Genomic DNA, 57,671 nt, shown 5'->3' on the forward strand with positions numbered 1-57,671 from the left:
ATGCGCGCGTTCCGTCACCCTGGCGACCACGACGGATTACGCACCCGAACCTGCCCCCTTCTCCTGCCGTGTCATTTCACCGCGTTGCGCTGGCCTTATCAGGTTTCCGGCTGATTTGACTGACCTGTGACGGCTTCGACGTTGCCTGACCGCGCCCGCTTTGTCCTGCTTCGCCAGGCCCCCGACGCTACGTTATGCCCGAATGCGCTTTGCTGTGAGGCAGTTCACTCATTCGCCTTTCCCTGCTTTACAACCGTTGACCTGGCTCGTAATGTCATTTTTATGTGAGCGGATAACAATTTTACGCAGGAGAGTAACATGGCCCTGGAGAGAGATTCACTGGCTGCCGTACTGGCCCGGCGCGACTGGGAAAAACCTGGCATCAGCGAACGTAACCGGCTGGAAGCCCATCCCCCTTTTTGCAGCTGGCGCAGTGCAGAAGCAGCGCGTGAGAAGCATCAGTCAGGGCACGTCCAGTGTCTGAATGGCGAGTGGCAATTTGCTTATTTCACCGCGCCCGAGGCCGTACCGGAGAGCTGGCGGACGCAGGATCTGGCCGAGGCCGCGCCGATAGCCGTGCCGTCGGTATGGCAGATGCAGGGTTATGATGTTCCCATCTATACCAATGTCACCTATCCCATCCCGGTAAATCCCCCCTTCGTTCCCGCTGAAAACCCCACAGGATGTTATTCGCTCACATTTAATGTGGATGCCGGGTGGCTGGTGTCAGGACAAACCCGAGTGGTATTCGATGGTGTGAATTCAGCGTTTAATGTGTGGTGCAACGGCCGCTGGGTTGGCTATGGTCAGGACAGTCGTCTGCCCTCGGAATATGATCTGACGGAGTACCTGGTCAGGGGTGAAAACCGCCTTGCCGTCATGGTGTTACGCTGGAGCGATGGCAGCTACCTGGAAGATCAGGACATGTGGCGCATGAGCGGCATTTTCCGCGATGTCACCCTGCTGCACAAACCGGCCACCCATATCCGCGATCTGCGTATCCGCACACATTTCAATGACGATTTCAGCCGTGCCCGGCTGGACGCCGAGGTGCGCGTCGCCGGCACGCTGGATGACGACTTACAGGTGAGCATACAGCTCTTTGCAGGCACTGAATTGGTGGGGGACGCGACATCGCCACTGGGCAGTGCGATCGTTGACGAGCGCGGCGCCTGGAACGATCGGACAACGCTGTCCCTCCGCGTGAACAATCCTGCGCTCTGGAGCGCGGAAACGCCGCATCTCTATCGGGCGGTGGTGCAGTTGCACCGGGCGGACGGCACGCTGATTGAAGCGGAAGCCTGCGATGTGGGATTCCGTCACGTCAGTATTGAGAACGGCCTGTTGTTACTCAATGGCCAGCCACTGCTTATCCGCGGCACCAACCGTCATGAGCACCATCCTGTCCACGGCCAGGTGATGGATCGCGAAACAATGGTGCAGGACATTCTGCTGATGAAGCAGAATAACTTTAACGCCGTGCGCTGCTCCCATTATCCCAATCATCCTCTGTGGTACAGCTTGTGTGATTATTACGGGCTGTATGTGGTGGATGAAGCCAATATCGAAACCCACGGCATGGTGCCGATGAATCGCCTGAGTGACGATCCGGTCTGGCTGCCCGCGATGAGCCAGCGCGTTACGCGCATGGTGCAGCGTGACCGCAATCACCCCTGCATTATTATCTGGTCTCTGGGCAATGAATCAGGCCATGGTGCCAACCATGATGCGCTCTATCGCTGGCTGAAAAGCGAAGATCCGTCCCGTCCGGTGCAGTATGAGGGCGGCGGCGCCAACACGGCGGCCACTGACATTATTTGCCCGATGTATGCGCGCGTCGATCAGGACCAGCCGTTCCCGGCGGTGCCAAAATGGTCGATTAAGAAATGGCTGTCGATGCCGGGCGAGCAGCGGCCGCTGATTCTGTGTGAATACGCCCATGCGATGGGCAACAGCCTGGGCGGCTATGCGAAGTACTGGCAGGCCTTCCGTCAGTATCCCCGCCTGCAGGGCGGTTTTGTCTGGGACTGGGTCGATCAGTCTTTAATTCGGTACGATGAGAACGGCGAAGCCTGGTCCGCTTATGGCGGTGACTTTGGCGATACGCCCAACGACCGTCAGTTCTGCATGAACGGGCTGGTTTTTGCCGACCGGACGCCGCATCCGTCGCTGTATGAAGCGCGCCACGCACAGCAGTTCTTCCAGTTCAGCCTGCTGCCCGGCAGTGAGCGCACGCTGGAGGTCACCAGCGAATACCTGTTCCGCCATAGTGACAATGAAATTCTGCACTGGTCCGTGGCCCAGGACGGTAATCTGCTGGCGACAGGTGAGGTCACGCTCGACATCGCACCGCAGGGCCGTCAGCGCATCACCCTGCCCGCCATGCCACTGCCAGAATCCGCAGGGCAACTGTGGTTAACGGTGCGCGTAGAGCAGCCGCAACCTACCGCCTGGTCCGAAGCCGGACACATCAGTGCCTGGCAGCAGTGGCCGCTGGAGACGATTCTTGATATCGCGCCTGCGTCTGTGGCCGCCAGCGCCCCCGTGCTTGAGCGCAGCGAAGACCGCTTTAGCGTGATGGTGAATAACCAGCTCTGGGCGTTCAGTCGGGAGCAGGGCGTCCTGACGCAGTACTGGATTGATGAAAAAGCACAGTTACTGTCGCCGCTGACGGACCAGTTCACCCGCGCGCCACTGGATAACGATATCGGTGTCAGCGAGGCCACCCGTATCGATCCCAACGCCTGGGTTGAGCGCTGGAAAGCGGCGGGGCATTACCAGGCGGACGTTATCACCCTGCAGTGCAGCGCTGAAACGCTCACCGATGCCGTACTGATTACCACCGCGCATGCCTGGCAGTTCCAGGGCAAGACCCTGTTTGTCAGCCGCAAAACATACCGTATCGATGGCTTTGGTGAGATGCAGGTGACGGTCAATGTTGAGGTCGCCCGCGATACGCCGTATCCGGCCCGCATCGGGATGTGTTGCCAGTTAGCGGAGGTGGCTGATCGGGTGAACTGGTTAGGTCTGGGTCCCCATGAAAACTACCCGGATCGCCTGACCGCGGCCTGTTTTGATCGCTGGGATTTATCGCTGGACGACATGTACACGCCGTATGTCTTCCCCACCGAGAACGGCCTGCGCTGTGGCACGCGTGAACTGCGGTACGGTGTCCATCAGTGGCGCGGTGATTTTCAGTTCAACATCAGCCGCTACAGCCAGAAACAGCTGATGGACACCCGCCATCGCCACCTTTTGCAGCCTGAAGCAGGTACCTGGCTCAACATTGATGGCTTCCATATGGGCGTCGGCGGCGATGACTCCTGGAGTCCGTCGGTGTCCCCTGAATTCCTGCTTAGTGCCGGACGTTATGGCTACCAGTTTACCTGGGGGCAACAAAAGTAACTTAGCGGGCAGGCTCCGGCCTGCCTGACTCTCGTATAAGGAAGTCCGCTATGTACTATTTAAAAAATACTAACTTTTGGTTGTTTGGCCTTTTCTTCTTCTTTTACTTTTTCATCATGGGTGCCTATTTCCCGTTCTTCCCCATCTGGCTGCATGATATTAACCACATCAGCAAAGGGGACACCGGCATTATCTTCGCCAGCATTTCATTGTTTTCGTTACTGTTCCAGCCGCTGTTTGGGCTGCTGTCCGACAAACTCGGGCTGCGCAAACACCTATTATGGGTGATCACCGGCATGCTGGTGATGTTCGCCCCTTTCTTTATTTATGTATTTGGCCCGCTCCTGCAGGTGAATATTCTGGCGGGTTCGGTTGTGGGCGGTATTTATCTGGGCTTTATCTACAATGCGGGGGCACCTGCAATTGAAGCTTATATTGAGAAAGTCAGTCGCCGCAGCCATTTTGAATTTGGCCGGGCCCGTATGTTTGGCTGCGTTGGCTGGGCACTGTGCGCCTCTATCGTCGGCATCATGTTCACCATTAATAACCAGTTTGTTTTCTGGTTAGGCTCTGGCTGTGCCGTGATCCTGGCGCTGCTGCTGTTCTTTTCACGCACCAGCAATTCCTCATCTGCCACGGTGGCGCAGGCCGTGGGGGCGAACCAGTCCGCATTCAGTCTGAAGCTGGCACTGGAGCTGTTTAAGCAACCCAAACTGTGGTTTTTGTCGCTATATGTTGTGGGCGTTTCCTGTACGTACGATGTATTTGATCAGCAGTTCGCCAACTTCTTTACCTCGTTCTTTACGTCGGGTGAGCAGGGCACGCGCGTTTTTGGTTACGTCACCACGCTGGGCGAATTGCTGAACGCCTGCATCATGTTTTTTGCGCCGCTCATCGTTAACCGTATCGGCGGCAAAAATGCCTTGTTGCTGGCGGGCATGATCATGTCTGTGCGCATTATGGGCTCCTCTTTTGCCACCACGGCGGTGGAGGTGGTGATCCTGAAAACATTACATATGTTTGAGATCCCTTTCCTGATCGTCGGCTGTTTTAAATACATCACCAGCCAGTTTGAGGTGCGCTTCTCCGCCACGATTTATCTGGTGTGCTTCTGCTTCTTTAAGCAGTTAGCGATGATTTTTATGTCGGTACTGGCAGGCAATATGTACGAAAGCATTGGCTTCCAGGGCGCGTATCTGGTGCTGGGCTGTATTGCACTGGCCTTCACGCTGCTTTCCGTCTTCACGCTCAGCGGGCCAGGGCCGCTGACAGCGTTACGTCGGCAGCCTGTCTGACGCACAATTATCCCCTTAACACTGGGCAGGAGACTGCCCATTGCTTTGTCCGCGCTCCCCGCTTTTTGCCGCTTCCTTTCCCACCACATCGTGTCGTTTTGCGAACTGACTCACAATCATAAAAACGGTTTAGCAAATTGCTTTGCCTGGAAATCCGGCGATCAATATTATCCAAAACCTAAACCGGTTTAGCAAAATGACAACACCACGACCTGAACCTTTCTGGAATGGCAAAACGATGAGAAAAAAGAGACTTGCTGCAACCGTTGGATTGTTGCTCTGCGCAGGCCCGGCTCTGGCTGCGGAACCGAGCATGAGCAGTATCGAAGCCCGGCTGGCCGCGCTGGAAAAGCGCCTGCAGGCGGCTGAGCAGCGTGCTGACGCCGCCGAACGTCGCGCAAACGCCGCAGAAAAACAGGCCGCTTCAGCAGAAAAACAGGCCCAGCAGCTTGCCAGCGCACAACAGCAAACCCAGGCCACTGCCACCCAGGTGGAACAGCGCACGGCGAAACTGGAACAGAAGGCGAGTGATGACGGGGGCTTTGAATTTCACGGCTATGCGCGTTCTGGCTTATTAATGAACAGCTCGGCGGCCAAAACGCAGGGCGGCCCGACCGTGACGCCGGCAGGGGAAACCGGTGGGCATGTCGGGCGCTTAGGCAACGAACCGGATACCTATGTCGAACTGAATCTGGAACATAAGCAAACGCTGGAAAACGGGGCGACCACCCGCTTTAAAGCCATGCTGGCCGACGGTCAGCGGACCTATAACGACTGGACGGCCGCCAGTAGCGATCTCAACCTGCGGCAGGCGTTTGTGGAACTCGGTCAACTGCCCACCTTTACGGACGCGTTCAAAGACACCACCGTCTGGGCGGGGAAACGCTTTGACCGCGACAATTTCGATATTCACTGGATCGACTCCGACGTTGTGTTCCTCGCCGGGACCGGTGCCGGTATTTACGACATGAAGTGGAGCGATCAGGCTCACAGCAACCTGTCGCTCTACGGGCGCACCTTTGGTGATATCGAAAACAACGATAACACCGCACAGAACTACATTCTGACAGCCAACAACTATTACGGCCCGTTCCAGCTGATGCTCAGCGGTATGCGCGCCAAAGACAATGACGATCGGCTGGACGTGAATGGCCTGAAAGTGAAAGGCGATGCTGCGAATACCGGTCTGCATGCCCTGGTGGGGCTGCACAACGACAGCTTTTATGGTCTGCGTGAAGGAACGGCGAAAACCGCGCTCTTGTATGGTCACGGCTTAGGTGCAGAGGTCAAAGCCATTGGGTCCGACGGCGCATTGCTGCCGGATGCGGATACCTGGCGTCTGGCCAGCTACGGGATCACCCCACTGGGCGGCGGCTGGCATATCGCTCCGGCGGTGCTGGCGCAGAGCAGTAAAGATCGTTACGCCAAAGGCGACAGCTATCAGTGGGCGACCGCCAACATGCGCCTGATTCAGGGGCTGACGGAGAATTTCGAAATGCAGTACGAAGCCACCTATCAATATATGGATCTGCGTCCGGAGGGCTTCAATCAGCGTAGCGCAGTGAGTGGTAACTTCTACAAACTGACCGTTGCGCCTACGTTGAAAGCCAGCAACGTAGGGGAATTCCTGAAACGTCCGGAAATTCGCCTTTTTGCCACCTGGATGGACTGGGATCACCGACTGGACAACTATGCGCGCGGCGATGCGTTTGGCAGCAGCGGCTTTGAAGCCGGCGGTGAATGGAACTTCGGCGTACAAATGGAAACCTGGTTCTGACCGGGCGGCCCTGTAGGGCCGTTTCAACCGGGTTGACAACATTACACGACAACACAGAGGTTTTTTATGGATTTTGTACAAATCTCCCGCGCATTACTGCCGCTGCTGGGAGGCAAAGAAAATATTGCCAGCGCAGCCCATTGCGCAACCCGGCTCCGGCTGGTGCTGGTCGAGGATGCCAAAGCGGATACCGCCGCGATCGGTAAAATCGACGGTGTGAAGGGCTGTTTCCGCAACGCGGGCCAGCTGCAGGTCATTTTTGGGACTGGCGTGGTCAACAAAGTCTATGCGGCGTTTGTGGCGGAAGCGGGCATCAGCGAGTCCAGTAAATCGGAAGCGGCCGACATTGCGGCCCGTAAGCTCAATCCCTTCCAGCGTATCGCCCGATTGCTGTCGAATATTTTTGTCCCGATTATTCCGGCGATCGTTGCCTCCGGCCTGCTGATGGGCTTGCTGGGCATGGTCAAAACCTATGGCTGGGTTAACCCGGAAAACGCCCTGTATATCATGCTGGATATGTGCAGTTCGGCGGCGTTTATCATTCTGCCGATTCTGATTGGCTTTACGGCGGCCCGTGAGTTTGGTGGTAACCCGTTCTTAGGCGCTACGCTGGGCGGTATTCTGACGCATCCTGCGCTGACTAATGCCTGGGGCGTGGCGGCCGGTTTCCATACCATGAACTTCTTTGGTATCGAAGTGGCGATGATTGGCTACCAGGGCACGGTCTTTCCGGTCCTGCTGGCCGTGTGGTTTATGAGTCTGCTGGAAAAACAGCTGCGCCGCATCATCCCGGATGCTCTCGATCTGATCCTGACGCCCTTCCTGACAGTGATCATCTCTGGCTTTGTGGCACTGCTCATCATTGGCCCGGCCGGGCGCGCATTGGGGGATGGTATCTCCTTTGTGCTCAGCACCCTGATTGCCCATGCAGGCTGGCTGGCCGGATTGCTGTTTGGCGGGCTGTATTCCGTTATCGTGATTACTGGTGTGCATCACAGTTTCCACGCGATTGAAGCTGGCTTGCTGGGTAACCCGTCTATCGGCGTCAATTTCCTGTTGCCGATATGGGCGATGGCTAACGTGGCACAGGGCGGCGCATGTCTGGCCGTGTGGTTTAAAACGCAGGATGCCAAAATCAAGGCGATTACTTTGCCCTCTGCGTTTTCTGCCTTGCTGGGCATTACCGAAGCGGCCATCTTTGGTATTAACCTGCGCTTCATGAAGCCCTTCATCGCCGGCCTGATCGGGGGAGCCATCGGCGGTGCCTGGGTGGTGTCGATGAAAGTGTATATGACGGCGGTGGGCCTGACGGGCTTACCCGGTATGGCGATCGTTCAGGCCAGTTCGCTGCTGAATTATATTATTGGTATGGTTATTGCCTTTAGCGTCGCCTTTGTGATCGCCTTCCTGCTGAAATACAAAACGGACTCTGAATGATGGCTAACAACACTCTGCTGCCCGCCATGCTGAAGGCGGTAATGAAAGGCCAGCCTAAAGCACGCGAGGACAGCCACTATCCGGGCTGGCACCTGGCGCCGGTCACCGGGCTGCTTAACGATCCCAATGGGTTTATCCATTTCGACGGGCACTATCACCTGTTCTACCAGTGGAACCCCCTGGGCTGTGAGCATAAGCATAAATGCTGGGGCCACTGGCGCTCTGCGGATTTGCTGCACTGGTCGCATGAACCTGTCGCCTTGCTGCCAGATGAAGAGTACGACCGGAGCGGCTGCTATTCAGGCAGCGCGGTAGACGATAATGGCACCTTAACCCTGTGTTATACCGGCAACGTTAAGTTTGCCGACGGCTCCCGTACCGCCTGGCAGTGCCTGGCGGTGCAGAACCCTGACGGGGGATTCGATAAGCTGGGGCCGGTGCTTCCCCTGCCGGCGGGCTACACCGGCCATGTTCGTGATCCGAAAGTCTGGCGTCATGGCGCACACTGGTACATGGTGCTGGGCGCGCAGGACAAGCAGCTCAAGGGCAAAGTCCTGCTACTGCGCGGAAGCGATCTGCACCACTGGGAAAACCTCGGCGAAATTGCCGGTAGCGGTTTGGGTGGACTGGGCGAAGCCGGTTATATGTGGGAATGCCCGGACATGTTCACCCTGGGAGAATCGACGTTTTTGATCTGCTGTCCTCAGGGCATTGAACGGGAAGAGAAACGCTTTCTGAACAGCCATCCCTGCGCCTGTCTCAGCGGCACGCTGGATTATGAAAACGCCCGCTATACGCACGGGGGGTTCACTGAGCTGGATGCGGGGTTTGAATTCTATGCGCCGCAGACCACGCTGACCGAGGATGGCCGTCGGCTGCTGGTGGGCTGGATGGGCGTCCCGGACGGGGAGGAGATGCATCAGCCTACCGTGAAATTCGGCTGGATTCATCAAATGACCTGTATCCGGGAACTGAGCGCGCGCGACGGTAAACTGTACCAGCAACCGGTGGCGGAACTGCAGGCGTTGCGCGGCGAGACGCAGCGCTATCACGGCAACGCCAGTCAGGCTCCGTTACTCGCTGCACAACGGCTTGAGCTGATGCTGGAATCAGGCGGCGGGATCACGCTGGATTTCGCCGGTTCACTGCTGCTGACCTGGCATGCGGATGCATTGTGCCTGGCGCGCCGCAGTCTGGAAACCGGCGAATGGCTTTACCGCCACTGGAACGGGCGGGCGCACAAACTGCATATTTTGTGTGACCACTCCAGCGTAGAGATTTTTATCAATGACGGAGAAGGCGTGATGAGTAGCCGTTACTTTCCCACGCATCCGGCGGAGTTACGCCTGCGCGGTAGCGCAGAAGTCACGGCCTGCTACTGGTCGTTACGATCCTGCATGGTAGAATAAGCCCTTGTTTCCTTAACCGAAGCACCGTCGTGAAAAAAACAAAGCGCGTTACCATCAGTGATATCGCTGCGCTGGCCGGGGTGTCAAAAGCCACGGCCAGCCTGGTGCTTAACGGACGCGGTAAAGAACTGCGCGTGGCGCAGGAAACGCGTGAACGCGTCATGGCCCTTGCTCAGCAACATCACTATCAGCCCAGCATCCACGCGCGTCTGCTGCGTGAAAATCGCAGCCATACGTTGGGGCTGGTGGTGCCTGAAATCACCAACTATGGTTTCGCCGTGTTTTCTCACGCGCTGGAAAACCTGTGCCGTGAAGCGGGTCTGCAACTGCTGATCTCCTGCACCGATGAAAATGCCAGTCAGGAAACCCTGGTGGTCAACAATCTGGTCTCGCGTCAGGTGGATGGTTTGATCGTCGCCTCCAGTCAGCAGAGCGACAGCGACTACCTGAAGCTGAGCGAGCAACTGCCGGTCGTGCTGTTTGACCGCCACGTAAATAACAGCAGTTTGCCGCTGGTGATAACGGATTCACTAACGCCAACTGCCGAGCTGGTAGAACGTCTGGCGCGCGCGCATCCTGATGAGGTTTATTTTCTGGGTGGGCAGCCGCGCCTGTCACCGACGAAAGATCGGCTGGCTGGCTTTATGCAGGGCCTGGCGCGGGCGGGCGTCACGCCGCGACCGGAATGGATCATCCAGGGCAACTACCACCCCAGCAGCGGCTATGAGATGTTTGCCGCGCTCTGTGCGCGGTTAGGCAGGCCGCCGAAAGCCGTGTTTACCGCCGCCTGTGGCTTACTGGAAGGGGTTTTGCGCTACATGAGCCAGCACCATTTGCTGGAGAGTGATATCCATATCGCCAGTTTCGACGATCACTATTTATATGACTCGCTGTCACTGCATATCGATACCGTAGAGCAGGATGTGCCGCGCCTGGCGCAGGAGTGCTTTTCGGTCATCACGCAAATGATTCAGGGGCAGGACCTGGCGGAGCGGCAGATCGTTTTGCCCGCCAGGCTGCGCTACCGCTCCTCGCTGGCGGGGTGATCCGGTTCAGCGGCAGGCCACAAGCGTGGTTCAGGTAACCGATCCCGTGCTGTTGCCACTCCGTTTCTGCATCAGGGCAAGATTACGGACAGGGATCACGAAACGGGGACGGTATCAGGCCGTGCTTCGCCATGTGGCCATCTGAACGTTTTCATGATGGCCAGTTGGGATTACTTACCACGCGATAACGTGCGGCTGTCGAGCCACTCAAAAAGCAGCATGCCTGCCAGCATCGCCAGGACAAAGACAATGCCTTTGAGTACGCCGCCGCCGAGCAGAACCAGCGCCGGGCCGGGGCAGATGCCCGCCAGTCCCCAGCCGATGCCAAACAGGGCCGCGCCGCTGATGAGCCGTTTATCCAGTGTGCGGTTGCCAGGCAGATAAAACGTTTCCTCAAAGACGGGCCGCTTGCGTCGGGAAGCCAGCCAGAACGTTACCAGCCCGGCGATAACCGCGCCGCCCATCACCAGCGCCAGAGAGGGATCCCAGGCGCGGGTAATGTCCAGAAAACCCAAAACCTTCGCCGGATTCGCCATGCCGCTGACGAGCAAGCCCGTGCCAAACAACAGTCCACTAAGCAGAGAAAATAAAACGACCATCGTGCCTCCTGATGTTTATCCGTGACCCATCATGCCGACGGTCAGCATGGCGGTTAACACAAAGACCAGTGTCGCCACCAGTGAGCGCGGCGACAGTCGCGATAAACCACAGACGCCGTGACCGCTGGTACAGCCCGAGCCCAGGCGCGCGCCCAGGCCCACCAGTAAGCCGGCCAGCACCAGGCGTCCCCATGAGGCGTCAATGTCGATAGCGGGCAGCGCGCTGAATAACTGAAACACCAGCGGTGACAACACCAGGCCCGCAATGAACGCGAACCGCCACGGCTTGGCAGCCGACTGACGTTTCAGCAGGCCGCCCAGAATGCCGCTGATACCGGCGATGCGGCCACAAAATAGCACTAACAGACCCGCCGCCGCGCCAATCAGCAGGCCACCTGCCAGACTCTGAATCGGCGTAAAATGGTCCAGATCGATATGCATTACCGTTGACTCCTTGTGCTCTGCCAATGCGTGCTTTAAACACGCCCTGTTCCAGCTAGCGTTCACCGCCGCTCTCCGGTGAACGACCGCGATTGCGCTTTACCTGCAACGCCATGCGCCTCAGTGCAAATAACGTGGTTGCGCTGCGGTGGCCGGGCAATATCTTCTTCTGACGACTGTCACAGGCTATTTTCACACAGCTGACGTACTGTGCTTACCGGCTTTTAAAGCAGGATGACGGCATCTGCCGTCTTTATCAATCGGCTTCGTTTGAGGCACATAAAAGTTCTGTGCACAGATCTGTTTTGCGCCAGGTGTACGGGGAGAGGGGACGGACAGAGGTGGATGTCCGGACGGGATAAAAGAGGCCTGATAAGGGAAAGGAACCGGTCAGGGATAACCGCCAGTAAAGATCAACCGGGCCGTTTTGCATCGGCAGAATCGTATTGCTGTGTGCGTCTTGGTGAACAAAAAGGGACTTAGCCCCTTTCCTGCCTGGTGATTATTTTAAGTTTTCAGGGAAATTCGCCGGCAGCTCGCTTGCCGCGCAGGCAATCACGTCTTCGTTATTTTTTCCGGCATCCCGTACAAAGGTAATCGTGGCAAACTCATCGATCACCTCGATTGGGTAGGTTGGGCCCGCATCGCGGTATTTTGCCATTTCGTCCAGATGGTCGTTCTGGAAACAGACGGTACGTTCAGGATTATTGATGACCCAGCGTGGGAAGAAAATGGTGCCGTGGAACAGCTTGTCGCTCATATTGGCAATCAGGCTGACGCTGGTGCCGGTAGGTTCGGTCCAGGACACTTTATAGCTATTTTCCGCGACTCTGACGATATAAACGTGTTGGTCTTTGACCCAACGATTGCCCACCATCCCGCTGTGGATACGATAATCAATGGTGTCTTCGTTTTTAATGTACAGCTCATAATTCCAGCCGTTGTCGTAGGTATAAACCAGATGTTTACCTGTGAAACCGTCAAGATTGTGTTTGTCGAAGCTGCTCATCTTTCGTTCTCCTCTGTTGGTGAACCCAGCTTAGTCATTCACTTTATGAATTAAAAACGCTAATTTATGATGAAAACCATTCAAAAAATGGATTGATGATGCATAAAACCACGCTGGAACAATGGAGCCTGCTGGATAAGGTTATGAAAGAAGGCAGCTTTGCAAAAGCCGCCGACCTGACCAACCGCAGCCAGTCCTCAGTCAGTTACAATCTTGCCATGCTGCAACAGCGTATTGGCATCACCTTACTGCACATCGAGGGCCGCAAAGCGGTACTTACGCCCGCCGGTGAATTGCTGCTGGCGCAGGTGCGGCCGCTTCTTAAGGCGTTTCATTCGCTGGAGGCGTATGCGGGCGCCATACGCAGCGGCGTCAGAACCAAACTGGATCTGGTGGTGGACAGCATCTTTCCGCGCCGCCGCCTGTTCGCTGTCCTGAAAACCTTTCAGCAACGCCACCCACACACGCAAATTAATCTCACCGAAGTGCTCGAAACCGATACCGATTATGCTGAGGCCGATGTGATGGTGGTAACCCAGCGTCAGGATATGGCCGGGCGGGGCGAATGGTTGATGAACGTGGATTTTGTCGCTGTGGCGCACCGCGATCACCCCTTGCATCAATGCGGCGTAGACCTGGATGAGGAACAACTGGCGCGGTATCCGCTGATTCGCATTGCGGATCGCGAACATTTTACAGTGCAGAATGAAAGCAGCAGTGGCGATTACTGGTCTTTCTCAACCATTGACGCGGCGGTAGAAGCGGTAATGCATCAGGTGGGCTATGGCTGGATTCCGCAGGAGCGCATCCGTCACGAACTGGCAAAAGGCATTCTGAAGATATTGCCGCTTCGGCATGGGGTGCGCCGCGCCACCACGCTGCATCTGCTGATTAAAAAAGACATTATCATGCTGGATCCGCCCATCGCGACCTTACTTGACCTGCTGAAAACGGCACCGCAAACGGACGTACCGTAACGGGCGCCACGGCACCCGGCGTCAGCTTTGACTGGATTTACGGTGTGACGTGCAGGGCGTGAAGCAGGGCATCCAGCGAGTCAGGAGCCTGCTGATGGCGGTTTTCAACCGGATGACCGCTCCACGACAGGGCATCGTCCAGGCTATAGTCGCCGGCGCAATGCAGATCAAGATCGTCATCCAGCAGGCCAATCGGCAGCCAGATCAGCGGCCGGTCACGTAAGTCGTTCGGCACAGTGGATCCACAGTTCCTGCAGAAGTCATTGCGGTATCCCTGCGGGCGACGCCAGCTGGCGATAAAGGTTTCACCGGCCAACCAGCGAAAGTGGTCTGCATTAACGATCGTCGCCAGATTATGGCCCGTGCCGGTCTGGCGACGACACAGCGAACAGTGGCAGCGGTAAAAATGACTGGGCTTTTGTGTCAGCCTGAATACCACCGTTCCGCATAAACAACGTCCTGAAATCATGCTGGCTTCCCTGAAGAAAATGCGCTTAAGAAGACGCTTAGTGTGCCCGCTTTTTGGCCCAGTACGCCATAAAGTTAATCGCTTCGCGATCAACGCCGCGCTCGCCAATCAGATGGCGACGCAGCAGTTTCACGACGGTCGATTCGGCGGCCACCCAGCCGTAAAATTCATTGTTGCGCGCCTGCGCACGATCCCACAGTAACTCACCGTCTTCCTCTTCCTGCACGGCCTGCTGCTGGCCGCCATCGGGTACGCTGACCTGGGACTGAATTGCCGCGATCAGGCATTCACCATGTGAAGCAAACGCAGGTTTGCGGGGCAACCACACAATGTCGGCAAACGCGTACGCCTGTAAATCGACGCAATCCTCAGCATCCGGCACCTCAAAAAAAGCCTGAACCCGGGGCGGATGGGGCTGGCGGGCCAGCAATTCCAGAATGCCTTTCGCGGCAGGCAAGGCGGTTTCATCGGCAATCAGCAGCGCATTGCGCAGGCCGTCTGGCGGCGTCCATTCATAGCCACCGCTGTCGGCCTCAAACGCCGCATTCGGCGCAACGATTACCAGGCTGTCGCCCGGTTTCGCGTTGATGGCCCAGGCCGAGGCCGGACCTTCTGTACCGTGGCTGACAAACTCAATGGTGAGCTCCTCACGTTGGGCATCCAGATGGCGCAGCGTATAGGTGCGCAGCAGCGGCCGCTGCGCTTTGGGCAGCGACAGAATCGTCTGGTACCACTCATCGTTATTGGGCAGGTCGGGCAGGCTGCCATCTTCGGCAGGCAGCAAAATCTTAATCCGCTGGTCGGGCGCATCCGATTTCATCTGTGCCACGTCGGGCCCGTTAAACACCAGGCTCAGCATCGAAGGTGAAAGGTGATGTTTGCGGGCCAGTTTGACCTCAAAAAGGCGGTAAGCAGGGACGTCAGCCATCGTCGTTCCTTGTGGTTAATGAGCCGATAAGGCTGATCGTGAACGCCAGATCAGCCCCGACAGGGCAATAAAGAGCATGGCGGCAGTGAGTGCGGCGGCAATCAGCGCGGCTTCGCCGTGCGAGTGCGTGATCACTGGCACCAGAAGGGCACACAAGCCATAGCCCAGCGTATGACTGGTGGCGATCCAGCCTGCTCCGGCGCCGTCTGCCAGCGTGTCGTTGAGCAGCAACTGATAGGCGGGTGTGCCGAGCGCCGCACCGAACGACATCACGGCACAGCCGACATAAAACAGCCAGAGCGGCGTGGTCAGCATCATGCCCAGGCCCAGCGCCATCAGGATCCCGGCGCTGATTAACAGTGAAAGCGGCGTCAGTAACTGCGGACGCAACACCAGAAACTGCGCACCCAGTGACGCGATGGCGGCAACGCTCAGCAGCCAGGCAACCTGATGGCTTATCGCCGCCGTCTGCCCGGCAAATTGTCGGGCCAGCGCCGGAGACAGCCCCAGTTGCATCAGGCTGACGGTGGCCGCCAGCAGCAGGGCGCATAGCAGGTAGGGCAGGCAATGAGGGCGCAGGCGGGCGTTTTTACGCGTCACCGCTGGCTGCGGGGCCGAACGTTGTAACGGCAGCAACAGGGCCAGCGCCAGCAGCGGCGCCACCACCAACAGCGCCAGCGGGGCCAGCGGATGAATCACCAGCATTCCGGCCGCGCAGAGGGGGCCAAAAAGTCGGCCACAGCTCAGGCCGGAGCTGATGGTCGCCAGCGCCGTCATGCGCTTCTCTTCGCCCGCCCGGTGCAGCGCCCATACCTGACAGGCGGGCACCATGGCCGATACCATCAAACCATAAAAAACCCGGGCAATAATTAATATGCCTAATCCAATCGGTGCGCTGACGGCCTGCACAGACAGCAGCGCACAGCCCAGACCGAGCAGCAAAAAGCTGGTGCCGTAACCGGCCAGCGACCACAGGACCACCGGTTTACTTCCCTGACGGGCAATCTGCTTTCCCCACCACGGCGACGCGGGCAAAAACAACATGGAGCCGAGCGTTAACAGTCCTGCCCACACCGACAGGCTCAGGCTGGTCTGAGCAACCAGCACCGGAATCGCGACCAGCAGGCCATTTTGTCCCACACCCAGCAACCCGGCGCTGATGGCTAAAGGCCAGTTTGCTAACGCTTTTTTTTGCGTCATGGCCAGTTCAGGAGATGTCACGATGTTGCTAACCCGTATCTTTGTTGTATGTATTTGTAAAATTTATTCTGCCAATTCTAACAATTGTCGTTGATAATGAGAACTGTTATCGGCAGAATTCGCATTATCATAACGACTGGAAATTGTTTGATAATGATACAATCAACGCATGACGGGGCCTGGGACGTGGCGGCACAATGCTTCCTGAACGCCCTGATCCGTGAAACCAGGGACTGGCAGTTGAGCCAGAGTGACCCCGCTGAACTGACGATCCCGTTGGATGAACAGCAGACCTTACACTTTAAGGTGGCTTACTTTTCTCCGACGCAGCACCACCGTTTTGTCTTTCCGGCCCGGCTGGTGACGCAGCGGGGCAGCCAGCCGGTGGCGTTTGAAACCGTCGCCAGGCTGATTGTCGATAAGTTACAACACCAGCACGCGCTGCCCGTCGCAGGCTGCGAGGCGTTTTACCAGCGCGTAATGCAAAGTCATGCTCACACCCGCGAAGCGGCGACGTCCCGTCATGACTGGGGCGGCCTGCGCGAAAACGCACTCAATTTTGCCGAGGCCGAACAGGCGCTGCTGGTCGGGCACGCTTTCCATCCTGCCCCCAAATCGCACGAACCTTTCACGCCGCAGCAGGCCAGACGCTACCTGCCCGATTTTGCCCCGCATTTTCCGCTGCGCTGGTTCGCGGTGGATAAAGACTACCTGGCGGGCGACAGCCTGAAACTGAACTTACAGCAGCGCCTGACGCGTTTTGCGGCCGAGAACGCACCGCAGCTGCTGCATGCGCTGACGGACCAGCGGTGGTTATTCCCGCTGCATCCCTGGCAGGCGGACTATTTGCTGCAGCAGAGCTGGTGTCAGCAACTGATGGAGAAAGGAGTGCTACAGGATCTGGGTGAGGCGGGAACATCCTGGCTGCCCACCACGTCATCACGCTCGCTCTATTGCGCGACCAGTCGTGACATGATCAAGTTCTCGCTGAGCGTGCGACTCACTAACTCCGTCCGCACTTTATCGGTGAAAGAAGTCAAACGCGGCATGCGGCTGGCGCGGCTGGCGCAGACCGCGCGCTGGCAGGCGATGCAGGCGCGTTTCCCGACGTTTCGTGTGATGCAGGAAGACGGCTGGGCCGGGCTGCGTGATATGCAGGGCACGATCAGGGAAGAGAGCCTGTTCGCACTGCGTGAAAACCTGATTGTCGACCAGCCGCAGAGTCAGACCAACGTGCTGGTCTCCCTGACGCAGTCCGCGCCGGACGGCGGCGACGCACTGCTGACGGCGGCGGTTAAGCGCCTGAGCCAGCGCCTGCGTATCAGCGAACAACAGGCCGCCCATGCCTGGGTGGATGCATACTGCCAGCAGGTGCTGAAACCGCTGTTTACGGCCGAAGCCGATTACGGACTGGTGCTGTTAGCGCATCAGCAAAATATCCTGGTGGAAATGGCACAAGACCTGCCGGTTGGCCTGATCTATCGCGATTGCCAGGGCAGCGCCTTTATGCCGCACGCCGCAGGCTGGCTGGATGAGATTAGCGAAGCGCAGGCAGAAAACGTCTTTAGCCGCGAACAGCTGCTGCGCTATTTCCCCTATTACCTGTTAGTGAATTCCACGTTCGCGGTCACGGCGGCACTGGGCGCGGCGGGCATGGACAGCGAAACGCACCTGATGGCGCGCGTACGTGATGCGCTGTCTGCGCTGCGTTGCGAGGTCACGCACACGGACTGTCTCGATTACGTGCTGGAAAGTCCGCACTGGAATGTGAAAGGCAACTTCTTCTGTTACCTGCACGATCACAACGAAAACACCATCGTCGATCCGTCGGTAATCTACTTCAACTTCACCAATCCTCTTCTGTCCCAGGAGCGCTAAATGTCTCAGGCAACGATTGTTCACAGCGGCCACGGTTTGCGCTGCGAGAAGTCTGGTAAGGCCCTGAATCTGGGCTGGGGACAGGACAACAGTGCGGTCCTGCATTATACCGGCCCGCTTGCCGAAGGCTGGTTGCGTGATGCGCTGGATCAGATGTTTATCGCGGCTCCGTCGCTTTCCGCCATTGTGTTGCCCTATGCCGAATGGCGGGAAGAGCCGCAGGCGCTGGCCCTGTTTGCCGCGCTGAAAAGCGATATCGTGCACCGCGAGGCGTTCTGGCAACTGCCGCTGTGGCTGTCCACGCCGCGTCAGCAGGCGTCCGGCGAGATGGTCTTTGATGCCGAACGTGAGATTTACTTCCCCCAGCGTCCGCCGCGCCCTCAAGGCGAAGTCTATCGCCGTTACGATCCGCGTGTGCGCCGGACGCTGAGTTTCCGCGTGGCCGATCCTGCGCGGGATGCCGAGATGTTCACCCGCTGGATGAACGATCCGCGCGTGGATTATTTTTGGGAGCAGAGCGGATCGCTGGCGGTGCAGACCGCCTACCTGCAACGCCAGCTCACCAGCAGCTATGCCTTTCCGCTGATTGGCTGCTTTGATGATGCGCCTTTCAGCTACTTTGAAATCTACTGGGCCGCCGAAGACCGTATCGGACGCCACTACAGCTGGCAGCCGTATGACCGCGGCCTGCACCTGCTGGTGGGCGAATCGCAGTGGCGCGGACCGCACTATGTACAGAGCTGGCTGCGCGGTATCAGCCACTACCTGTTCCTGGATAACCCGCACACCCAGCGCCTGGTGCTGGAGCCACGCGCTGATAATCAGCGCCTGTTCCGTCATCTGGCACCTGCGGGCTATGCCACCGTTAAAGAGTTCGACTTCCCTCACAAGCGCTCTCGCCTGGTGATGACCCGGCGTGCCCGCTTCTTCAGCGAGGTGGGCCTGTGATGAATCCGCACGCATGGGAAACCGTGAACCGTCAGCTGGTGGCGAAAATGCTGGCCGAGCTGGAGTACGAGCAGGTCTTTCAGGCCCAGGCGCAGGGCGATAACCGTTACTGCATCAGCCTGCCGGGCGCTGAGTGGCACTTTACCGCCGAACGCGGCATCTGGGGCTGGCTATGGATCGATGCGCAAAGCCTGCGCTGTGCGGATACGCCGGTACTGGCCCAGACCCTGCTCTGCCAGTTACAGCCGGTGCTGTCGATGAGCGATGCCACGGTAGCGGAGCATATGCAGGATCTCTACGCCACCTTGCGCGGCGATCTTCAGCTTATGCAGGCGCGTCAGGGAATGAGCGCGGACGCGCTTATCGATCTGGATGCCGACCGCCTGCAGTGCCTGCTCAGCGGCCATCCCAAATTTGTCTTCAACAAAGGCCGACGCGGCTGGGGACTGGCGGCACTGGCGCGCTACGCCCCGGAATACCTGAACACGTTCCGCCTGCACTGGCTGGCGGTTCAGCGTGAGCATCTGGTCTGGCGCTGCGACAGCGCGCTGGACATCCAGCAACTGCTGCATGCCGCGATGGATGACGGCGAATACGCCCGGTTCACCGAGGCCTGGCAGGCACAGGGACTGGACGACAGCTGGCTGCCGTTACCGGTTCATCCCTGGCAATGGCAGCAAAAAATCGCACTCGATTTTGTCGCGGATCTGGCCACTGGCAAAATGGTCTCGCTGGGCGAGTTTGGCGATCGGTGGCTGGCACAGCAGTCACTGCGCACGCTGACCAACGCCAGCCGTCAGGGCGGACTGGATATCAAACTGCCGCTGACGATCTACAACACCTCCTGCTATCGCGGCATTCCTGGCAAATACATCGCGGCGGGCCCGCTGGCCTCGCGCTGGTTACAACATGTCTTTGCCACTGATGCAACGTTGCAGCAAAGCGGGGCGGTGATTTTGGGCGAACCGGCCGCAGGCTATGTCGCTCATCAAGGTTACGCCGCGCTGGCCGAAGCCCCCTATCGCTACCAGGAAATGCTGGGCGTGATCTGGCGCGAAAATCCTGCGCGCTGGCTGCATCAGGACGAAACGCCGATTCTGATGGCGACGTTGATGGAGTGCGATGAGCAGGGACAGCCGCTTATCGGTGCCTACATTGCCCGCTCGGGCCTGAGCGCCGAGGCCTGGCTCAGTCAGATGTTTCGCGTGGTTGTCGTGCCGCTGTATCACCTGCTGTGCCGTTACGGCGTGGCGCTGATTGCGCACGGACAAAATATTACTCTGGCGATGAAAGACAGTATTCCGCAGCGCGTCCTGCTGAAGGATTTTCAGGGCGACATGCGGCTGGTGAAGGACGATTTTCCCGAGATGGCCTCTCTGCCTCAGGCGGTCCGTGATGTCACGGCCCGCCTGAGCGCGGACTATTTGATTCATGACCTGCAAACCGGACATTTTGTTACGGTTCTGCGTTTTATTTCGCCGTTGATGGCGCGCCTTGGCGTACCCGAGCGGCGCTTTTACCAACTGCTTGCCGCAGTGTTGAGCGATTACATGCAGGCGCACCCGCAGCTGTCGGCGCGCTTTGCGCTTTTCTCCCTCTTCAAGCCACAAATCATTCGCGTCGTGCTGAACCCGGTAAAGCTCACCTGGCCCGATCAGGATGGCGGGAGCCGTATGTTGCCCACTTACCTGGAAAATCTGCAAAACCCGTTGTGGCTGGTCACCAAGGACTGAATCATGACAAACACTGTTGATTTTATTGGCATCGGTATTGGCCCGTTCAACCTGAGTATCGCGGCGCTGGCACACGAAGCCGAGGGTTTTACCAGTGCGTTTTTAGACAGTCGGCCGGATTTTGCCTGGCATCCCGGCATGCTGGTGCCGGACTGCCATATGCAGACCTCGTTCTTAAAAGATCTGGTCTCGGCAGTTGCGCCCACCAGCCCGTTCAGCTTTGTGAACTACCTTGTGAAGCGTAAGAAATTCTACCGCTTTATGACGGCAGAGCTGAGAACCGTATCGCGGGATGAGTTTTCTGACTATCTGCGCTGGGCCGCCGAGGGCATGGATAACCTGCACTTTAATCACACGGTGGAGCGCATCGAGTTTGACGACACGAAACAGCGTTTCGTGATTCACAGCCATGACGGTGAGCGCTACGCACGCAATATTTGTCTTGGTATTGGTAAACAGCCCTATCTGCCGCCGTGCGTCAACCGCATCAGTGCGACCTGTTTCCACGCCAGTGAGATGAGCCTGCGCAAGCCGGATCTGCGCGGCAAACGCGTTGCCGTAATCGGCGGAGGGCAGAGCGGTGCCGATCTGTTCCTGAACGCCTTCCGGGGAGAGTGGGGTGAGCCGGCAAATGTCAGTTGGGTGTCGCGTCGCAATAACTTTAACGCGCTGGATGAAGCGGCCTTTGCCAATGAATATTTCACCCCTGAGTACGTGTCCAGCTTTGTCGGCCTGAGTGAGAAGGCGCGCCAGACCATGCTGGATGAGCAAAAGATGACTTCGGATGGCATTACGGCAGCGTCGCTGCTGACGATTTATCGCGAGCTGTATCATCGCTTTGAGGTGCTGGGACAGCCGCGCAATGCGCATCTGCTTCCCAGCCGCTCGGTGGTGGAACTGACCCGCCATCAGCAATGCTGGCAGCTGCAGTTACAGCATCAGCTCGATCAGGGTTATGACCTGATTGAGTGCGATGTGGTGATTTTTGCCACCGGTTATCGCCCGGCGTTGCCCGAGCTACTGTCACCGCTGATGAGCCGCCTGACCATGAAAGACGAGTGCACGTTCAGCGTGCGCGAAGATTTCACGCTGGAGTGGAACGGACCCAGGGACACTAACATCTTTGCGGTCAACGCCAGTATGCAAACGCACGGCATCGCTGAACCGCAACTCAGCCTGATGGCCTGGCGTTCCGCCCGTATTCTGAATCGCGCGCTGGGGCGTGATTTATTCGATCTCAGCACGCCGCCTGCCCTGATTCAGTGGCGCAGCGCGAGCCGGGAAAAACCGCAGCAGGGTGCTGCATCCACTCAAAACTATACCGAGTCCTTGGGGTAAACCTTAACCTCGCATGCAGGAACGACGATGAAGACTAAAAACAAAAATATCTGGCTGCTTAATCCGCTGTTATTAGCCATGATGGCACCGGCGGTGGCACAGCAAACCAGTGAGAATGAAATGGTTGTCTCCGCCAGCCGTACGCACCGCACCGTGGCGGAAATGGCACAGACCACCTGGGTGATTGAAGGGGCCGAACTGGAGCAACAGGTCCAGGGCGGAAAAGAGTTTAAAGATGCGCTGGCACAACTGGTACCGGGCCTGGACGTCAGTAGCCAGGGCCGCACCAACTACGGTATGAACATGCGTGGTCGCGCTATTGTGGTGCTGGTAGATGGCGTACGCCTTAACTCCTCGCGTACCGACAGCCGTCAGCTGGATTCCATCGATCCGTTTAATATCGATCATATTGAAGTGATCTCCGGTTCCACCTCGCTATACGGCGGCGGCAGTACCGGTGGCCTGATCAATATCGTGACCAAAAAAGGCCAGCCAGGGACCCAGTTTGAGTTTGAAACCGGCACCAAAACCGGATTCAACAGTAGCAAAGACCATGATGAACGCGTGGCGGCTGCCCTCTCCGGCGGCACCGATCGTGCCTCCGGACGCCTGTCCGTTGCCTACCAAAAGTTTGGCGGCTGGTATGATGGCAAGGGCGACTCACTGCTGATGGACAATACCCAGACGGGCCTGCAGTATTCCGATCGTCTGGATATTATGGGCACCGGCACGCTGGAGATTGATGACCACCAGCAACTGCAGCTGGTCACGCAGTACTACAAAAGTCAGGGCGATGACGATTATGGCCTCTATCTTGGGCGTAACTTCTCCGCAGTAACGGGCGGAGGCACCGCGTACACCCGCAAAGGGCTGAACTCCGACCGCCTTCCCGGCACCGAACGCCATCTGGTCAGCCTGCAGTACTCCAATACTGATTTTCTTGGTCAGGAGCTGGTGGGGCAGGTTTACTACCGGGACGAGTCACTGGCGTTTTATCCGTTCCCCACGGTGTCCGGCGGACGCGTCACCAGTTTGTCCTCCTCAGAGCAGAACACCGATCAGTACGGCGGTAAGCTGGCGATCACCAGTAAGCCGGTCGATGGGCTGCAGCTGACCTACGGCGTAGACGCCGATCATGAGCGTTTCAGTTCCAACCAGATGTTCTTTGATCTGGGCCAGTCGGCCGCCTCGGGCGGGCTGAACAACCAGAGCATCTACACCACGGGCCGTTATCCGGGTTATGACATTACTAATCTGGCGACCTTCCTGCAGTCCAGCTACGACATCAATGAGACGTTTACGCTGAGTGGCGGTGTGCGCTATCAGTACACCGAAAACAAGGTGGATGATTTCGTCGGTTACGCTCAGCAGCAGGCGATTGCCAACGGTACCGCGCGCTCGGCCGATGCGATTCCAGGCGGCTCTACCGATTACGATAACTTCCTGTATAACGCCGGTATCCTGATGCATATCACGGCGCGGCAGCAGGCCTGGTTTAACTTCTCGCAGGGCGTTGAGCTGCCCGATCCAGGCAAATATTACGGGCGCGGCACCTATGGCCGGGCGGTTAACGGCAATCTCCCGCTGACCAACAGCGTTAATGTGGATGCCAGCAAGTTGCAGGGCATCAAAGTCGATTCATGGGAACTGGGCTGGCGCTATACCGGCGATAATCTGCGTACGCAACTCAGCGCCTATTACTCGCTGTCAGACAAGAATGTGCAGCAGAATCAGGACCTGACGATCAGCGTGGTTGACGATAAGCGCCGCATTTACGGGGTGGAAGGTGCCGTGGATTACTTTATCCCGGACACCGACTGGAGCACCGGAGCAAACTTCAACGTGCTCAAAACCGAGTCCAAAGTGGATGGCAGCTGGCGAAAATATGACGTGAAAGTGGCCAGCCCGTCGAAAGCGACCGCCTATGTTGGCTGGTCGCCGGATCCGTGGAGCCTGAAGGTGCAGAGCACTACCTCGTTTAATCTCAGCGACGACGCGGGCTACAACATCAACGGCTACACCACTGTTGATTTCATTGGCAGCTATGAACTGCCTGTCGGCAAGCTGAGCTTCAGCGTGGAAAACCTGCTGGATCGTGATTACACCACGGTATGGGGCCAGCGCGCGCCGCTGTACTACAGCCCGACCTATGGTTCACCGTCGCTGTATCAGTACAAAGGCCGGGGACGGACGTTTGGTCTGAACTACTCCGTGCTGTTCTGAGTCGGTATTCTTGCCCGGTGTTGCGCCGGGCAAGCCTCACGCCCGTTATCCTGGCAGCGTGTTGAGTACAACAAACACAGTGACCGGTTCAGGCCACTGTGTTTACCGGATTACGAACTGCGATGCAGCGTCAGCGGGGCAGACAACCAGCGGGCGACGCGCTTACCTGCTTTGATGGCGGGCTTTTCAATGTAGAAAAACATTACCGACGCCAGCGCCACGCTGGCGCTGACCGACAGTACAAAAATCATAAGGTTATCTGTCCAGGCTTTATCTGCCAGGCTGTTCATCAGCAGTACCATGAGCGGATAGTGGATGAGATACAGCGAATATGAGATATCCCCCAGGAAAATCAGCGTACGGTTGTGACCGGTGTCGGCACGGTAGCTCAGCATCACCGTCATGATCATGATGGCGGCGGCCAGCCAGAAACCGCCGTGCAGGCCAAAGGGCTGAGGTCCTGTAATCAGGGCGGTAATGACCGCCAGCACCAGCCCTGCCTGAAGCAGTCGGCGCATTCTGTTATCCAGTTCCGGTAGCTTACGCTTCACCAGCAATTCTGCCAGCAGCATCCCCAGGATGAACTCCATACAGATAGTGTTACTGATTAACTTAATCCACGCCTGCCACCAGTGCGTCACCGTCAGATGCGGCGAAACCTGTGAGGAAAAGTCAAAACTGCCGTTGTAGTAAAGCTGAAATCCCACACTGGAGACGATGAAAATCAGTGCACAAAGGTAGCTGCGATAGCGGTAGTTGATGCACATCGCTACGGTGAAAACGGCGTAAAACAGGATCTCGTAAGACAGCGTCCAGGGCGGCCCTAACGCGCTGAATCCAAACGTCGGTCCGGCGCTGCTGTAATTCTGCAGACAGAAATAGAGCGCACAGGACATATCGTGAAGAGAGCGATCGTGATACACCACCGCGAAAGACAACAGCCAGACGACAAAGAAGACCGGCCAGATGCGGAAAAAGCGTTTCACCATGAATGAGGTCGGGGCTTCGTTAAACTGATGGGTAATGAAGGTCATGATGAAGCCGCTGATAATAAAGAACACGTCCACGCCCAGCGCGCCTGGAATGTGTCGGGTCCAGTGACCCTCTAACAGCGATGAGTTGTGCGCCAGTACCACAAGTAACGCAGCAAGGCCGCGCAGATACTGGATTGAGACGATTTTCATGAATGTTACAGCCTGTCGGTTGACTCATTAGCGGCAGTCGCGCGGGCGAGCCGATACGGTTAAGCGTAGGCCGTATTGTAAAAATGACTTAACAATGGTCAACCGCCGTTTATCGGGCAGAAAAATACATTTCCAAACGATAGCGTATTTTTGCTGAATAAAGCGCGGCGATCGAGGCTGTTAGGCGCACAACGAGAAAAGTGCGCCATCAGGATTTCAGAGGGTTCTTAACCAAAATTGATAACTTACATGCGCAACAGACTCATGCAGCGCGGCGCGGCGATACGTGTCCACCCAGGGCGCGCCGAAAGATTTCTATCGTCCACATCCACAGAATATGTCCCAGCGTTTCCGAGGCAATTTCCGCCAGCGGCAGGTGCCATAAGGGCGGTGCCCAGCCGTTTATGGGCAGGATCACGGCGTGAAAGGCCACGGTAATGATCAGGGCGAACGCCACGCCCTGACCCAGCGTAATGATCGGGATAATCTCGGCCAGGGCGCAGTAGAGCAGGGCGAAGAAAATCGAGAACAGGTGATGAACACCGGCCACGCCCCAGTTCACCACATGACCGGAATAGTGATAGACCAGGTTGCTGACATTGATTCCCATATCCTGGAGCATCTCCGCGGGGGGAATTGCCCTGTCCGGCGTTCTGGGCGGAAACGGATTCTCCGTGCCCCATTTGACAAAACTGGCGACGTTACCGCCCCAAAACCCTGCCCACAGCGCCGCACCGTAATGCCGATCGGCCGGGGACGTCAGATAAAACCCTGTTTTCATTTTTCACCGCTCCCGCTGAGTAAAAAGAAGAGAATTACTGGCCGTAATAGGCGTTTGCTCCATGCTTTCTGAGAAAGTGTTTATCCAGTAACGGCTGCTGCATTCGGGTGATATCAGGCGTCAGCTGGCGGGAAAAAATCCCCATATAGGCGATTTCCTCCAGCACGACTGCGTTATGCACGGCATTATCTGCGTCTTTCCCCCAGGCAAACGGCCCGTGAGCATTAACCAGCACGGCGGGAATGGCCGTCGGGCTGATGCCGCGTGAGCGGAAGGTTTCGATAATCACTTCGCCGGTATTGTGCTCGTAATCGTGAGTAATTTCGGCCTCCGTCATCAGTCGGGTGCAGGGAATGGCTCCATAGAAGTAGTCAGCGTGTGTGGTGCCCCAGGCTGGCAGGTCCTGGCCCGCCTGCGCCCAGATGGTGGCATGACGCGAATGCGTGTGCACAATGCCGCCGATGTCCTCAAAGGCCCGATAGAGCGCCAGATGGGTGGCCGTGTCCGATGAGGGCTTTTTCGTGCCCTCCACCACGCGGCCGCTTGCCAGTTCCAGTACCACAATATCGTCCGCCGTCATGCCGTCGTATTCCACGCCGGAAGGCTTAATCGCCATCAGCCCTTGCGCACGATCGACGGCGCTGACGTTGCCCCAGGTAAACGTCACCAGATGGTGGCGCGGCAGCGCCAGGTTTGCCGCCAGCACCTGCTCTTTCATCATGGCAATGCTCATAGTAAGCCTCCTTCCTGCATTTTCTGTTCAATCCAGCGCCGTGCCTGTACGATCTCGGCAACCGGCTCCTCGGCTTTCTCGGTCCACATCTCAATCAGGAACGATCCGCGATAATTCAGCGCTTTGAGCGTGCGAAACACGCCAACGAAATCCACGCAGCCTTCACCAAAGGGCACATCGCGGAACTGCCCCGGTGAATGGGCGGTGACCGGTTGGGTATCTTTCAAATGAATGGCGGCGATGCGATCAATGCCCAGCGTCAGTTCGGCAGTCACGTCATTGCCCCAGGCGCTGAGATTGCCCACATCCGGATAAACGGAAAACCACGGAGAAGCCTGCTGCTGTTCCCAGGCTTTCCACTTGCTGATGGCGTTCATGAATTCGGTATCCATGATCTCCACCGCCAGCATCACCTGCGCCGCTGCTGCGCGCTGCACTGCGCGTGACAAGCCCTCGGCAAACCGCGCGACCGTGCCTGCATCATGCGGTTCGTAGTAGACGTCATAGCCCGCCAGCTGAATCGTGCGGATCCCCACATCTTTCGCCAGCTGGATGGCCTGATCGATCAGATCGTCTGCGCGCTGGCGGATCGCCGGATCGTGGCTGCCAAAGGGAAAGCGGCGATGGCCGGACAGGCACAGGGAAGGAATGGTGACGCCGGTTTCGATGGTCGCGTTGACCAGCGACAGGCGCTGCTCTTTGCTCCAGTTCAGCCGGTCCAGCCGTTCATCGGTTTCATCGACCGACATTTCCACAAAATCAAACCCGCAGGCTTTGGCCAGCGCGAGACGTTCTGGCCAGGTGAGATTCGCAGGCAGGGCTTTTTCGTAAATCCCTAACGGGTGCAGGCGTTTCATACTGTCCCCCAATGGCGGCCAATGGCCTGGTGAAATGCGGTGGCGCATGCAATGCCGTTCTCGCCATCGCTCAGGGCGCGGCCGGCAATAAACGCCTTCACATCGATATCGCGAAACTGAGAAAGGTCATCCGGGGTGATACCGCCCGTGACGGACAGGGCAAAACCCAGGTCTGATAAGGCTTTCATGGTATCCAGATCGTGCTGATTCCACTGTTGCCCGCTGGCCTGTGCGTCCCGTCCACGGTGATAAATAGCCTGGGTCAGACCCAGCTTTCGCCACTGCCGGGCATCATCCAGCGTCCAGTTGCCAAACAGTTCGATCTGAATATCCCCCTGGTACTGCTGCGCAACCGCCAGCGCGCTGGCAAAGGTTGCCAGCGGCGCGGCACAGATCACCGTCATCCAGTTAGCCCCTGCCGCAAAAGCCATCTCCGCCAGGGCGCCGCCGGCATCCGCCACTTTGTAATCCGCGACCAGCGTTTTTTCCGGGTGCTGCTGGCGCAGATGACGTACGGCTTCAACACCGCAGCTCAGGCACAAAAGCGTACCGGCTTCGATAATGTCGACATGCGGATGCAGTTGCCGGGCGGTAGTGAGCGCGGCATCCAGCGTGGTGTGATCCAGCGCCAGCTGGAGTAAGGGCAGGCTCATGGCAGGTCTCCCTGGGCGTCGCGCAGGACGCGAATCAGATGTTGATAACGCTGATACTTTTGCTGGTAGCGGTCATAGCACGTGCTGTCCGGTTGCCAGCACACGATGTCAGGGGCCAGGGCCTGCTGGGCCGCCTGGAGTGAGGCATAAGCCCCGGTACCGGTTAATGCCACCAGCGCCGCGCCCAGACAGCCGCTCTCACTGATCTGCGGAACTTCAACCGTCAGGCCGCTGGCATCGGCAAACATCTGCATCCAGGGCGCAGAGCGCGTAGGCCCACCGCTCAGACGCAGGGCGGTAACCTGAGGAAAACGTTGCAGAATACGGTTGAGGTGCGTCAGATGTGAGAACACCACGCCTTCGTAGATGGCCTGAACCAGATGGGCGCGCGTGTGACCTGCCTGCAGGCCAAAAAAGCTGCCGTGCAGATCGGCACCGGCATTGGTGCCATACAGGAAAGGCAGAAACAGCACACTGCTGCTGGCGGGCACCAGCGCTGCTACCCACGTATTAAGCTGGCTGTAGTCCTTAATGCCCCACTGGTCACAAAACCATTCCAGATTGGCCGCCGACGTCGGGCTGGCCTCATGGATAAGGTACTGACCCTCAATGGCATAACGACCATAAACGTAGGGATAGTCTGCTTCATCGCTGATGCAGTCGGTAATGCCGCTGGTCACTGACCAGGTTCCCATCACCGCGTTCAGGCGCGTCGCATCATTCAGGCCCGCGCACAGCGCTGTTGACATCACATCGAACAGGCCGCCCACGACGGGCGTACCGGGCAGCAGACCGCATTCGGCAGCGGCCCCGTCGGTGACATAGCCCGCAATCTGCGTCGGGCCGATAATCGGCGGCAGTGCCGATATTATCTCCGGGATACCTGACATCTCTGCCAGTGCAGGCGACCAGTCGGCTGCCTGCATGTCATACAGATTGGACTCAGAGATATTGGTTTCTTCGCATGCCCGCTCGCCGGTCAGACAGAAACGCAGATAGTCATGGGCCATCATGACGCTGCCAATCGCCGCATAGCGCTGTGGCTGATGCTGCTTGATCCAGCGCAGCAGCGACACCGGATGGCCGGTCCACAGCGTTTGTCGGGTCAGCGGATAGAGTTTCTGCGGCAAGCCTTCCCGTTGCCACTGTTGCACAAGGCTCAGGGCGCGGCGGTCGGAGGAGAGGATGCCGTTGCCCAGCGGGCGGTGCTGTTTGTCCAGCAGAAACAGCCCCTTACCCTGTGCGGAAATGCCCATACCGGCGACCGACGCCGCATCCTCGCCGCTGGTGGTCAGCACCTCACGGATGACGGCTGCCGCCTGTTGCCACAGCAGCGTCATATCGCGTTCGGCATAACCCGGTTCCGGTACAACAACCGGCAGGTTTTGCCGGGCGACGGCCAGCTCGCGGCCCTGTATATCGTAAAGCCCGGCTTTAATAAAGGTGCCGCCACAGTCCAGTCCCAGCCAGCGTTTCATAATGCCTCCTGTTGAGGGGAATCGCAGCGTGCGGGCAACGTCATCGCCAGCAGGGCGGCAATCGCCAGTGAAATGGCAAGGCTGTAAACCCCGGCATCCCGGCTGTAAAACGCCATCAGAATGCCCACCATGTAGGGACCGCAGAAGCCGCCCAGGTTGCCCAGCGCGTTGATCAGGCCGCGCGCGCCGCCAGCCACCTCGGCATTAAACAGGCGCGGCGGAATACTCCAGAACACGCCCGCCGCAGACTGGATAAAGACGCCACAGCCCACCAGCGCCGCGTAGGACCACCAGATATGCGCTTTCAGTAACACCGACAGCGCCATGCACAGCGCAAAGCCGGCCAGCGGCAGCGCCACGAACAGCTTGCGCCGTCCGGTCGCGTCCGACAGAACAGAAAACAGAAACATGCCGACGATCGCCCCGACGTAGGGCAGAATGGCCAGAAAGCCCACCTGCTCCACATTACCGTGCGTCAGTCCTTTCAGGATGGTGGGCAGCCACAGCGTGTAGCCGTAAATGCCGGTCTGATAGAAGAAATTGACCAGAATCAGCCGCCACATAACCGGTTCGCGCATCACACGCATCAGCGAGGCGTTGCGCACGTTCTGCCCTTTGATCATCAGCTGTTCGTTATGCAGCGTGGTGATGAGATAGTGTTTTTCGGCTGGCGAAATCCATCTCGCTTCCTGCGGGCGGTTACTGATCGTGAAATGCCACAGGGCCATCACGACCAGAGATAACGCGCCTTCCACGTAGAACAGCATGCGCCAGTCCCAGCCGGTAATGATCCAGCCTGAGAGCGGAGCCGTGATGATCCCGGCGATCGGCACAAACATGATCACGATGGCATTTGCGCGACCGCGCTCCGCATCCGGGAACCAGTTGCCGATCATCGTCAGCACCACCGGTAACATGCCGCCTTCGGCAATCCCCAGCGCAAAGCGCAGCGCCAGCAGCTGATACTGACTGGTGGCCATGCCGGTCAGTATGGAAATCACCGCCCAGGCCAGCAGCGACCAGCCAATAAAGCGTTTACCGTTGCCGTAAACGGCCAGCCTGCCGCCGGGCACCTGCAGGAACAGGTAGCCAATGAAGAAAATGCCGCCTGCCAGTCCGGCCATCGAGGCGCTGATGCCCAGTTCAGCATCCATGCCGCCCGGCATCGCAAAGGCGATGTTGACCCGATCCATATACGAAATGATGCAGGTAATCAGAATCGGCGGAATGATCCGCAGCCAGCGCAGTGCAGGGACCTTTTCATGATTGACAGCGCTTGTGGTGATGCTCATCGTGCCTCCCTGCCTTACACCAGATCGCGCGTGGGGATCTTCACCACGACTTTGCGGATCGGACCGGGCTGACTGACCGCGCAGTTAGGACGATGAATATCCTGAGGAAAAAATACGGCGAACGTGCCGGGCAGCATCCGTACCAGGGTTTCATCGGGGGCATGTTGATAAAAAACGATGTCGCGTTCGCTGTCGTAAGGCTGATGCACCGCCAGATCCAGCGGTTGTGTGGCGACGCCGATCACTTCTTCGCCTGCCACCAGATACTGCACGTCGATGTGATAGCGGTGCGCCTCCGGGTAATTCTCTGCGGCGGGAACCGTGTGCAGATCTAACACCTGTACGACCCAGCCGGTTTCTTCGTCCTGATAACGGCCGGCGGCCATGTTTGCCAGATCATGACCGGCGAGGTAGGCCAGAGCATGAGCAATCGCGGCGGGATAGTGACGGGGATCGGTATTGGCAAGGTGTCCGGTAATCATGATGCCTTCTCCTGTAGCGCCTGAATGCGCGCCCAGACGCGCTCATCAACCGGAATACCCAGGCGTTCGTTTTCTTCACGCAGTGGCGGGAATTTGTCACCCGGCAGGCGAATCGCCTGTGTGCTGTCAGCCGGTTCCGCACCGGTGATGGATGCGCGAATACGATCGAGTTTTTGCTGGCGGGTTTCGCCCGGAATGAGCCGATCGACGTCGATGGCGATAAACACCTGAGAAATGCCAAATTCATCGCCGTTGTCGTGAGTGACTTCAGTCACGGAGGCGCCGTTAGAGAGCAGGGTGGCCAGCATATCCAGCACCACAGACAGCGCTGAGCCTTTCCAGTAACCCATTGGTAAAATGCGGCGGTTTTTTTCCAGCGTGGCCGGATCGCGGGTGTAGTTGCCCTCATCATCAAAGCCGCCATCGACCGGCAGGCTTTTCCCCGCCAGGCGATTCACTTCCAGCATGCCGTAGGAGAACATCGACATGGACATATCCACCATCGTAACCGGCTCGCCCGGTACCGCGATAATCAGCGGATTGGTGCCGATCGCGCAGCTTTTTGCGCCCCAGGGCGGCATTACGGCAATGGAGTTGGTCCAGCAGATGCCGACAAAGCCCTTTTCCGCCGCCTGCCAGCCATAGCTACCCCCGCGCATCCAGTGATTGGCATTGCGTAAGGCCACCAGCCCAATGCCGTGTTCCGTGGCCAGCGCCATCGCGCGGTCCATCATGCTATGGGCGGTGATATTGCCGATGGCGCGTTGCGCATCCCACTGCTCAATCGCACCCAGCGACAGGACTTTTTGCGCATCCGCATCGGGAATAATGTGGCCGGCATCCAGTTGCTGAATAAAACGCGGGAAGCGGTTAACGCCATGGGAATAGACGCCGTTAAGACTGGTTTCAGTAAACATGTGCGCGCAGGCCTCGGCTTTGGCCTGCGGCACGTTGCGGCTGAGGAGTACGCGAAGAAACTCCTGATACAACTGCTGATAGCTGATTCTCATCTGACTGATACTCCCCGCGTCTTATTTATTTCATAATGTGGAATGTCATTTCAACTAAATGCTATGGGGAAAAATGCAGCGAGTCAAAGAAATGACTCAAAAATTATTTCATTTAAATCAGAAGGATATAATTAATTCTGACTTCTGTGATCTTGGGCTTTTTTGCCCGATTCCGGCCACAGTCAGGCCGGTCAGCTGAGAGACAGCTGACCTGTTTTGCTCTGCTTTTCGCCCTGCCTGTGCAGGGGCGTTAGCGTAGCGTTACCCGGTAGAGTGAAGTGTTGGCTGTGATATAAAGTTCATCATTATTCGGTCCGCCAAAGGTGCAGTTGGATACCGTTTCAGGAATCGGGATTTTGCCTTTACGGTTTCCGCTGCTGTCGAAAATAATCACGCCGTCAGCGCAGCTACAGTAAATATCGCCGTTGGCATCCACACAAAATCCGTCCGGGAAACCGGGTGAGACATCGGCAAAAAATTGCCCTGCAGACAACGTGCGACCGTCCACTTTATAGGTGCGCAACTCATGGCGGCCGAGCGTCGGGAAATCCACCACCGACATGTCCGCCACGTACAGCACGCTTTCATCAGGCGAGAACGCCAGCCCGTTTGGCCGCTGCAGATCGCTGGCGGCAATGCTGAGCTGCCCGCTTTCCGGATCAAAACAGTAGAGATAGCAGCCGATCACCTGGCTGGGAGCCAGGTAACCCTCATGATCGCTGACGATCCCGTAAGGCGGATCGGTAAACCAGATGGTGCCGTCGGAGCGGATCGCCAGATCGTTAGGCGAGTTAAACCGCTTGCCCTCGACTTTATCCACCAGCACGTTCACCGTACCGTCTGTTTCTGTCCGGCTGATAGCCCGGCGACCGTGTTCGCAACTGACCACGCGTCCCTGATGGTCGCGGGCATTGCCATTGGCATAGTGAGAATGATGACGCCAGATACTCAGCTCGCCATTGCGCTGCCAGCAGTACATACGGTTGCCTTTGACATCGCTAAATACCACCCCATCCAGCGCCGGTAACCAGACTGGGCCTTCGGCCCAGGTGGCAGGGGAGCACAGTTTTTCTACCTGCATGATGCTGGCCTCCGTTACTTCACGCCCCAGATAGCTTTGTAATGGTCCTGATAGCCGTTTTCCGGATCGTAGTGGTTCTGCGGTCCGCCATCCCGGCTGATATTTTCCGGTGTAATCAGGTGCGCAGGCGTGACATAGCCTGACGGGGGCTGTCCGGCGAAGGCGCGGTTGAACTCATCCAGCAGTTGCCAGCCATGCAGTTTCAGCGGTTCAGCGACGGTCGCGACCTGGCTTTCACCATTGCGAATGCGCTGGAAGGCCGACACCGAGCCGTCGCCTGCCGAGATGTTATATGGCGCGTTTTTGCCGCCTTTCCCTGCGGTTTTCAGCGCGGGTGCCATAAAGTCAAAATAAAGGTCATTAATCGCCAGCGAGTACTGCCAGCGGTCACCGTACTTCTGTAACAGGCTAAAGGTCAGCGACGGCATACGGTTAGAGGTATCGGCCAGCGGCGTGTCAATAAAGTCGATGACTTTACACTCGCTGCACTTCTCAATTTCCTGCTTCATCGCATTGGCTTTATCCAGCGCGATTTTGTACAGCGAGTCGGTGAAGATAATCACCTGCGCTTTGCCGCCTGACTTCACAATGGCGTACTGCGCCGCCAGACGGGCAACCTCATTAGAATCGGACGTAATGTTATCGGTGATCCCGTACTGCTTAATCGGGCCCGGCTGAGGCTCTGCGTGCCAGGCCATCAGCACGATTTTTTGCTGCAGGGCTTTTTTCAGCGGCATTTTGGCGACGTTCGGGTTCCAGCCGCCGATAACGATACCGTCAGGGCGCTGGGCAATCGCCTGATTCAGCGCCGCCAGTTGATCTTTGACAGAGCCTGCGCCGTCCAGCGTATCCAGCGTCCAGCCAGCCACTTTCGCCGCTTCGCTCAGGCCTTGCTGAACGCCCTGCACACCGCCGTTTTTCATATCCGAGGCGATAAAGATCAGTTTCTTTTTAGGCTGTAGCGTTGGCCCGGTCGTCGGACCGTCCCAGGTCGTGGCGCTGGCCGTCGCTTTGGCCACGGCCGCTGTCGCCTGATCGAGATAGCTGTCTGCATGGGCTGGTAAGGTGGCGACCAGCATGGCGATGAGAGAAAGACCAAATACCGGATTTTTCATAATGAGTTCCCTGGTGTGATGGTTTTTTGCTGTGAGTCAGGTGTGGTCGCCGGCGTGCTCTGACTGCGCACGACGGCTTTTTGATTCAACATACGGCGGCGCTGAGCGTAGCCGGCCAGCGTAATCGACAGCAGCAACGTGGCACCGTTAAACAGCGGTTCCACCCAGAACGCGCCGCCAAACTGCTGAATACCGGCAATCCCGATAGCCAGGATAGCGATGCCGACCACGGTGCCCCAGACGTTTACCCGTCCCGGACGAATGGTGGTACTGCCCAGAAAAGCCCCGACCAGCGCAGGCAGCAGGTAATCCATCCCGACGCTGGCCTGGCCGACGCCCTGTTCCGCCGCAATCAGCACCCCACTGAAGCCGGTGATCACACTGGAGGCGATAAACGCGCCGATCACGTATTTATTCACGGCAATACCGTTGAGGCGCGCGGCGACGGGGTTACCGCCCACGGCATACATGCACCTTCCCAGTGGCGTGTGCTCAGTGATCAGCCACAATACCAGCGCCAGGCCCAGCACATAGAAGGCACCAATCGGAATGCCAAACACTTCGGTACTGTGCAGCGCACTAAAGGCATCCGGTAAGTCACCAACAATTTGGCGACCGCCGGAGTGCCACAACGCAATGGCATACAGCACCGTGCCGGAACCGAGCGTGGCGACGAAGCTGTCGATATCCGCCAGCGCCACCAGAATGCCGTTCAGCAGGCCATACAGCGCCGACAAGACCAGCACTGTCAGCACCGCCATCTGCCAGGAAAAGCCGTATTCCACCTGAAGCGTAATGGCCAGGATGTGCCACAGCACGATCCCGAAACCGACGTTCAGGTCGATTTTGCCCACAATCATCGGCAAGGTGGCGGCCAGCGCCAGCAGGGCGATTTTGGCCTTACTGGACAGAATGGCCTGCACGGTGAGCAGGGATGCGAAAGTCGGGGACAGTACCGAAAACAGTAACGCCAGCAGCACACATAACAACAGTAATCCGTAGCGGGTGACGACCTGCATCGACCACGGCGCAAAACCATGCTGAGCAAGGCTGACCCGTTGTTCAAGTGCAGTAGATTTCACCGAGGTTTTAGACATAGCGTTTCTCCTGACTGCCTTTTCAGACGGTAGCGAAGGGGGCAGCAGAGCTGGCTGAGGCCAGCTCCAGTAAATTAGCAAAAGTAACCTGTTCGTTTTTCAGTTCACCCACTACCTGGCCCCGGTTAAACACCAACGCGCGGTTACAGATATGCGCGATTTCCTCCAGGTCATTCGAGATCACCAGCACTGCCACGCCGTCTGCCAGCGCTTTGTTGAGCAGGTGATAAATTTCTTCGCGCGCGCCCACGTCGACGCCCGCAGTGGGATCTTCAAGAATCAGCAACGGGGCATTGAGGTGCATCCAGCGGGCCATCACCACTTTTTGCTGGTTGCCACCGGACAGGGCGCTGATATCCAGATCCACGTTTTTAGGGCGTACGTCGAAAAGCTGCACTTTCCACCAGCTGGCACCCACCTCCGCGCGGCGACCATAATGGGACATCACCCGGTGCCCGCTCGCGCAGGGGTTGAGAAACAGGTTTTCACGCACGCTCATCGACATAACCAGACTTTCACCGGTGCGATCGCCTGCCACAAACGAGATGCCTGCCGCCATAGCCTCGCGAGGCGATCGGGAATGGCAGGGCTTGTCGCGAAAAATGACCTGGCCCTGGGTAGCCTGTTTCAGGCCAAACAGCATCCGACCAATCTCTTCCTGACCGGCACCACGCAGGCCGGCCAGCGCCAGCATTTCGCCGGGTTGCAGACTGAACGAGACCGGGCCCACTTCATCAATGCAGAGCTGATCCAGTGACAGCACGGGCGGACGCCCCTCAGGCAGCACAAGGCGCTGATTGCTTTCCAGCGCTTCGCCGACAATCATTTCAACCAGATCGTGCAACCTGTAGTCTGCCGTGTTGCCCTCTGCGACGCGTTTACCGTCCCGCATCACACAAATGCGATCGGCAATTTCAATCACCTCATCCAGACGGTGAGTCACGTAAATCATGCCGACGTTGCGACTTTTCAGGCGTTCTATCACGCTAAACAGATGCCGTACGTCATTGGCGGGTAACGAGGCGGTCGGTTCGTCCAGTACCAGTACTTGCGCGTTGACGGCCACCGCGCGGGCAATGGCCAGCAGCGATTTCTCCGTGCGTGACAGTTCAAATACGCGGGCATCGGGATCGAGCTGAATACCGACGTCTTCCAGCGCTAAACGTGCCCGTTCACGCACGGCCCGCCAGTTAATCAGGCCCAGGCGACGGTTGAAGCCCATGATCAGCGCCATATTTTCCGCCACCGTCATCCACTCGATCAGCCCCAGATCCTGATGAATAAAGGCGACAGGCTGGCTGGTGGCGGTTTTTAGCGCGGCCGCTGAGGGGATGGGGTTGCCATTAAAGGTTATCTGGCCTTCGTCGCTGGTATAAACGCCGGCCAGTACCTTGATCAGCGTCGATTTACCCGCACCGTTTTCACCTAACAGCGCGACCACTTCGCCCGGAAAGACATCCAGGCTTACGTCATTGACGGCAGGGTTCCCCCCGAAACGTTTGGTGATATGGCTTAGTGTCAGGACCGGTTTATCCGGGTTAGTTTGCATTCCAGCCTCCCGTGACGCCTGGTGAGTAGTGGCAGCAAGCGTGGTGACGCGCTCTTGCTGATTTCAACATGTGAAATACTATTCCAAAAAATACTATCCCTGAAAATGCGGAAAAGCAAAGAAGCGAGGCGACTATTTCCTCATTAGAAACATAGGGTTAAAATATTGTTTTGAAATTGTGATGAACAGCGCAATTCCTGCCAGGCGGAATGCGATCGCCAGGCCACACTAAAAAAGCGAAAGATTCCCAGTTGTTATGCCATGAGTTAACATCATGCGATAGTGCGCTCAGGAAGTCAGAAACGGAGAGGATCGGCGGATGGTGGGTAAAGTGGATAAAGCGAAGGAAAATAAAAACGATAAGCCGTTGGGAACACAGAGTCTGTTTCGTGGCCTTCAGTTAATTGAGTTACTGAGCAATTTCCCGAACGGTTGCCCGCTGGCCCATCTCGCTGAGCTGTCCGGCATGAATAAAAGCACCGTCCACCGCCTGTTACAGGGGCTGCACAGCAGTGGCTATGTCACCCAGGCCCCGTCGCCTGGCAGCTATCGCCTGACGACCAAATTTATTTCGGTCGGTCAGAAAGCGCTGTCATCGCTCAATATCATCCACGTAGCCGGACCGCATCTGGAAAAGCTCAACCTGGACGTGGGCGAAACGGTTAACTTTTCCAGCCGTGAAGACGATCATGTTGTATTGATCAATAAACTGGAACCCACCACCGGCATGATGCGCACACGCGCCTACATCGGGCAGCATATGCCGCTCTATTGCTCGGCGATGGGCAAAATTTTTCTGGCCTGGGGCAGTGAAGAGTACCTGCTGCACTACTGGCAAAGCCATCAGGACAGCATTGAGCAACTGACAAAAAACACCATCACCACCTTGCCCGAGATGCAGCAGGAACTGAGAGATATTCTGCAGCAGCGCACCGCGATGGATCGCGAAGAGAACGAGCTGGGCGTGACCTGTATCGCCGCGCCGGTATTTGATATTCAGCAGCGCGTTCCCTATGCGGTGTCGGTCTCGCTGCCAACGGCCAAGCTGCAACAGATTGGGGCAAAAAACCTGATGGCGAAGGTGGTAGCGACCGCCCAGGCGATCTCACACGAGCTGGGCGCTTCCGCCTGAGCCCTGGGCAGCGGCCCGCCTGGCACGCATCCTGCGTTATCCGTTTTCAGGCGGGATACTGTCGCCCGCGCCAAGTGTCCGCTGCATCAATACCGTGTCCAGCCAGCGCCCGTGTTTGTAGCCTACGGAGGTTAGCGTACCGGCCACGGTGAAGCCCGCCGATCGGTGCAGAGCGATGGAGGCCGCGTTGGCGCTGTCGCCCACATTCCCGACCATCTGGCGAAAGCCCCGGCTTTCAGCCCAGTCAATCGCGTGCGCCAGCAGGCGTTTACCCACACCTTTCCCCTGAAAAGCCGGATGGATATAAAGGGAATCTTCCAGGGTAAAACGATAAGCCGGGCGCGGACGATAAAAGCCCAGATAACAGTAACCGCAAACCTGGCCGTCTTCGATGGCCACAAACCAGGGCAGTCCGGCGGCACGGATTTTTTCTAACCGGCTGGCGAGTTCGGCTTCATCAGGCGGATCCAGTTCAAAACTGCCCGTGCCATGCACAACATGGTGAGCATAAATCTGTTGCAGGGCGGGAATGTGGTCATCCTGCGCGAGCGTGATGTGCATTCTGCGATTCCGGAGTGAGCCAGTAAGGATCATGACAATACAAAAGACAGGCAGGAAAGGCTACCGGCCTGTTTTGCCGGGTAAGATCCCTGTCGCAGGACGGGGCGTCAGATACCACTCCTGCCAGGCGCGGTTTATCGCTTTTGCACCTACCAGACGGCACCTGGGCAGGCTAAGTCCCTGATACAGGAGGTGATAGCGACGGCGATTGCCCGGCGTCACCCAGGTGATATGCCTGAGCATGGCGAGATTGATGTGATCGGTGCTGCCTTGCAGCGCCCCGGCACGCGGCGTGGTGGCACAGCAGCGCCGGATATAACGCAGTAAACTGACAGGCATCGCGAGATCCAGCAGGATATAGCCTGTTGCGCGCGCCAGTCTTTCGGGCAGGCAGCGCGTATAATTGCCTTCGATAACCCAGCGTTCTGCACTTATTGCCTCGCGGTGAAGCTGTAAAAACACGGCGTGCTCTCTGGGCTGCCAGTCGGTATTGGGCTGGTGATAAAGCTGATCGAGATGAATAACGGGCAGCGACTGCTTTTCCGCAATCGCCACGGCCAGGGTAGATTTACCGCTGTTTGAGGGGCCCATGATACAAATGCGCGGACCCAGATGTGCAAGCGGCGGCAACGGTGTCATCAGGCGAAACCTCCGTCAAGGCTGTGTTTGCGCCTCAGTATACGCGGAAAATGTGCGCCAGCCATCGTGCCTCAGGGCCGGTTGGGGTCAGACCGATCCCGCTTTCTCGATCACCAGTACGCGCGCTTCGCCCTGTGGATGGGCAACATGTTCCGTGCCCACGCTGGCATAAAAAATATCCCCTGTCTGCAAGCGCACTGTCCTGATGTCTCCGTTTTCCTTGTAGTGCATCTCTACACAGCCATCCATCACCGCAAAAACTTCCTGACCGTCATTGATGTGCCACTTGTAGGGTTGATCCGTCCAGTGAAGCCGTACGGTTGTGCCATCAAAGTTAGCGATGTCGAGTGCACCCCAGGCCCGGTCGGCCGAGAACGCTTTGCTGATATAGGTTTTCATGGTTTTTCCGTTATGCGCAGTGGTAAGACATGGATGAGGTTATACCGCGTGAAGTGAGGCGGGGCTTGCAAAAAATTGCGGAAAACTGAGGCGAATCAACAGAGCAGGTACGGGATAAAAGCGTCAGGGCAGGCAGGAAAGCAGACCTGCCCTGCGGGCAGGTCTGAAGGGCGGATCAGAAATTCACGTTAGCGCTGATTCCGCCGACAAAGGCATCTTTCACGTCGCTAACGGCACCCGGCGCAACAACGTATTGCAGGTTAGGACGCAGTTGCAGCCATTTGGTCAGCTGCGCGTTGTAATAGATTTCATAGTTGTACTCCGAACCGTCCTGAACAGGCAGATAGGTCGGGCTGTTAAAATCGGTCTGCCCGCTGGCGTCGTTCTGTTCACGCAGCGAACGCGTGTAGGCGCTGTTGACGTGAATACGCGCCGCGCCGATGCCAATCTCATCCTGCGGACGGGCATCGAACGGTCCTTTCCAGGTGAAGCTGACGGACTGATAGTTATCGGTTTTCGAGGTTTTATGGTCGTTCATCACCGCCTGAACCGTCACGCCCAGACCCCGGCTGGCATCGCCGCCCTGCGCCGTCAACTGCTGCTGCAACAGGACATAGCCGCCGTAAGCATGATTTTTGCGCTGGTAAGCGCCGTCACGCCAGCTGCCATAGTTGTCGCCATTTGCGGACGAGTAGTAATAGCCGATACGATAGTTACCCGGCAACTTGTCGGGGCCTAACGTCGGTTTCCAGCCTAACTCGACCGGCACCAGATTCCCCTCTGAGTTGCTGGTATCCAGCCGGAAACCATCGCCACGGTCGTAATTCGCACGGTTTTGATTGTAGAAACCGACCTGGAAGAACACCTCTGGCGTAACGTTGACTTTTAGCCTGCCGCCCCACTGCGAAACCGGCCAGTTAAACCAGCGATCGCCGCGCCAGTTACCGGCCTGGCCGCTGCCAAACGCCAGGTTCTGGAACTTGCTGTCGAAGTTATCGAAATCTTCGCCGACGGTAACGCGTCCGGCTTTCAGATTGACCGTGTTATCGAACAGGCCTTTGCTTAACCAGAATTGCGTCAGGCGCCACGTCTGGCCACGACCGTACACCTCCTGGGTAGAAGAGAGCATCCCGGTGCGGCGATCGGCCACCTGATCGGAGATGTTGCGGCCATTGCGATCGGTAATGGTGACCTGGAACTGCGTATCCTGCCAGTCGAGGAGTTTTTGCAGATCGAAATTGGCACCAAACGCCCACTGGTCGCTGTAGCGCATCGAGGTATGGCTGTCAGCTCCGCCACCCAGATTGGCGGCACTTTCCATGGTGTAGTTAACATCTAACTTAATGCCGTCGTTTTCTAACTGCGTTCGGTTACCGCCCCAGTCGCCAAACAGGTAAGGTGAGTCATAGCTAAAGGCATCGGCGGCCAGCGCGGAGGCGCTCAGCATCGCAAACATCAGGCTGCCAGCGGCCAGGCGAGGCATAAACTGCACTGCTTTTTTTGTATTCATCAGCGTTATTCTTTATGAAATGACAGGAAAAGACAGGGCAGAGAATAATGCTGACTAAATGTCAATTTTTGCAAATCTGTGCGTATGTAACTGCAAAGTGGTAAGGAATTAACGCAATTGTGACAGTTATCGCTGAATGAATATTTTTATAGCTAAAAAGGCATTTATTGCGAGGCAAAGTAAAAGGGATGCCGCGGCATCCCCGGAGGTTTTATGGCCTGCTGGCCTGGGACAGCTCTTCAATTTCTTGCTTGCTCAGCGTCAACTCAGTGGCTTTGACCAGTTCATCAAGCTGCGACAAGGAGGTCGCGCTGACGATAGGGGAGGTAATACTCGGGCGCGCGATGAGCCAGGCCAGCGCCACCTGCGTGGCTGACGCATCATGTGACGCCGCCACGTCTTCCAGCGCTTCAACAATGCGTTTACCGCGTTCATTCAGGTACTTATCTACAATACCCTGACCGCGCGCGCTCTTGCTGGCATCCTGCGGTTTTTTATATTTGCCGCTGAGAAAGCCGCTGGCCAGCGCGTAGTAGTTGATCACGCCAAGCTGATTCTCTCGCGCTACCTGCTCCAGCTCGCTTTCATATTCTTCACGGTCGTAAAGGTTGTAGAGCGGTTGCAGGGTTTCGTAACGCGCCAGCCCATGCTGTTTGCTGATGTCCAGCGCCTCCTGCAGTCGCGCGGCGCTGTAGTTGGAGGCCCCAATAGCCCGGACTTTGCCGGCTTTGATCAGAGCGTCAAAGGCGCTTAACGTGTCGGTCAGTGGCGTGGTTTCATCATCGCGATGCGCCTGATAGAGGTCGATCACGTCGGTTTGCAGACGGCGCAGCGAGTCCTCGACGGCCTGGCGAATATACCCAGGTTTCAGTCCCTGCTTCTCCGGTGACATTTCGATGCCGACTTTGGTCGCCAGCACTATTCTGTCGCGTTTACCGCTTTTCTTCAGCCATTTGCCGATGATGGTTTCGGATTCGCCCCCCTGATTGCCGGGCGCCCAGCGTGAATAGACATCGGCGGTATCGATAAAGAACAGTCCTTTTTCCACCAGCGCGTCGAGCAGAGAAAACGAGGTTTTCTCGTCTACCGTCCAGCCAAAGACATTGCCGCCAAAGGTCAGAAGCGGCACAGAGAGGCCGCTGTTGCCGAGGGGGCGGGTTTTAGGCTGCGTCATAGCATTCTCCTTTATTAAACGTATCAGGTGTACTTATCAGCTTAGCAAAGGTAAATCGACAGCTTTTCATTCGGTTTGTCCGCCAGTGCGGCATAACAAGGTAGCAAAGGTCACTTTTACCGCTGGCACGGCAGCGCCCGTCCTGAAACGTGCAGGCACACAGCTCCGCGAATGCCAGAAAACCCGATACCGTAAAGCGAGGGATTTTACATTCAGAAATCTGGCTTTACCGACGTGGACAAAATCGTTGCTGACGGGCCTTAGGGCTTGGGGTTATAAGAATACCGGGCTGGTGTGATGCGACCTTCACGATGATCGGGCAAAACGTCACAGGAGACGTGGCACTGATGAAACCTCATAATCTGTCTGGCTTCACATCCACGCCGCGACGTCGGTTCTTAAAACGCAGCGCGGCGCTGTTGCTGGGTTCCGCATTGCCGATACCGGCCTTCGCGGCCGAACCGGCTTTCCCCCCCTTAAAGCGCATAGCCGCGCAGCGTCATCTTCTGTTTGGGTTCGCGGTCCGGCCCGAGCGTTTGCGGTCCGATGCGCATTACCGGCAGTTTGTGGCCAGCCAGGCCAATATTATTGTTCCGGAAAACGCGCTGAAGTGGGTGGTCGTTCAGCCTGAGCAGAATCGCTACGATTTTTCTGGCCCGGATACGCTTGCCGCCTTTGCCAGAGCGCAGGGCCTGCTGCTACGTGGGCATACCTTTTGCTGGCACCGCGCGGTGCCGGACTGGCTGCTGGCGATTCGCGATGCCACGCTGCTGGAAAAAGTGTTGAGAGACCATATTCATACCGTCGCGGGGCGCTATCGGGGACAGATACAGAGCTGGGACGTGGCGAACGAGATTATCAACCTGTCTGACGGTTTGCCTGGCGGATGGCGCAACAGTTTCTGGTATCAACGTCTGGGGACGCGTTATCTGGATATCGCCTGTGACGCGCTGCATCAGACCGATCCTCACGCCGTCATTTGCTATAACGATTACGGGCTGGAAAGCGACCATGACAACGCGCAACGAAAACGCGACGCTGTGCTGGCGCTGCTACGCAATTTGCAGGACAGACAGATCCCCATTGGTGCGCTGGGCATTCAGTCTCATCTCAAGGCCGGTCCGCAGTACGCGTCTGGTCCGGGACTGGCGACATTTATTCGTGAAGTGAAAGCGCTGGGACTGGCCGTGTATATCACCGAACTGGATGTTGATGACAGCCGCCTGCCGATGGCGCGCCGCGCCATGGCGGTCGCCAGCACCTATAAGCGCTATCTTTCGCTTGTGCTGGAAGCCGGTGTCGACGCAGTGCTCACGTGGGGTGTCTGGGACACGCCCCACCGGACGGCGGCGACGCCGAAGGCAAGCGATGAGCTGGCCACCGGACCGTTGCTGTTTGCTAAAGACGGCCAAATCAAAGACGCCAGCTGGGCAGCGCTGCATGCGCTACGCTGATTAACGCGTTGCGGGTGCCGCTCTGGCGGCAATCCACTGTCGATAACGCGCGGGTGTCATCGCCATCACCTGATTAAACGCTTTGCGAAAGCTGCTTTCGTCAGAATAGCCACAATCGGCGGCCACCTTACGGATGCTTACGGTGGGGTTTTCCAGGAGAAGACAGGCACCTTCAATGCGGACCCGGGTAATAAACGCCTTAGGACTTTCGCCGGTCAGCATTTTCATTTTACGGTGCAACGTACGTTCGCTGGTATGTAACGCAGAGGCCAGCCGTTCTGCCGTGATGCCTGGCTGTTGATAGCGAATAATCTCTTCCGCCCGCATCAGCAACGGGTGCTGAGTGTTAATAAACCCGGGCGGCGCATACAAACGTTGCGACACGGGCTGGGCATCGGCAACGGCCATATCAGCAACCTGTCTGGAGACGTCCGCCCCCAGTATCCTGTGCAGCAAATGCAACGTGAGCGCGCTCCACGAGAGTGGGCCACCCGTAGTAATGATATTTTCCTGTTGTTCGAGCGTTTTTCCCCATACCGGACGCGCATCCGGATAGCGCTCCCGCAGGGTTGGAAACAGCCACCAGGTGGTGGTACAACGCCGACGACTGAGCAGCCCCGCTTCGCCCAGCACCAGACAGCCCGCGCAGGCGGCACCGACGATGGCACCCTGATGGTACATTTTTTTTATCCAGTTCCCCGCCTGTATGACCGCCTCCGGATGGTGCGGAAACCGATCGCGGCCCAACGCCATTCCCCCGACCAGGACGATATCTGACGCCTCTGCCTGGCTGAAATCAGCATCGACATGTAGCCATCGCCCCTGCGCATCGCGCACGGGCTGGCCATCAGCACTTACGATTTGGACCTCCAGCGGCGCGCGGGTCAGTTGCGCCGCAGTATCGGGGCGAGACGCAATCACCTGGCGCGCAATCCATAAGGTGTCACAAAAGCCGTTGACGGCAGAAGGCAGGCTGCCTTCCAGCGCCACAATCGCTATGCGCATAGCCAGTCACTCCTTATGGCGAGTTTTGCCTGTTAGTTGTCTTATTCGCCATCTTACACGCTCTTTTCGCCCGATCTACCATGGTCCGCATGAAAACGACCACAGGAACAGGCGAGATGCGGCGAAAGAGCAGTAAGGCGAAAAGATTAAAGCATGCGGTGCTGCTGGGGCTGACGTTATTGAATGTGCCGCTCGCTGCCCAGGCGACGGTGAAAAACATCGTCTTAGTCCACGGGGCGTTTACTGACGGCTCAGGCTGGCGGGCGGTGATTTCACGCCTTCAGCACAAAGGTTATCACGTCACCGCCGTTCAGAATCCATTGACCTCATTGCAGGATGATGTAAAGGCGACGGAGGCGGTCATTGCGCGTCAGCAAGGCCCGGTGCTGCTGGTTGGGCATTCCTGGGGCGGTGTGGTAGTGGCTGATGCTGGCAACGATTCGCGCGTAAGGGGCATGGTTTTTCTCTCTGCGCTGGTGCCCGACAGTAATGAATCTGCTGCCGGGCTGTTGCAACGACTTCATGCCCCGATGACGGAAATGAGGCCGGATAAACACGGGATGATCTGGCTGGATAATGCCCAACAGTTTGGTGAAATGCTGGCCGGCGACGTGCCTGGTGCGCGGGTGCGCGAACTGGCTGCGGTACAACAACCTGTTGCGGCGAGCGCTTTCACTGACAAGGTGACGCGAGCGGCATGGAAAAGCAAACCCACCTGGTATTTGTTGACCACGCAAGACCGGGCGCTGCCGCCCCGTGTCCAGTCTGACATTGCTGCGCATATTGGCGCACGCGTTCAGCGTCTCGCATCTAGTCATTTATCGCTGGTTTCACATCCTGAACAGGTGGCTGCGTTTATCGATCGCGCGGCCAGAACCCTTCCATCGTCATAGCACCATCACTCTCAGGGGAATCCCATGAACAGATTACTTCATATTGACGCCAGTATTTTCCAGACGCCGTCGGTTACCCGGCAGCTTACCGCGGACATCGTCAGAAAACTGTTGGCAAAGTACCCCGCTGCTCAGGCGACTTACCGTGATGTCGTGGCCGAGGAAATCCGTCCTCTTAACGCGGCCATCGCGGCAGGTTTCAGGGCGGGAAACGACGATAACGTCAGTGAGTACATAGCAAAAGAGCATCGCTTATCTGACCTGCTGGTGGCGGAGTTTCTTGCCAGTGATGTGATAGTCATCGGTGCGCCGATGTACAACTTTTCGGTGCCTGCCCAACTAAAATCCTGGCTGGACCGGATCGCGCAGGCAGGCAAAACATTCAGTTATACGGCACAAGGCCCGGTGGGATTGTCAGGTGGGCGAACCGTGATCGTGGCCTCGGCGCGAGGCGGCTTTTACCACGGCGGTTCCCTTGAAGAGTGGGATTTTCAGGAACGGTATCTGGCCGCTTTTTTTCGGTTTTTAGGCGTTGAGCATATTCATGTTATCCGTGCAGAAGGGGCTTCAAAAGGGGAAGCCATTCAACAGCGTGAAATCGGCAACGCGTTTAATGCCGCCAGCACGCTCATCCAGTCACTTGCGTTGTAATCCACAGGAGAACCTTATGCTTTACATTGTTACGCTGAGTTATCGTGGTGCCGCCGCCGAACGTGAAAAACACAGCGCGGGTCATAAAAGCTGGCTGGTGGAGCACATCAAGACGGGCGAGGTGGTTTTGGCCGGACCGCTGGAAAATCAGCAGGGCGGCGTTGTGCTGTTTCTCGCCTCTGATGAGCAGGCTGTTCGCGACAGGTTGACCGAGGATCCCTTTGTGGCGTTGGGACTGGTTGATGTGGCTGTTACGGGCGTTCATCCAGCCCTGGTTTCTTCTGTGTTTGACGCCGACTGGGGCAGTGAAACGAAGGTCGTTGATATGGCCCACCACGCCTGAAGCCGTTTGCCGCGGAGCAGGGCATCGCTCCGCGGCAGGTCGATCAGAATGACTGCCAGTTATCCGCTGACGGTGCGGCAGGCACAGGCGTCATGACGGGTTTTTTCAAAGCTGTGCTGCGGGACGTCGCCAGACCTGTGGTCGGCTTTCTGCCCGTGTTAAACACGGAGACCGACTGACGTAACTGCGTAGCCTGATCTTCCAGTGAGGCTGCCGCACTGGCCGATTCCTCTACCAGCGCCGCGTTTTGTTGCGTGACGCCGTCCATTTCCGATACCGCTTTCGTCACCTGTTCAATACCGCGTGTCTGCTCGGCCGAGGCCGAGGCAATCTCAGCCATCAACTGGGTCACGCTGTTAACGGAATGCACAATGCTTCCCATGACATCACCCGCTTCGGAGGCATGAGTCGAACCGCTGTTGACACGCTGCGTCGATTGTTCAATCAGCGTGCGGATCTCCTGCGCCGCGCTTGCACTGCGTCCCGCCAGTGAACGCACCTCACCGGCGACTACAGCAAAACCGCGCCCCTGTTCGCCTGCGCGCGCGGCTTCGACCGCAGCGTTAAGCGCCAGGATATTCGTCTGGAACGCAATGCTGTCGATAATGCCGATGATGCTGGCAATCTGTTTGGAACTTTCACTGATCTGCTCAATATTGGAAATCACCTTCGCCACAATCTGGCCGCCCTGCGACGCCATCACCGCGGCATCGTTCGCCATCGCGGTGGCCTGCTGTGCATTTTCCGCGTTCAGTTTTACTGTCGAGGTCAGTTGCTCCATGCTGGCTGCCGTCTCTTCCAGTGCGGCCGCCTGTTGCTCGGTGCGGGCAGAGAGGTCGATGCTGCCGGCCGACACTTCTGCTGCGCCGGTGAAAATGGACTGCGTTGCATCATCGACAGAACGAATCGTCACCACCAGCGCGCTGCGCATCTCTTCCAGTTGGCTGAGGAGCCGTCCGGTTTCATTGTGACTGTCGCTGGCGATCTCACGGGTCAGATCCCCGGAAGAGATCGCGCGCATGTAGTCGGTTGCCAGAGTCAGAGGTTTCAGCAACAGTGTCCGCAGGCCAGCCCATACGCTGGCAACGGTCACCAGAGCAATAACTGCGATAATCAACAAGGTCCACAGCATATTGGTGTAGTTGTGATCGTTTTCTGCGGCGATTTCCTTCATCAGCTGATAGTTAGCGCTCCGCCAGGCCTGATAAGCCTTATCCAGCTGATCCTGCGCTTCCTGTGCATCAAGATTGCCGTAAGCCTGATAGTTGTTATTTCGCAGGAACTCGACCGACGCGAGCATGGTATCGTGCATTTTGCTGTAAGCCGTCTGCACGTTTTGGGTCAGTTCCGCATGCTGTCCGGGTAAGGGCGGGGCGGCTTTGTAGGCTGAAAAATACTCATCGGCTTTTTCAGCAGATTGTTTCGCTGTGTCCAGCAGTGTGGCAATCGAGGCCAGAGATGCCGGATCCTTCTGGTTTTTCAGAAAACGAATAGCTACCCGGCTGACGGTGACACGCGTCTTTATCAGCGTCTGCACACTGTCGCTCAGTTGCTGTTGTTGTAGCGTCAGTTGTTCAGTGTGAGAAAAGTTGCGTCCCGCCTGGCTGACAGACGAATAAAAAAGCGACCCGGTAAGTATTAACAGCGCACTGAACAAAAACAATACGGCAATAATGCCCGTTGTAATTTTAAGGTTTTTAAACATGGCGGCGATACCTGATAAACGTGGATACAGGTATATCGGTATTTAACGGATTACCTTAATAGTGACGCCATAAATAATGTGATCTATGACGATTAGTTTAAAAATAAAATGACGCTTTCAGGAAAAGCGTGTTTTTTTAATAGCTTGGCATAGTCACAAAAACGGGGGTGATCAAGGGTCCGTTTATGCAGAAATGTACCGGGAGTTACGTTTTTTTCGCGCAATAATAAGATGAAGGCTTGTATGAGACATTTGCGCGTTATTATTTTTCGCTGCCCTCATACGTGACCGCAATCTGACGTTGTGTCCGTCTTCGCTGTATAAGCCGTGCTTCACAGACAGGGGGCTGAAAATAGGTATGGCAACACCATCTGTTATTTGCCCACCGCTGAGGGGCGTTTCTGACAATCTTCCGCAATGCTTCTTTCCGGATGGCCCTTAACCCGAGCGGGCCGTCAGGGTGAAATGGCATATCAGCGTGTTTTTGTCGTTATCCTGCGCATCACCCCCATCCAGATCAAGAAACAAGAATAGTTATCATTTGTATAATTCCTGCCTTAGTTGTTAACGGTTGGGATATATCTGTGAAAATCAAAACACACACCACCTATCGTGTCAGAGGCTACCAGTCTTCTGTTGATCCCGCCTGGCGGCAAAAATTACTAACCATGGGCGTGCTGCCCGGCACGCTGATTGACATTATCCGTACTGCACCACTGGGCGATCCCGTTCATATCCGTACGCGTCGCCTCAGTCTGGCGGTGCGGCAACGCGATCTGGCTTCGGTTCTGCTGGAAGAAGTCCGCTGATGAAAACATTAACCCTGGGTCTGATCGGCAACCCGAATACCGGTAAAACCACGTTATTTAATCAGCTTACCGGGGCCCGCCAGCGCGTAGGGAACTGGGCGGGCGTGACGGTAGAACGCAAGGAAGGGCAGTTCTTTACGGCTGAAACGGATGTACGGCTGGTTGATCTGCCAGGCACGCGCTCGCTTACAACGCTTTCGGCGGACAGCGCCATCGATGAAAGTATCGCCTGTGGGTATCTGTTTGAGGATCACGCCGACCTGGTGATTAATGTGGTAGACAGCTCAAACCTGGAGAGTCATCTTTTCCTGACTTTTCAGCTACTGGAGCTGGGCATGCCCTGTATCGTGGCGTTAAACATGCAGGATATCGCGCTCAGCCAGAATATCATCATCGACAGGGCAGCGCTGTCAGCCCGGCTGTGGTGCCCGGTCGTGGCGCTGACGTCAACACGTGGCGAAGGCATCGCCTCGCTTAAACGCGCCATTGACGACTGGCAGGGAGAAAGACCGCCACAACCTCTGGTTTATCCTCGTGAAATTGAGACGGCCATCGCGCGCCTGCAAACGATGATGCCTGCGGACATCGCCAGGCAAAAGCAGCGCTGGCTGGCGCTACAGCTGCTGGCGGGTGACATTAACAGTCAGCGCATCAGTCCCACAGTCGTCCCCCAACTGCCGGCGATCAGGCAGGCGGCGGGCGGCGATCCGGCAATGCATGTGGTGAACTGTCGTTATCAGGCTATCAACGCGCTCTGCGCCGCGGTCTGTAACCTCAATAAAGCCGCACCCGCTGCGCTGACTGAGTGGCTGGACAACCTTGTGCTGAACCGGTTCCTGGGAATACCGGTTTTTCTGGGCGTGATGTATCTGATGTTTGTGCTGTCAATTAACATCGGTGCAGCCTTCCAGCCTTTGTTCGACAGCGGATCGGTGGCGCTGTTTATTCATGGCGCGCAGTGGCTGGGCTATACCTGCCACTTTCCCGACTGGGTAACGGTCTTCCTTGCGCAGGGCATAGGGGCCGGGATTAACACGGTGTTGCCGATTCTGCCCCAGATCGGCCTGATGTACCTGTTTCTGTCTTTTCTTGAAGACTCGGGGTATATGGCGCGTGCGGCGTTTGTAATTGATCGCCTGATGCAGTCGCTGGGCTTGCCGGGAAAATCCTTTGTACCGCTTATTGTCGGGTTTGGCTGCAACGTGCCTTCAGTAATGGGCACGCGTACGCTGGATACACCCCGTGAGCGCTTACTTACCGTGCTAATTGCGCCCTTTATGTCCTGCGGTGCGCGGCTGGCGATTTTTGCGGTTTTCGCCGCCACCTTTTTTGGCGCCTGGCGCGCCAGCCTGGTTTTCTCTCTGTACGTGCTGGGCATTATCGTGGCCATCGTCACTGGGCTTATCCTGAAAAATACGCTGCTGCGCGGCGAAGCGTCACCTTTTCTTATGGAGCTGCCGGTCTACCATCGCCCCCATGTGAAAAGCCTGCTGATCCAGACCTGGCAACGTTTAAAGATGTTTATCGTACGCGCAGGTCGCGTCATTATTGTGGTCAGCATGGTGATCGGATTACTCAGCAACTTTTCGTTTAGTGGGGCAACCGTAGACCATATCAATGATTCTGCGCTGGCTACTGTGAGTAAAGTCGTCACGCCAGCCCTGCGACCAGTCGGCGTGACATCAGACAACTGGCAGGCCACGGTCGGGCTGGTGACAGGCATCATGGCGAAAGAAGTCGTGGTCGGTACGCTGAACAGTCTTTATGTCGGCGAAGATGTTCAAAGCGGCGCGTTTCGCCCGCAGGACTTTTCGCTGTCGGGTGAGTTAGGTGACGCGCTGAAAGAAACCGGTGACAGCCTGAAGAGCGCATTCAGCCTGCGTGCGCTGGCCAACCCCATTGAAGCGAGTAAAGGTGACAGTACAATCAATGCGACGCAAATGGGCGTGATGAGTGCGAAATTCGGCAACGGCTTCGCAGCGTACAGCTATTTGCTGTTTGTGTTGCTCTACGTTCCCTGCGTATCGGTGATGGGCGCAATAGCCCGGGAAGCCGGGAAAAACTGGATGCTGTTTTCCTTTTTCTGGGGCCTGAACGTTGCGTACTCCGTTGCTACGCTGTTTTATCAGAGTGTCAGTTTTCGCCTGCATCCGGGGTTTAGCGCGCTGTGCCTGATGAGTGTGGTCGTGCTTAACGGTCTGGTCATTAGCCTGCTGCGCCACGCAGGTGGACGTGCGCGCACGAAGCCGGTTTCCGCACCGCTCACCTCATCGCGTAAGACAGGATGTGGCGGCTGTGCGGGATGTGCTGAGCACCGGCACGCCAGCGACTGAGGACGACGGGGATGCGTGCGGCTGCCCATGATAACCGTGGGCAGACGGAGCCGCCGGAAAGCAATGACGATAAGGTTACCAGTCTGATCGCACGGCTTCCTCGGTCGCCGTTGAACGAAGAGGCAATGCCGGAAGCATATTTAGCGATTCTCTCCGCGACCCGGGCGGAATCAATCTCACCGCAGAAAGCCAGTCCATGCAGCCCCGGGGTGTGCCAGTCCACGCATATTTTCAGGCGCTGAGATTTTTTTATATGCCCCAAAAAGTTAAACGTTAATTAAACACTTCTGTTTCTTCTGGCATATTTATTTATTTTTACTGGACACGCGTTGTTTTTTATTAATGTGTCATCTGAAATATGTCGATTTTTATAAGGAAGTTCTTATTAATTTTTTCCGGGAAAAGTGTCTTCCATTTTTCACTTTACTGGCTATTGTCTGAATGTTCTTTTTACGCTTTACATTGCGAAGGTGGCTTATTGCGGAAACGGTCCGCGCCTGAGTAGAGTATCACAGGCAGGCTCTCTGTATTTCTGCAGGGTTCAGTAACGCCATTTTAAATTACAGAATACTCTTAGTTTTGATGTCATCCTCATGTTTATGCTGTCTTTTATTTTCTGGTTTCATGCTATACATATTTTGATACAAAAATTGGCGATGTGCATACAGATGACTGATTTAGAGTAGCGAAAAATTTTTACGAATAAAAATAGCTGGAACTAACCGACACTTTCCCTGCGCTACACTTTAATAAATATGTCACACCAGAGGTTATATGTTTAATGATCAACACGCCCCTTTAGTGTCATTTATCGTGCCTGTTTATAACGGCGCGATGTTTATTGAACGTTGCGTCGAGAGTATTCTTCAGCAACCTCATGCTGAGCATTGCCAGCTTATTTTAGTCAATGATGGTTCAAGTGATAATTCACTTGAGCTAATGAGAAAATACCAGAATTATCCTGGCGTAGAGATTATAGATAAGCCCAATGGCGGCGTTTCATCGGCACGTAACTGCGGTCTGGATGCTGCGCGTGGCACATTCCTCTCTTTCATCGATGCCGACGACTTTCTGCCTTCAGGTGTGCTGGATACCTGGCTGGGGCTGATGAATGAAGACGTCATTCTGGCCGTAGGCGAATCCCGCACCTTTTCTCATGACGGCGAGCCGCTGTCCGGGGAGCCTGAAGAGACCGCACTGTGCAGTCTGCGCGCTGATAAGGCGATCGGTGAACTGCTCTACCACACGCCGAAACACGGTATCTGTGACAAGTTTTTCCGCCGGACGATCGTGCAACAGCAGCAGTTACGCTTTCGGGAAGATATCTTCAACTTTGAAGATCTGCTGTTTGTGATCAGCTACCTGTCCGGTGCCCCGCAGGGACAGGTCGTGTTCAGCCCTCGGGTCGTCTACCACTATGTTGAGTCACACGATTCGGCAACGCGCTCGGCGCTCAAAGAAAAACACTTCACTTACGTCCGGGCTTTTACAGGGATTAAACGCGTCTTGCTACGGCCGCAGGAACGCTATTACTACTTCTTATTTCTGAAGGTTACGGCCTCGCACATCTATAAAGCCCTGTATAGTGGGACGTTCAGCGCGGCATTCGTCAGGCAGTATATTGAACTTTACCGGCAAAACTATCGTGCCTATATTGCCGCGGGCATGCTCCCAGACGCCTGGAGCCTTTATTTTACGCTTTTCTACCTGTCTCCACGCCTGGTGTCCGGGCTGCGTCATGCCGTACAGACTCTGTTGAGGGCGCGTTCGTGAAACAAAAGCTGCAAAACTCGTTATGGATGATCATTGAGAAGCTGGTTGCGGTATTTGGCCTGATGTTTGTAACGTCCTTCGTCGCTAAGTACGTCGGGCCTGTCACGTTTGGTGTGATCGCCATTTCCATGCTGATATTTCAGTTTATCCAGTCTGTGGCGATGATGGGCTGCGACGTCATCCTGCTCAAGCGCATTGCCCAGAATCACCGTTCTGGCATCCGCCTTATGGTGCCGGCTGTCATTTTGGTATTTAGCCTTTACTGTGTGCTCTCTACCATTGGCATTGTGGTGATGCGGGAAGAGATGAACTCGCAAGCGTTTGTCTTTATCTGCGCGGCGGCACTGGCTTGTCTGTTCTCGGCTATCGATCTGGTTAATATCTACAATGAAGCGGTGTTGAATGCGAAGCTGAACGTGATGGCTAACCTTACCGGTCTCCTGATCAGTCTGGCTATCCGTTATGGGATTTCCTGGTTCCAGCTCAAACCGGAATTGCTGGCCATTCCCATTGTGCTGGCTACCTTCATTCCTTTTCTGATCAAACTCTGTGTGTTTAGCTGGCACCAACGACGTACGCATGAGAAGCCGCCGCTTCCCCGACTCACTCATATCCGACGTTACAGCGGGTATATTTTGCAGGCCGGACGATCCCTGGTGCTGTCGGTGATTGCGATTACGATTTATACCCGGCTTAACCAGCTCAGCGTTTCATGGTTCTTAGGGTTAAAAGAGGCGGGCATCTTTTCTGTCGCGATGACGCTGTCGGTGGCCTGGGTCTTTTTACCCAACGCTTTACTTGCCTCGTTTTATCCCGCGTTGTTTGCCGAACGTGATCCTGATGTGGCGATTGTCCGCGCGCAGAAGTTACAGCTAATGGTCATTGCCGTGTCGGGGGCCGTTATCGGCGGTATTGCCCTGATCGGCCCCTGGTTTATCCGGCATTTCTACGGCGCAGCTTACACCGAAGCGATTGCCCCGATGGTGTTATTAAGCATCGGCGCCATGTTTGGTGTACTAAGCAGCGTCATGGATCGCTTCATTATTAAATACAATGGCTATCGCTACCTGATCAAAAAAACGTTCTGTGTGCTGGCGGTATGTCTGATCACGACGGTGACACTGGTGCCAGCCTTCGGCATTACTGGCGGCGCCATAAGTGTGGTGATTACTGAGTTTATGGCCTTTACGCTGTTAAACTATTTTTTCCGTGGGCAGCCGATGATGAAGATTCACAAAATATTCATTCAACCCGGAAAACTGTGGTTTCTTATTAATCGCTCGCTCTTTTCTGGGCGGTGATGCAGATATTTCTTAAAGATATATGTTGGAAGACGTTTAAATAAAACGTCTTGAACGGCATCTTGAATATAACGCGTTTTTTATCTGCGCGTGAGTAACGTTAATATCCTGCCATGTGGCGGGAGGATGTACCCTGCCTGTTCGTTTTTTTTAATTATCGCTTAATAAAAATGAAAGCGTATCTTCATGATCCGAATAATGCCCGTTTACGGTCAGTTTAATTTCGCGCTTTTATAATCTTAGAGTGGGTTAATAAATAATTAGATGCTTATTTTCTTTTCGGTTATCAGCAAAAGAAAAGGCTTTTATTTTCATTATCTTTTTCGCCTTTTTAAGGGCGGCAGGCATTAGGGCTGGTTACGAGGTTTTGAAATGAATGATAAATATTTATTCAGTATAATAATACCTGTTTATAATGCTGAGAAGACGATTATGCGTACCCTGCAAAGTCTTCTCCTTCAGACATGCAAAGATTATGAAGTTATCCTGGTGAATGATGGCAGCAAAGATAACTGCGCCTCTGTTCTTGATGAATTTAAACACTATAAAAATTTTAACGTTATCTCGCAGGGTAATGCCGGCGTCAGCGCAGCGCGAAATGCAGGTCTGGAAATGGCTACGGGAGAATACGTTATTTTTGTTGATGCTGATGACTGGGTTGATGATGACTTTCTGGCTATGTTTCATCAGCACCTTTCTCAGAGCGTTTCACAACCTGTTGATTTACTGGTGGGGAACCTCAGGTGCTCGCGCGTGGGTAGCCTTTCCACCTATGGCCATTTCGGCCATCAGTCTATTCCTGCTGTGCTGGATGAGCTTGAGTTAAGTGATAACATTGGCTATCTCCATAACAAGTGCTACAGAAGAAAGTTGCTTGAGGATCACCAGCTCCGCTTCACTAAAGGGATATCGATGAGTGAAGACCTGCTGTTTAATCTCAACTGTCTTTACTATGTCGATAATCTGTTTATTTTTGACAGTGCATCTTATCACTATGATGATGTGGAAAACTCGCTGTCGAAAAGACGCGTCCCGTATGAAGAATTGCTGGATCGTAAGCGTTACCTGACTGATCTGTATGAAAGGTTATTTGTTAAGTATAAAAACGAGGATTTGTCGCTTTTCTCTACTGGTGTCACCAAACGTAAGCTCACCCTCGATATGCAAATCGTTACCGCCATGTATTACACCACGCTTAACATTAATGAAATCCGGAAAAGCATTAAACGCATTAAAGAGAAACGCTATCCGGCAAACGTACTGGCATTATTAAACAGAAGCGAGAAAGTGAAGTACCACGTCATGAATGTGAATGCCAGAGTGGCTTATCTGGTGTTGTATATGCTATTCAGATTACGGTTTTTTTAACTTCCGGCTTTGTCATTCAGTGTCGGGCCCTCGACGGAAATGGCGCATATTTTGGCGAGGTGAATTTCCGTAGGGGGCTCTGTCATCGCGTCAGTATTTTGCTATTCCACGTTGGGTCAAATGTCGCAATGCTGAAAAGAGGCCGCGTTTTCACTGTCGCGCCGGTCCCCGATGCAGGGCAGGCATTGCATTCACTCCGCAGCCTGATCGTGAACGTCATAACGAAGGTGACAGCGCGCAAACGTAAGGCGAGGCTGGAGATGGCGTTATGCATTGACCTTCAGGCCCGGAATAGCCGGCGCAACCTGCTGAGTCGCTGTTGTGAAAGCGCTTCCTTTAATGTGCACTATTTTCGACGCGTCACAGAACTGGCAGGCCCGGGTGTGACTTCTCAGCACGTCTGAGAGGAAGTTATGGCCACGCACCCGAGCCGTGCTGACGACCTCGGAAAATATCTGCTGTCCATAACGCTTATCCGTCTCGTCGGCCGCTCCGTTTCTGCCACGTAGCAGATAACGCTAGCATCCTGAAGATCACGCCCAGGTGTCTTTGCATGCTCCTCATGAAGAAACGCATTTAGTTCAGTTCTGGATTGCCAGAGGGATTCGAAATGCTCGACGTAGAGACGCGCCTCCAACGTGCTGAGCAGCACGATGTTATTCTGACGGGCTTCTCTGGGTTTAAGTAACATGGGAATGTCCTTTTCATTCTTACCGATGCCCGTGCGTCACGAAGCGGAGAGCAGAGGGGAAATCAACGACATGCGGATCAGGTGACAGGTGGCTTTCTGGTTGCGGCAGTGACAGCGTTTGTTGTCGCACAGTTGAAAGTCATCGCTTACGCCAATCGGTTATCACCCAGCCTGGCCGCCGCTTTTTGCGTCGCCAGGCGTCTTTTTTCAATAAAGGGAGCTATCTGGTCCTGCGCTTTTTGCAACTGCTCAGCCGGCGCGGTCCGCGGCGAGCCACTGGTAAAGGGCGGCGCGGGATCGTACTCCATATGCAACTGAATATTTTGAGCAATCTCAGGGCCGTAAAGCTCGGCGACAACAGTAAGCGCGAAGTCGATACCAGAGGTGACACCTGCGCCGGTGATACGATTTCGATCGCGCACAACACGCTGGTTTACAGGCTCGGCACCCAGAAGCACCAGTTGATCCAAGGATGCCCAGTGCGTCGTCGCCTGATAGCCTTGTAA

General features: G+C 56.2%; 49 protein-coding genes (1 of these 49 cut by a window edge). 22 read left to right on the forward strand and 27 right to left on the reverse strand.

Features of this window, described 5'->3' with window-relative positions; genetic code table 11:
• The first annotated feature begins 318 nt into the window (after nucleotides 1-318).
• The 6 genes from RAC90_RS09330 to RAC90_RS09355 all read left to right on the forward strand — a co-directional run bounded on the left by RAC90_RS09330 (nucleotide 319) and on the right by RAC90_RS09355 (nucleotide 10,369).
• Nucleotides 319-3,405, forward strand: a complete 3,087-nt coding sequence (locus RAC90_RS09330; RefSeq protein WP_375124267.1) for a beta-galactosidase — start codon at nucleotides 319-321, stop codon at nucleotides 3,403-3,405.
• 50 nt (nucleotides 3,406-3,455) lie between these two features.
• Nucleotides 3,456-4,700: an MFS transporter gene (locus RAC90_RS09335; RefSeq protein WP_054688393.1), complete on the forward strand. Its 1,245-nt coding sequence runs from the start codon at nucleotides 3,456-3,458 to the stop codon at nucleotides 4,698-4,700.
• Nucleotides 4,701-4,938: 238 nt separating this feature from the next.
• Nucleotides 4,939-6,477, forward strand: a complete 1,539-nt coding sequence (locus tag RAC90_RS09340) for a carbohydrate porin (protein ID WP_375096893.1) — start codon at nucleotides 4,939-4,941, stop codon at nucleotides 6,475-6,477.
• Between the two features lie 66 nt (nucleotides 6,478-6,543).
• Nucleotides 6,544-7,914 carry a sucrose-specific PTS transporter subunit IIBC gene (locus RAC90_RS09345; RefSeq protein WP_033739068.1) on the forward strand — a complete coding sequence of 457 codons (1,371 nt, stop codon included), beginning with the start codon at nucleotides 6,544-6,546 and terminating at the stop codon, nucleotides 7,912-7,914.
• A complete protein-coding gene (locus tag RAC90_RS09350; protein ID WP_205959155.1) occupies nucleotides 7,914-9,323 on the forward strand; it encodes a sucrose-6-phosphate hydrolase in 1,410 nt (469 codons plus the stop codon). Before RAC90_RS09345 ends, RAC90_RS09350 begins: the two co-directional genes overlap by 1 nt.
• A gap of 29 nt (nucleotides 9,324-9,352) precedes the next feature.
• Nucleotides 9,353-10,369: a substrate-binding domain-containing protein gene (locus RAC90_RS09355; RefSeq protein WP_033739070.1), complete on the forward strand. Its 1,017-nt coding sequence runs from the start codon at nucleotides 9,353-9,355 to the stop codon at nucleotides 10,367-10,369.
• A gap of 170 nt (nucleotides 10,370-10,539) precedes the next feature.
• On the opposite strand, the gene RAC90_RS09360 is transcribed toward RAC90_RS09355, so the two are convergent.
• The 3 genes from RAC90_RS09360 to RAC90_RS09370 form a co-directional block, all read right to left on the reverse strand.
• Nucleotides 10,540-10,968, reverse strand: coding sequence for a DUF6691 family protein (locus RAC90_RS09360; RefSeq protein WP_006121656.1), 429 nt, complete (start codon nucleotides 10,966-10,968; stop codon nucleotides 10,540-10,542).
• A 15-nt stretch (nucleotides 10,969-10,983) separates the two neighbouring features.
• Nucleotides 10,984-11,409, reverse strand: a complete 426-nt coding sequence (locus RAC90_RS09365) for a YeeE/YedE family protein (RefSeq protein ID WP_375124268.1) — start codon at nucleotides 11,407-11,409, stop codon at nucleotides 10,984-10,986.
• Between the two features lie 502 nt (nucleotides 11,410-11,911).
• On the reverse strand, nucleotides 11,912-12,418 hold the full coding sequence (locus RAC90_RS09370) for a phenolic acid decarboxylase (protein ID WP_033739073.1): 507 nt from the start codon (nucleotides 12,416-12,418) through the stop codon (nucleotides 11,912-11,914).
• A 98-nt stretch (nucleotides 12,419-12,516) separates the two neighbouring features.
• Here RAC90_RS09370 and RAC90_RS09375 point away from each other — a divergent pair, with 98 nt between their 5' ends.
• Nucleotides 12,517-13,395 (forward strand): LysR family transcriptional regulator, encoded by an 879-nt coding sequence (locus tag RAC90_RS09375; protein ID WP_375124316.1) that lies wholly within the window; start codon nucleotides 12,517-12,519, stop codon nucleotides 13,393-13,395.
• Between the two features lie 37 nt (nucleotides 13,396-13,432).
• Here the strand turns inward: RAC90_RS09375 and RAC90_RS09380 are convergent, their stop codons facing one another.
• The 3 genes from RAC90_RS09380 to RAC90_RS09390 are packed head-to-tail and all read right to left on the reverse strand — an operon-like array spanning nucleotide 13,433 to nucleotide 16,013.
• The gene (locus RAC90_RS09380) at nucleotides 13,433-13,864 is read right to left on the reverse strand and encodes a GFA family protein (RefSeq protein ID WP_375124269.1); all 432 of its coding nucleotides are present in this window, start codon (nucleotides 13,862-13,864) and stop codon (nucleotides 13,433-13,435) included.
• Between the two features lie 37 nt (nucleotides 13,865-13,901).
• Nucleotides 13,902-14,792 (reverse strand): siderophore-interacting protein, encoded by an 891-nt coding sequence (locus tag RAC90_RS09385; protein WP_375096894.1) that lies wholly within the window; start codon nucleotides 14,790-14,792, stop codon nucleotides 13,902-13,904.
• A 15-nt stretch (nucleotides 14,793-14,807) separates the two neighbouring features.
• Nucleotides 14,808-16,013 carry an MFS transporter gene (locus RAC90_RS09390; protein WP_110268063.1) on the reverse strand — a complete coding sequence of 402 codons (1,206 nt, stop codon included), beginning with the start codon at nucleotides 16,011-16,013 and terminating at the stop codon, nucleotides 14,808-14,810.
• Between the two features lie 132 nt (nucleotides 16,014-16,145).
• On the opposite strand from RAC90_RS09390, the gene iucA reads away from it, so the two are divergent.
• Genes iucA through iutA form a run of 5 tightly spaced genes read left to right on the forward strand, consistent with a single transcriptional unit; the run spans nucleotide 16,146 to nucleotide 24,112 of the window.
• Entirely contained in the window at nucleotides 16,146-17,870 is a 1,725-nt protein-coding gene (gene iucA, locus RAC90_RS09395) for an aerobactin synthase IucA (protein WP_375124270.1), read from the forward strand.
• Nucleotides 17,871-18,818, forward strand: coding sequence for a GNAT family N-acetyltransferase (iucB, locus tag RAC90_RS09400; RefSeq protein WP_205952503.1), 948 nt, complete (start codon nucleotides 17,871-17,873; stop codon nucleotides 18,816-18,818).
• Entirely contained in the window at nucleotides 18,818-20,551 is a 1,734-nt protein-coding gene (gene iucC / locus RAC90_RS09405) for an aerobactin synthase IucC (protein ID WP_033739082.1), read from the forward strand. Before iucB ends, iucC begins: the two co-directional genes overlap by 1 nt.
• 3 nt (nucleotides 20,552-20,554) lie before the next feature.
• Nucleotides 20,555-21,889: an NADPH-dependent L-lysine N(6)-monooxygenase gene (iucD, locus tag RAC90_RS09410; RefSeq protein WP_039339019.1), complete on the forward strand. Its 1,335-nt coding sequence runs from the start codon at nucleotides 20,555-20,557 to the stop codon at nucleotides 21,887-21,889.
• Nucleotides 21,890-21,916: 27 nt separating this feature from the next.
• On the forward strand, nucleotides 21,917-24,112 hold the full coding sequence (gene iutA, locus RAC90_RS09415; protein WP_039339017.1) for a ferric aerobactin receptor IutA: 2,196 nt from the start codon (nucleotides 21,917-21,919) through the stop codon (nucleotides 24,110-24,112).
• Nucleotides 24,113-24,222: 110 nt separating this feature from the next.
• Here iutA and RAC90_RS09420 read toward each other — a convergent pair whose 3' ends face one another.
• The 13 genes from RAC90_RS09420 to RAC90_RS09480 form a co-directional block, all read right to left on the reverse strand.
• Nucleotides 24,223-25,296 (reverse strand): acyltransferase, encoded by a 1,074-nt coding sequence (locus RAC90_RS09420; protein ID WP_205953875.1) that lies wholly within the window; start codon nucleotides 25,294-25,296, stop codon nucleotides 24,223-24,225.
• Nucleotides 25,297-25,558: 262 nt separating this feature from the next.
• Nucleotides 25,559-26,077 (reverse strand): DUF1440 domain-containing protein, encoded by a 519-nt coding sequence (locus RAC90_RS09425; RefSeq protein WP_033739091.1) that lies wholly within the window; start codon nucleotides 26,075-26,077, stop codon nucleotides 25,559-25,561.
• A gap of 34 nt (nucleotides 26,078-26,111) precedes the next feature.
• The gene (gene araD / locus RAC90_RS09430; protein WP_375124271.1) at nucleotides 26,112-26,810 is read right to left on the reverse strand and encodes an L-ribulose-5-phosphate 4-epimerase; all 699 of its coding nucleotides are present in this window, start codon (nucleotides 26,808-26,810) and stop codon (nucleotides 26,112-26,114) included.
• On the reverse strand, nucleotides 26,807-27,667 hold the full coding sequence (locus RAC90_RS09435) for an L-ribulose-5-phosphate 3-epimerase (RefSeq protein WP_006121631.1): 861 nt from the start codon (nucleotides 27,665-27,667) through the stop codon (nucleotides 26,807-26,809). Before RAC90_RS09435 ends, araD begins: the two co-directional genes overlap by 4 nt.
• Nucleotides 27,664-28,320, reverse strand: a complete 657-nt coding sequence (gene ulaD / locus RAC90_RS09440) for a 3-keto-L-gulonate-6-phosphate decarboxylase UlaD (RefSeq protein ID WP_185200042.1) — start codon at nucleotides 28,318-28,320, stop codon at nucleotides 27,664-27,666. Before ulaD ends, RAC90_RS09435 begins: the two co-directional genes overlap by 4 nt.
• Nucleotides 28,317-29,798 carry an FGGY-family carbohydrate kinase gene (locus RAC90_RS09445; protein ID WP_375124272.1) on the reverse strand — a complete coding sequence of 494 codons (1,482 nt, stop codon included), beginning with the start codon at nucleotides 29,796-29,798 and terminating at the stop codon, nucleotides 28,317-28,319. Before RAC90_RS09445 ends, ulaD begins: the two co-directional genes overlap by 4 nt.
• Nucleotides 29,795-31,090, reverse strand: a complete 1,296-nt coding sequence (locus tag RAC90_RS09450; protein ID WP_058707848.1) for an MFS transporter — start codon at nucleotides 31,088-31,090, stop codon at nucleotides 29,795-29,797. The genes RAC90_RS09445 and RAC90_RS09450 overlap by 4 nt, the downstream gene beginning before the upstream one ends.
• Before the next feature lie 14 nt (nucleotides 31,091-31,104).
• On the reverse strand, nucleotides 31,105-31,572 hold the full coding sequence (locus tag RAC90_RS09455) for a YhcH/YjgK/YiaL family protein (protein WP_054634626.1): 468 nt from the start codon (nucleotides 31,570-31,572) through the stop codon (nucleotides 31,105-31,107).
• Complete coding sequence (gene yiaK / locus RAC90_RS09460) at nucleotides 31,569-32,582, reverse strand: 3-dehydro-L-gulonate 2-dehydrogenase (RefSeq protein ID WP_375096900.1); 1,014 nt, start codon at nucleotides 32,580-32,582, stop codon at nucleotides 31,569-31,571. Before yiaK ends, RAC90_RS09455 begins: the two co-directional genes overlap by 4 nt.
• Before the next feature lie 250 nt (nucleotides 32,583-32,832).
• Nucleotides 32,833-33,663, reverse strand: a complete 831-nt coding sequence (locus tag RAC90_RS09465) for an SMP-30/gluconolactonase/LRE family protein (protein WP_006121624.1) — start codon at nucleotides 33,661-33,663, stop codon at nucleotides 32,833-32,835.
• Nucleotides 33,664-33,677: 14 nt separating this feature from the next.
• Entirely contained in the window at nucleotides 33,678-34,778 is a 1,101-nt protein-coding gene (locus RAC90_RS09470) for a substrate-binding domain-containing protein (RefSeq protein ID WP_033739103.1), read from the reverse strand.
• Nucleotides 34,775-35,875: an ABC transporter permease gene (locus tag RAC90_RS09475; RefSeq protein ID WP_006121622.1), complete on the reverse strand. Its 1,101-nt coding sequence runs from the start codon at nucleotides 35,873-35,875 to the stop codon at nucleotides 34,775-34,777. Before RAC90_RS09475 ends, RAC90_RS09470 begins: the two co-directional genes overlap by 4 nt.
• Nucleotides 35,876-35,897: 22 nt before the next feature.
• On the reverse strand, nucleotides 35,898-37,424 hold the full coding sequence (locus RAC90_RS09480; RefSeq protein ID WP_039339008.1) for a sugar ABC transporter ATP-binding protein: 1,527 nt from the start codon (nucleotides 37,422-37,424) through the stop codon (nucleotides 35,898-35,900).
• A gap of 319 nt (nucleotides 37,425-37,743) precedes the next feature.
• Here RAC90_RS09480 and RAC90_RS09485 point away from each other — a divergent pair, with 319 nt between their 5' ends.
• A complete protein-coding gene (locus RAC90_RS09485; protein WP_006121620.1) occupies nucleotides 37,744-38,556 on the forward strand; it encodes an IclR family transcriptional regulator in 813 nt (270 codons plus the stop codon).
• A gap of 36 nt (nucleotides 38,557-38,592) precedes the next feature.
• On the opposite strand, the gene RAC90_RS09490 is transcribed toward RAC90_RS09485, so the two are convergent.
• The 5 genes from RAC90_RS09490 to RAC90_RS09510 all read right to left on the reverse strand — a co-directional run bounded on the left by RAC90_RS09490 (nucleotide 38,593) and on the right by RAC90_RS09510 (nucleotide 42,839).
• Entirely contained in the window at nucleotides 38,593-39,117 is a 525-nt protein-coding gene (locus RAC90_RS09490; RefSeq protein ID WP_205957176.1) for a GNAT family N-acetyltransferase, read from the reverse strand.
• Between the two features lie 60 nt (nucleotides 39,118-39,177).
• A complete protein-coding gene (locus RAC90_RS09495; RefSeq protein WP_375096901.1) occupies nucleotides 39,178-39,756 on the reverse strand; it encodes an AAA family ATPase in 579 nt (192 codons plus the stop codon).
• 87 nt (nucleotides 39,757-39,843) lie between these two features.
• Complete coding sequence (locus tag RAC90_RS09500) at nucleotides 39,844-40,155, reverse strand: cupin (protein ID WP_006121617.1); 312 nt, start codon at nucleotides 40,153-40,155, stop codon at nucleotides 39,844-39,846.
• A gap of 175 nt (nucleotides 40,156-40,330) precedes the next feature.
• Nucleotides 40,331-41,665: a carbohydrate porin gene (locus tag RAC90_RS09505; RefSeq protein WP_033739112.1), complete on the reverse strand. Its 1,335-nt coding sequence runs from the start codon at nucleotides 41,663-41,665 to the stop codon at nucleotides 40,331-40,333.
• Nucleotides 41,666-41,876: 211 nt separating this feature from the next.
• Nucleotides 41,877-42,839 (reverse strand): aldo/keto reductase, encoded by a 963-nt coding sequence (locus tag RAC90_RS09510; protein WP_058707852.1) that lies wholly within the window; start codon nucleotides 42,837-42,839, stop codon nucleotides 41,877-41,879.
• Nucleotides 42,840-43,186: 347 nt separating this feature from the next.
• Here RAC90_RS09510 and RAC90_RS09515 point away from each other — a divergent pair, with 347 nt between their 5' ends.
• The gene (locus RAC90_RS09515; protein WP_058707853.1) at nucleotides 43,187-44,293 is read left to right on the forward strand and encodes an endo-1,4-beta-xylanase; all 1,107 of its coding nucleotides are present in this window, start codon (nucleotides 43,187-43,189) and stop codon (nucleotides 44,291-44,293) included.
• On the opposite strand, the gene RAC90_RS09520 is transcribed toward RAC90_RS09515, so the two are convergent.
• Entirely contained in the window at nucleotides 44,294-45,298 is a 1,005-nt protein-coding gene (locus RAC90_RS09520) for a GlxA family transcriptional regulator (RefSeq protein WP_054634619.1), read from the reverse strand.
• Between the two features lie 116 nt (nucleotides 45,299-45,414).
• Between RAC90_RS09520 and RAC90_RS09525 the strand changes: the two genes are divergently transcribed.
• The 3 genes from RAC90_RS09525 to RAC90_RS09535 are packed head-to-tail and all read left to right on the forward strand — an operon-like array spanning nucleotide 45,415 to nucleotide 47,185.
• On the forward strand, nucleotides 45,415-46,191 hold the full coding sequence (locus tag RAC90_RS09525) for an alpha/beta fold hydrolase (RefSeq protein WP_039339004.1): 777 nt from the start codon (nucleotides 45,415-45,417) through the stop codon (nucleotides 46,189-46,191).
• A gap of 24 nt (nucleotides 46,192-46,215) precedes the next feature.
• Entirely contained in the window at nucleotides 46,216-46,842 is a 627-nt protein-coding gene (locus RAC90_RS09530) for an FMN-dependent NADH-azoreductase (protein ID WP_054688366.1), read from the forward strand.
• A gap of 16 nt (nucleotides 46,843-46,858) precedes the next feature.
• Complete coding sequence (locus tag RAC90_RS09535; protein ID WP_058702368.1) at nucleotides 46,859-47,185, forward strand: YciI family protein; 327 nt, start codon at nucleotides 46,859-46,861, stop codon at nucleotides 47,183-47,185.
• Between the two features lie 43 nt (nucleotides 47,186-47,228).
• Here RAC90_RS09535 and RAC90_RS09540 read toward each other — a convergent pair whose 3' ends face one another.
• Nucleotides 47,229-48,890, reverse strand: a complete 1,662-nt coding sequence (locus RAC90_RS09540) for a methyl-accepting chemotaxis protein (RefSeq protein ID WP_375094015.1) — start codon at nucleotides 48,888-48,890, stop codon at nucleotides 47,229-47,231.
• 584 nt (nucleotides 48,891-49,474) lie between these two features.
• Between RAC90_RS09540 and RAC90_RS09545 the strand changes: the two genes are divergently transcribed.
• From RAC90_RS09545 to RAC90_RS09565, 5 genes are all read left to right on the forward strand, one after another.
• The gene (locus RAC90_RS09545; protein ID WP_033739127.1) at nucleotides 49,475-49,699 is read left to right on the forward strand and encodes a FeoA domain-containing protein; all 225 of its coding nucleotides are present in this window, start codon (nucleotides 49,475-49,477) and stop codon (nucleotides 49,697-49,699) included.
• Nucleotides 49,699-52,032 carry a Fe(2+) transporter permease subunit FeoB gene (gene feoB / locus RAC90_RS09550; protein ID WP_375124273.1) on the forward strand — a complete coding sequence of 778 codons (2,334 nt, stop codon included), beginning with the start codon at nucleotides 49,699-49,701 and terminating at the stop codon, nucleotides 52,030-52,032. Before RAC90_RS09545 ends, feoB begins: the two co-directional genes overlap by 1 nt.
• Before the next feature lie 774 nt (nucleotides 52,033-52,806).
• Entirely contained in the window at nucleotides 52,807-53,805 is a 999-nt protein-coding gene (locus RAC90_RS09555; protein ID WP_375124274.1) for a glycosyltransferase family 2 protein, read from the forward strand.
• Nucleotides 53,802-55,106, forward strand: coding sequence for an oligosaccharide flippase family protein (locus RAC90_RS09560; RefSeq protein ID WP_039338998.1), 1,305 nt, complete (start codon nucleotides 53,802-53,804; stop codon nucleotides 55,104-55,106). Before RAC90_RS09555 ends, RAC90_RS09560 begins: the two co-directional genes overlap by 4 nt.
• A gap of 372 nt (nucleotides 55,107-55,478) precedes the next feature.
• Nucleotides 55,479-56,474: a glycosyltransferase gene (locus RAC90_RS09565; RefSeq protein ID WP_054634612.1), complete on the forward strand. Its 996-nt coding sequence runs from the start codon at nucleotides 55,479-55,481 to the stop codon at nucleotides 56,472-56,474.
• A gap of 837 nt (nucleotides 56,475-57,311) precedes the next feature.
• On the opposite strand, the gene RAC90_RS09570 is transcribed toward RAC90_RS09565, so the two are convergent.
• Nucleotides 57,312-57,671, reverse strand: partial view of a DJ-1/PfpI family protein gene (locus RAC90_RS09570; protein ID WP_054634610.1) — the 3' portion only. Its footprint extends 348 nt past the window's final position; 360 of the gene's 708 nt are visible here — the last part of the coding sequence; its start codon lies off the right edge, out of view; its stop codon occupies nucleotides 57,312-57,314.

It is taken from the genome of Pantoea sp. CS_6, from assembly GCF_041954745.1.
Classification (GTDB): domain Bacteria; phylum Pseudomonadota; class Gammaproteobacteria; order Enterobacterales; family Enterobacteriaceae; genus Pantoea; species Pantoea stewartii.

Coding starts and splice junctions, on each gene's coding strand:
- RAC90_RS09375 (WP_375124316.1), top strand. CDS start 12,517: ATGCATAAAACCACGCTGGAACAATGGAGCCTGCTGGATAAGGTTATG.
- RAC90_RS09450 (WP_058707848.1), bottom strand. CDS start 31,090: ATGAGCATCACCACAAGCGCTGTCAATCATGAAAAGGTCCCTGCACTG.
- RAC90_RS09475 (WP_006121622.1), bottom strand. CDS start 35,875: ATGTCTAAAACCTCGGTGAAATCTACTGCACTTGAACAACGGGTCAGC.
- RAC90_RS09350 (WP_205959155.1), top strand. CDS start 7,914: ATGGCTAACAACACTCTGCTGCCCGCCATGCTGAAGGCGGTAATGAAA.
- RAC90_RS09330 (WP_375124267.1), top strand. CDS start 319: ATGGCCCTGGAGAGAGATTCACTGGCTGCCGTACTGGCCCGGCGCGAC.
- RAC90_RS09505 (WP_033739112.1), bottom strand. CDS start 41,665: ATGAATACAAAAAAAGCAGTGCAGTTTATGCCTCGCCTGGCCGCTGGC.
- iucC (WP_033739082.1), top strand. CDS start 18,818: ATGAATCCGCACGCATGGGAAACCGTGAACCGTCAGCTGGTGGCGAAA.
- RAC90_RS09335 (WP_054688393.1), top strand. CDS start 3,456: ATGTACTATTTAAAAAATACTAACTTTTGGTTGTTTGGCCTTTTCTTC.
- RAC90_RS09490 (WP_205957176.1), bottom strand. CDS start 39,117: ATGCACATCACGCTCGCGCAGGATGACCACATTCCCGCCCTGCAACAG.
- RAC90_RS09340 (WP_375096893.1), top strand. CDS start 4,939: ATGAGAAAAAAGAGACTTGCTGCAACCGTTGGATTGTTGCTCTGCGCA.
- RAC90_RS09555 (WP_375124274.1), top strand. CDS start 52,807: ATGTTTAATGATCAACACGCCCCTTTAGTGTCATTTATCGTGCCTGTT.
- RAC90_RS09365 (WP_375124268.1), bottom strand. CDS start 11,409: ATGCATATCGATCTGGACCATTTTACGCCGATTCAGAGTCTGGCAGGT.
- RAC90_RS09385 (WP_375096894.1), bottom strand. CDS start 14,792: ATGGCTGACGTCCCTGCTTACCGCCTTTTTGAGGTCAAACTGGCCCGC.
- RAC90_RS09370 (WP_033739073.1), bottom strand. CDS start 12,418: ATGAGCAGCTTCGACAAACACAATCTTGACGGTTTCACAGGTAAACAT.
- RAC90_RS09525 (WP_039339004.1), top strand. CDS start 45,415: ATGCGGCGAAAGAGCAGTAAGGCGAAAAGATTAAAGCATGCGGTGCTG.
- RAC90_RS09425 (WP_033739091.1), bottom strand. CDS start 26,077: ATGAAAACAGGGTTTTATCTGACGTCCCCGGCCGATCGGCATTACGGT.
- feoB (WP_375124273.1), top strand. CDS start 49,699: ATGAAAACATTAACCCTGGGTCTGATCGGCAACCCGAATACCGGTAAA.
- RAC90_RS09465 (WP_006121624.1), bottom strand. CDS start 33,663: ATGCAGGTAGAAAAACTGTGCTCCCCTGCCACCTGGGCCGAAGGCCCA.
- RAC90_RS09540 (WP_375094015.1), bottom strand. CDS start 48,890: ATGTTTAAAAACCTTAAAATTACAACGGGCATTATTGCCGTATTGTTT.
- RAC90_RS09500 (WP_006121617.1), bottom strand. CDS start 40,155: ATGAAAACCTATATCAGCAAAGCGTTCTCGGCCGACCGGGCCTGGGGT.
- RAC90_RS09485 (WP_006121620.1), top strand. CDS start 37,744: ATGGTGGGTAAAGTGGATAAAGCGAAGGAAAATAAAAACGATAAGCCG.
- RAC90_RS09435 (WP_006121631.1), bottom strand. CDS start 27,667: ATGAAACGCCTGCACCCGTTAGGGATTTACGAAAAAGCCCTGCCTGCG.
- RAC90_RS09520 (WP_054634619.1), bottom strand. CDS start 45,298: ATGCGCATAGCGATTGTGGCGCTGGAAGGCAGCCTGCCTTCTGCCGTC.
- RAC90_RS09530 (WP_054688366.1), top strand. CDS start 46,216: ATGAACAGATTACTTCATATTGACGCCAGTATTTTCCAGACGCCGTCG.
- iucA (WP_375124270.1), top strand. CDS start 16,146: ATGATACAATCAACGCATGACGGGGCCTGGGACGTGGCGGCACAATGC.
- RAC90_RS09455 (WP_054634626.1), bottom strand. CDS start 31,572: ATGATTACCGGACACCTTGCCAATACCGATCCCCGTCACTATCCCGCC.
- RAC90_RS09565 (WP_054634612.1), top strand. CDS start 55,479: ATGAATGATAAATATTTATTCAGTATAATAATACCTGTTTATAATGCT.
- RAC90_RS09345 (WP_033739068.1), top strand. CDS start 6,544: ATGGATTTTGTACAAATCTCCCGCGCATTACTGCCGCTGCTGGGAGGC.
- iucB (WP_205952503.1), top strand. CDS start 17,871: ATGTCTCAGGCAACGATTGTTCACAGCGGCCACGGTTTGCGCTGCGAG.
- iucD (WP_039339019.1), top strand. CDS start 20,555: ATGACAAACACTGTTGATTTTATTGGCATCGGTATTGGCCCGTTCAAC.
- RAC90_RS09515 (WP_058707853.1), top strand. CDS start 43,187: ATGAAACCTCATAATCTGTCTGGCTTCACATCCACGCCGCGACGTCGG.
- RAC90_RS09420 (WP_205953875.1), bottom strand. CDS start 25,296: ATGAAAATCGTCTCAATCCAGTATCTGCGCGGCCTTGCTGCGTTACTT.
- RAC90_RS09510 (WP_058707852.1), bottom strand. CDS start 42,839: ATGACGCAGCCTAAAACCCGCCCCCTCGGCAACAGCGGCCTCTCTGTG.
- araD (WP_375124271.1), bottom strand. CDS start 26,810: ATGAGCATTGCCATGATGAAAGAGCAGGTGCTGGCGGCAAACCTGGCG.
- iutA (WP_039339017.1), top strand. CDS start 21,917: ATGAAGACTAAAAACAAAAATATCTGGCTGCTTAATCCGCTGTTATTA.
- ulaD (WP_185200042.1), bottom strand. CDS start 28,320: ATGAGCCTGCCCTTACTCCAGCTGGCGCTGGATCACACCACGCTGGAT.
- yiaK (WP_375096900.1), bottom strand. CDS start 32,582: ATGAGAATCAGCTATCAGCAGTTGTATCAGGAGTTTCTTCGCGTACTC.
- RAC90_RS09480 (WP_039339008.1), bottom strand. CDS start 37,424: ATGCAAACTAACCCGGATAAACCGGTCCTGACACTAAGCCATATCACC.
- RAC90_RS09445 (WP_375124272.1), bottom strand. CDS start 29,798: ATGAAACGCTGGCTGGGACTGGACTGTGGCGGCACCTTTATTAAAGCC.
- RAC90_RS09495 (WP_375096901.1), bottom strand. CDS start 39,756: ATGACACCGTTGCCGCCGCTTGCACATCTGGGTCCGCGCATTTGTATC.
- RAC90_RS09360 (WP_006121656.1), bottom strand. CDS start 10,968: ATGGTCGTTTTATTTTCTCTGCTTAGTGGACTGTTGTTTGGCACGGGC.
- RAC90_RS09380 (WP_375124269.1), bottom strand. CDS start 13,864: ATGATTTCAGGACGTTGTTTATGCGGAACGGTGGTATTCAGGCTGACA.
- RAC90_RS09470 (WP_033739103.1), bottom strand. CDS start 34,778: ATGAAAAATCCGGTATTTGGTCTTTCTCTCATCGCCATGCTGGTCGCC.
- RAC90_RS09535 (WP_058702368.1), top strand. CDS start 46,859: ATGCTTTACATTGTTACGCTGAGTTATCGTGGTGCCGCCGCCGAACGT.